Source organism: Pelomicrobium sp., assembly GCF_036803785.1.
GTDB lineage: Bacteria > Pseudomonadota > Gammaproteobacteria > Burkholderiales > UBA6910 > Pelomicrobium.
In genome coordinates, this window is the sequence record NZ_DAIRTR010000002.1 from 1 (window position 1) to 56912 (window position 56912).

Consider the following 56912-nt stretch of genomic DNA (forward strand, 5'->3'; position numbering starts at 1 on the left):
GTGCAGAAGACCCCCTTTTTATCCTGTACACCTCAGGCTCCACGGGCAAACCCAAAGGGGTACTCCACACGACGGCCGGCTATCTCTTGCAGGTTTCACTCAGTCATTTTCTGGTCTTCGATTACCACGATGATGACATCTACTGGTGTACGGCTGACATCGGCTGGGTGACCGGCCACAGCTACATCGTCTATGGCCCCCTCGCCAACGGGGCGACCACTGTCCTGTTTGAAGGCGTTCCCACCTATCCGGATGTCTCGCGCTTCTGGCAAGTGGTGGACCGGCACTCGGTAAGCATCTTCTATACCGCCCCTACCGCGATTCGGACCTTGATCCGCTACGGGGAGGAGCCGGTGAAGAAGACGAGCCGCAAATCACTTCGACTCCTGGGCTCGGTCGGAGAACCGATCAACCCTGAGGTCTGGCGTTGGTACCACCGCGTGGTTGGGGAGGGTCGATGCCCGATCGTGGATACCTGGTGGCAAACCGAAACGGGCGGCATCATGATCGCTCCTCTTCCGGGCGCGGTGGCCACGAAACCGGGATCTGCCACACTACCCTTCTTTGGCGTGCAGCCGGTGATCGTTGGTGAAGATGGTAAAGAACTCACAGGAGAGTGCGAAGGGCACCTTTGTCTGCGCGATGCCGGTCCCGGCATGATGCGCACCGTGTTTGGGGATCATGAGCGGTTCGTCAACACCTATTTCAGCACATATCCGGGTCTTTACTTCACGGGCGACGGCGCACGTCGTGATCAGGACGGGTACTACTGGATCACTGGACGCATTGACGATGTGATCAACGTTTCCGGACATCGGCTCGGCACCGCCGAGATCGAAAGCGTACTCGTCGCTCATCCGAAGGTCGCTGAGGTAGGCGTCGTGGGCTTTCCCCATCCGCTCAAGGGGCAAGGAGTGTACGCCTTCGTCACCCTCAAATCCGGAGAGGAGCCAAGCGATGCCCTCCGCGACGAGCTTGACCGATGGGTGCGCCAGAAAATCGGCCCCATTGTGAGCCTTGATCACGTACAGTGGGCCGGCGCTCTGCCCAAAACGCGCTCGGGCAAAATCATGCGACGCATCCTTCGCTTGATTGCTGTAGGGCGGCACGACGACCTTGGTGATGTTTCAACACTTGCCGACCCAGACGTCGTACGAGAGCTCATACGCAACAGAAAACAGATCGTTGCGGAGATGGCTTAGAAGTTAGCACGTCGATATGGCAGCTCTTTGATTTCCACAGGGTTTATGAGGAAGTTAATGAAGCGAAGCGCGCGCTGCGAAAAAAAGCCTCGGGCAATGGATCTGTTCTCGATTGTCTTACGCAGCAGCTAGCGTCTTCGCGCTCGGAAAAGGAGACCGCACATGGCAGCCGCGCATGGACACGCTGAAACTCATGTCCACAGGCTCGAAAATCATCCGAGTGGCCTTCTGCGCTGGGTGATGACCACCAACCACAAGGATATCGGCACTCTATACCTCGTCTTCAGCAGCATTATGTTTCTGGTAGGGGGCATATTTGCGATGACCATCCGCGCTGAGCTGCTGCAGCCTGGGCTACAGGTGGTACGGCCGGAGCTATTCAACCAACTTACAAGCCTTCATGGTCTCATCATGATTTTCGGCGCTATCATGCCGGCTTTTGTTGGATTGGCGAACTGGCAGATTCCCATGATGATCGGGGCGCCGGACATGGCTTTCCCACGGCTCAACAACTGGTCCTTCTGGCTGCTGCCGCCGGCGGCGTTGCTTCTGCTGGCAGGGTTGTTTCTTCCTGGAGGAGCTACGGCGGGAGGCTGGACTTTGTATCCACCGCTGGCCATCCAAATGCCCTTGAGCGAGGACCTTGCAATCTTTGCCATTCATCTGATGGGGCTCTCCTCCGTTGTTGGGGCCATCAATATCATTACCACGGTGGTAAATATGCGCGCTCCTGGCATGACCCTGATGAAGATGCCCCTGTTCGTGTGGACCTGGCTGATTACCGCTTATTTGTTGATTGCGGTTATGCCGGTGCTCGCCGGGGCGGTGACCATGCTGCTCACCGACCGGCACTTCGACACCCACTTCTTCAACCCGGCCGGCGGTGGCGATCCGGTGCTGTTCCAGCACATTTTCTGGTTCTTCGGGCACCCGGAGGTGTACATCATGGCATTACCTGCTTTTGGGATCGTGTCCACAGTGGTGCCAGCGTTTTCTCGGAAGCCATTGTTCGGTTACACCTCTATGGTGTACGCGACGGCTTCCATCGCGGTGCTCTCTTTCTTGGTGTGGGCGCACCACATGTTCGCCGTGGGCATGCCGGTGGAGGCGCAGCTCTACTACATGTACGCCACCATGCTGATCGCTGTGCCCACGGGGGTGAAGGTGTTCAACTGGATCGCCACCATGTGGCGCGGCTCGCTCACCTTCGAGACGCCCATGCTCTTTGCTCTGGGTTTTATATTTCTTTTTACGATTGGGGGTTTGAGCGGTCTTGTGTTATCGATCATACCCGTGGATATTCAGCTTCATGACACTTACTATGTTGTGGCACACTTTCATTATGTCCTGGTGGCTGGCTCGCTGTTCGCCATTTTCGCTGCCATCTACTTCTGGCTGCCCAAGTGGACCGGGCGCATGTACGACGAGCGGCTCGGCAAGTGGCACTTCTGGCTGTCCATCATTTTCTTCAACGTGGCCTTTTTCCCGCAGCACTTCCTGGGCCTTGCGGGCATGCCGCGGCGCATTCCCGACTACGCCCTGCAGTTTACCGACTTCAACATGATGTCCTCCATCGGCGCTTTTGGCTTCGGGCTGTCGCAGGTGCTGTTCCTGTACATCGTGTTGAAGGCGATCAGGAGCGGTGAGAAGGCTCCCGAGAAGCCGTGGGAAGGGGCAGACAGCCTGGAGTGGACGGCACTGCCCACACCGGCGCCTTACCACAGCTTCGAGACGCCGCCGGTGATCAAGTGACCGCGTTTGCTTTCTATCAAGGCGAATGTTCAGCCCACGTCGCCTACAACCATTCAGCTTAAATGCGGCGCTACTTCGCGTCTTTGCATATACCTGCGCAGGCTTTGACGTAAGAGTTGGCGACTCGGCTAAGATAGCGGATAAAAGGACATTGTAGAAATAAAGTTGAAGTGATGTGCTGTTTGGCCAATAGGAATCTGGTTCACGGCTCTTCCGGAATGGTTTTTAGTAAGCGATTCGGTGATGAAAATGCACAGATACGTCAACTCATACTCTTTATTAAGCCTCGTGTGAGTTTCCGTCGGCGCCATGATAAGCAGAAGCGTTGACCTGGTTGTTGCGGCACGGGGTAAGGCGAGGAGGCACAAGCAGGCTTTATGGGGATTTAGAGAAGCGGTATCAGGGCGCCCCCCCAGACTACAGCACGCTAGGCCCGTGACAGAGCTTTCACCTGCTGCGACCCAGACCCGGAGCCGTGTCTTCGCTCCGTCCTTCTTGATGGCACCGAAGAGATCGTGGCCGCTTGTATTGTCATGAACATTACTGCACTGCGCTGGTCTGGCTCAATGGATGGGCTGTACGGACACGACGCAAGGTCCAGCTCCGAGCAATGCCCATCTGCCCGTATGTTTGCCCGCCCCCTGGGCATGAGCTTGGCCAGCCTGGCGGCCCTGCAATGCATCAACTTTTTTACCCACAAAGAAGTCCTGCGGGTTTGGTGAGCGAGCCGTTTGCCGCTCTGTACAATCTGCAGAAGCGGTCCCGGACGACGCTGGCGTTTTCCTGGCGTTGCTCAGCGTACCGCCGGTTTGATCATGCATTCTCATCATAACCTTTTCGAACTGACCTTGGCCAAGGCAGTTGCCCGAGCGGTTCGGCCCCTTTTTGGACAGCAAGCGACCACTGCATAGGCATGAGGGCGACATGAGTGACTCATTTAAGGGCACCGCAGTACGCTTCAGATGCGTTGAGACTGGGAAACGGGCACGTGTTCAGAAGACGCTTGCCTTTCATCGATATAAACATGGGCAAATCAGGACAAATCCGACAGTCGTCAGAAATATCGAGAAGGGGGCACTCGTGCGCGTTTTGGACCGAGCAGAACACCAAGGTCTACTCGTAAGAGCTTGTAAGATAAAAAGAATAGATGACAAGAGAGCTCATTAGGGTCCTGCAGCCCGCTTGCGACGCCAGGGGTACAAAACCCTAAGCACTTGCGCGGCTTGTTGCTTTCGCAGACCGGGAGCTCCGCAGGCGCTGAATCTTGGCGATTTCGCGCTCGAGGTTCTCGGCGATGCGAGATCCTTCCTGTTTGACGAAATCGAGGAAAGCCTGCACTACCAGCGAGGGCTTACGACCTTTAGGGTGCGCAAGGTACCAGTGCCGCTGGATGGGGAAACCTTGAACGTCTAGCACGGCGATTGGTCCGGAGGTGCCCTCCAGGGCGAGCGAATGCAGAGACAGCACGGAGATGCCGAGCCCTGCCACGATTGCCTGCTTGATGGCCTCGTTACTGGCAAGCTCCATGCGTCCCGCAGGCGGCTTGAGACCCTCGGATTCGAATAGACGTAACAAAGCATCCCGCGTGCCGGAGCCCGGCTCGCGCATGATGAACGGCTCCTGCAGCAGTCGTTTGAGCGGAATGTTCGGTATACCGACGAGGGGGTGGTTGCGGCTTGCCATGACCACGAGGGGATTCGGTACCAGAGGATAAGTTACGATGTCGAACCCTTGCGGCGGCTGGCCAAGGATGTAGAGATCGTCTTCGTAGTTGGCGATACGCTCCAGCAGCCGCTCACGATTGGTGACTTTGAGGGCGAAATCGATGCCAGGGTAGAGCCGACCGAACTGGCCGAGCAAATGCGGTGCGAGATACTTGGCAGAGGTAATAACCCCTAGCCTCAGATGCCCACACCTCACGCCTTTCAGGTCTGCGATCTTCATTTCGAGGTTGGCGAGCGCATGGAACACCTCTTGGCAAGCGGCGTACACTTCGCGGCCAGTATCTGTCAGCTGAATGCGAATACCGATTTGCTCCAACAACGGTAGTCCAACGGTATCGGTAAGTTTCTTGAGTTGCATGGACACAGTCGGCTGCGCCAGGAAAAGCTCCTCGGCTGCGCGCGTGAAGCTGCCGAGGCGCGCCACTGCTTCAAACACCTGCAGCTGGCGCAGCGTCGCGTGCCGAGCGAGCATTCCTACGATGTTAGCGCGCGCCATGTGCTAGATAGTTCGTCGTAGGTATCGCTCGGGGTAACACTGGAGTGTCATGACCCCGGGAACATTCGAGGTTGCAGGCATCTTCACTGATCCTAATACCCAAATCCTAAGACGGCGTGGCGCCACGTAAAAATAAATAATCATTATTACACTTATCAAGCAATCTCTATGGGATGGCCGCGCTCGGTGCCTAGCTTGGGGGGTTAATCGGTATACCGGTTGCCAGCACGCAAGCCAGAGAATTGAGGTGAGATGGCCCGCGAGCTACCGACTCGCCTCTGCGGCGCGTACGCAGGGGAGAGGTCGCACTGAGTATCAGCGTGCTACCGCGGACGAAGCGGATGCTTTCGGTCGTGAGCGCAGCCTCCCCGAAGCCATCGTCTCGTCCGTTGACGTGAAACTCGGGGGCTTTCCCGAAAAATGCCGCGCCGCGCCGACCGTCCCTCGAGAGTGCCCAATTGCTTCGGGGATTGAATGAGCAAAAGACCACCCACCGGCGCCAATATCAGCGCCGCAGACTCACGGAGAAGGGATACCAGGAGAGACTGCGTAGATTGCAGCACAAGAGAAAAGAGGTGCGGCGTCATCACCAAAAAAGTTTGACTTTGGAGCCGTGCCCTGAATCCACGCCGGATTCACGCCAAACTTGCTTTATCTATTTGATGATACGGTAGGATTGAGTGCCTACTCTTGGGCACCCTAACGAGGCTTCCGCCGGCTCGTTACCCGGCATGCAGTAGGTAGCAGCTGCAGGTCCGGCACCACGGCGCATGCCATCCCCCTGACCAGCAGTAGCGGCTAGCCAGGGCGGCGTGCGTTTCTCCGGGCCACTTGGCCAGCCTTACGCCAGAGCGCCGCTCAAAGCACTGCCACGACGTCCCTGAAGGGTAAACTTTTTATTGACGACGAGCATTTCTCCGACACAGGGTGTCGAAGAGCGATCTTTGATCGTGTTCTTGGGGTCTTCCGTGAGGATCGGATCAGAGGCGTTTTTTGACCCGGCTTGTTTTCCCCACCATAAGCTGTACACAGCAAGGGAGGGTATTTCATGATGCTGGGCAATGTTGTCCACATCCTCCGAAAGACACTTTTTACAAAAATTGCAGGCACTCGACCCTGGGGCCGGGGGGCAACGGAGTAAAGTTCCAGCTAGCGTGCGGTAGAGGTACCGTAAGGCTTGCGCGGAAGGATAGCGATGTCTGAGACGATGGCCTTAAGTCGGTGGCCGCGACGCATCATGTCGTCGAGGTCCTCGAGTAACTTGAGGAGCCGCGCCTCTGAGAGGATGATGTAAATCAGAATGTTAGAATCAACGTCGAACATGCCCGTTTGGATACCGGAAGCCCCGGCGCCACTCGCCTCCACAATTGTATAGCCGCCTACGCCACGCCCGCGCGCTGCCTCGATAATCATCTTCTCGAGCTCTCGGGCAGCGATAATGGTCAGCAGTTTCTTATATTCCAGCGGCCTTTTATATTCGATGGGCTTCATGGTTCGGTCTCACAGTGCCGTAATAGCTTAACTCCCTGCCACCAGCGTGGCAATGTGGTGATAGAGCGGGATTCCGAAAACAACGTTGAACGGAAAAGTGACGCCAAGCGAAAGCGTGAGGTAAAGCGAAGGGTTGGCTTCGGGTACGGCCAAGCGCATGGCGGGGGGCACGGCAATGTAAGAAGCGCTTGCTGCAAGCACCGCCACGAGCGTGGTACCGCCCACGCCAAAGCCGAGCGCGAAGTGACCGACTCCGACGCCGATGAGCGCGCTGCCCAAGGGCATGAGGATGCCAAACGCTCCGAGCACTAGCCCGACGCGGCTGAACTCTTCGATGCGGCGTGCTGCCTCTAGACCCATCTCTAGGAGGAATAAGCACAGGACGCCCATGAATATGTCATTCATAAACGGCTTGATCGCCTCAAGCCCTTTGGGCGCGGCAATGGCGCCGATCACCATAGAGCCAATCAACAGCACAACGCTGCCATTAGTGAAAGCCTCGTGTAGGATATGACCGAGATGATTAGAGCCATTTTGTGTCCCCTTGGCGGCGTCGGCATCAGACGTGTAATAACTAGGGTCGTTATCTGCTGCTGCCCTGTCTACGGCGAGTGTATATGCCATCTGCATCTTCCTACGCGTCCAAGCAGCGAGAAGTAGCCCGATTACGATAGCGGGTGATTCCATCACAGCGAGCATAATGACCGGGTAGCTCTCGTACTCTATCTTCGCGCTCTGAAGATACGCTATCGCTGTCAGGAAAGTGCCAGCGCTCACTGATCCATAATGCGCAGCAATGGCGGCCGCATTCAGCGCATCAACCTTGCGCGATGCGACCAAAATCGCATAACCGACGATCGGCAGGCCAACGCCTAGCACGATAGCCCAAAAGACTGCGTTAATAGCCGTCAGCACATCGGCTTTGCCGAGTTCATAGCCGCCATGGATGCCGATCGCTACCAGCAGATAAATGGAGAGCATTTTCGCGAGATCGGGAGGAAAGCGAAGATCCGAGCGCATCAGGCGAGCGATGAAGCCGAGCGCAAAAAACATTACCGCGGGAATCAACAGGTTGGACAGGGCAGACATGATCGGAGCCTGCGGTCTGGATGAAACATTTTTTTAAGTTAAGTGTTTTTGCTCAAACGATGAAATAGATATTCGCAATGCAGTCGATTTACGTGGCTCTATGTCACTTAGCAAAAGAACAATCTTTGGGCAAAAGCATCATGCTGACCGGATGGTCTGACGAACGAAGCCTCCTTGGATAAAAGAGCGTCAGTTCCAAGCCCTAGGCTTCAGACGGGTTGGCAGGATGTTAAAAAATCCCCCGAATGATCCACGCGCCGCGCTGTCATAGCGGTCAACGCCGTTTGAGGGAGGAGAAGAATGCACGGTCAGGTTGATTCCCAAGGTGCCTTGTTCAATGACTTCTCGGTCGAGGAGCAGATTGCGGCTAATTACCCCTTGCGCTGGGTGAAGGTGCAAGCCGATGCGGTGCTGGATGAGATGAGCGCGCAGTTCGATGCGCTGTATGCGACGCTGGGGCCTTTCCTCCATTGCGCCGCAGCGGCTCTCAAGGCAACGCTCCTGATTGCCTTTTACTCGGTGCACTCGGACCGGCTGTTTTGCGAGATGCCGGACGATAACCTGCTTTTTTCGCTGGTAGCAGGAGAAGGCTAAGAAGCCGCTTTCTGATGAACACTTCACGGTGGACGGCACGCTCATTGAGTCCTGGGCATCTTTCAAGCGCCTGAAGCGCAAGGAAGGCATGCTCCCGAAGTCTGGGCCTGATGGGGACTGGCATGGTGGACTTCCGCGGCGAGAAGAGATCGAGCGCCACATACCCATCTAGCCCAGCCCACGAAGCCAAGCTCAGCTTCGGCCCGCACGCGCCCATGGGAGAACCGCAGCGAACTTCCTGGTGGAAATCGCAATCATCGATGCGAGTCTCCCGGAATAGGGCTACTTCCACAAAGGGCTCGTTGCGCTGCTCAGAAGCGGTAGTATTTCCCCGCACTTTGCAAGAATTCGAGGGCCGAGCCGCCCAGGGGCTGGACTGACGCACCACACGGCATCAGCGCTACGCCACCAGCCAAAGAAAGCGAAAGAGGATCGAGGAGGTCTCCGGCGGGATGAAGACCGTGAGTGGCTTGAGTAGAGAGCCGCTTCGTCGGCATCGCCAAAACCCAGCTTGCCGTCTATAACCTGCTGCGCATAGCCTGGGTGTAACCGAGCACCGGATAAGTTTGCCCGGAATGCGCGAATCGAGCACAAATCAGTCATGAACGAGCACAAGAAGCTCGCAGCGACGACCATTTCCGCAGCGCCGCGCTCGACGAGACACCGAAATGGCTGCTTCATAAGCCATTCTTCAGCGGACTGTTAGAGTCTATAAGTTACATTTGAAATATCTATTTCCTTTTGATGGATTCGGCCGCTACCTTTTGCGTAGAAGGACGTTCGCTCGGATTCGAGCAGCTGCGAGGCAGGGGATCTCGCGAGCGATCGCACTGGCTAGTGCGACGCGCCACATTGCAGATTCCAGCGTACGTCAGCGGCGCAGAGCGAGCAGCAGTCAATTCCTATCAGGAGATGATCATGGCAGAGAAAACCTATCAAGCAGGCGTCAAAGAGTACCGCAAAGCGTATTGGACACCAGACTATGTCCCGCTCGACACGGATCTGCTGGCCTGCTTCAAGGTTGTCGCCCAGCCTGGCGTGCCGCCGGAGGAAGCTGCCGCGGCGGTCGCGGCCGAATCCTCGACCGGTACCTGGACAACGGTGTGGACGGATCTCCTCACCGATCTCGACTACTATAAGGGCCGTGCTTATCGGATCGAACCGGTGCCGGGCGACCCGAGTGCGTTCTATGCTTTTGTCGCCTACCCCATCGACCTGTTTGAGGAAGGCTCGGTAGTAAACGTGCTGACCTCGCTGGTCGGCAACGTGTTCGGTTTCAAGGCGATCCGCAGCCTTCGCCTTGAGGATGTCCGTTTCCCGATCGCCTACGTGAAGACTTGCGGCGGCCCGCCGAACGGTATTCAGGTCGAACGCGACCGATTAAACAAATACGGAAGGCCGCTCCTCGGCTGCACAATCAAGCCGAAACTAGGGCTGTCGGCTAAAAACTACGGCCGTGCGGTGTACGAGTGTCTGCGCGGCGGATTGGACTTCACCAAGGACGACGAAAACATCAACAGCCAGCCGTTCATGCGCTGGAACCACCGATTCGAGTTCGTGATGGAAGCGGTGCAAAAAGCCGAGGCTGAGACAGGAGAGCGCAAAGGACACTATCTGAACGTAACCGCGCCGACGCCAGAAGAGATGTACAAGCGCGCCGAGTTCGCCAAGTCTTTGGGCGCGCCCATCATCATGCACGACTTTTTAACTGGCGGTTTCACCGCCAACACGGGTCTCGCCAACTGGTGCCGCCAAAACGGCATGCTGCTGCACATTCACCGCGCCATGCATGCAGTGATCGACCGCAACCCATACCACGGCATCCACTTCCGCGTGCTCGCCAAGTGCCTGAGGTTATCCGGTGGCGATCACCTGCACGCGGGCACTGTGGTCGGTAAGCTCGAGGGCGATCGCCAAGCTACACTTGGCTGGATTGATATCATGCGCGAGTCGTTCATCCCTGAAGATCGCAGCCGTGGCATTTTCTTCGACCAGGACTGGGGCTCTATGCCAGGTGTCCTGCCGGTGGCTTCAGGCGGTATCCATGTCTGGCACATGCCAGCGCTGGTTGCGATTTTCGGCGACGATGCTTGTTTCCAGTTCGGCGGTGGCACACTCGGTCATCCCTGGGGCAACGCCGCAGGTGCGCATGCCAACCGCGTGGCCCTCGAAGCTTGCGTGGAGGCACGTAACCAGGGACGCGCCGTCGAGCGTGAGGGCAAGGAGATTCTCACCGAAGCTGCACAGCACAGCCCCGAGCTGAAAATCGCCATGGAGACTTGGAAAGAAATCAAGTTCGAGTTCGATGTCGTGGATAAGCTCGACGTGCAGAAGCGAGCGGCCGCCTGAATGAGGGCTGGTGCCGCAGGCGGCTATTATCAAGCGATTTGGGAGATACCGATATGCCAGAGATTCAACCGTACAAGCCGACCGAGCGCCGGGGTGAGACCTTCTCGTACCTGCCGCCTATGACGCCTGAGAAGGTGCGTAAGCAGATCGCGTACCTGGTGAGCCAGGGCTGGAACCCGGCGATCGAGCATACTGAACCAGAAAAAGCGTTTTCGCACTATTGGTATCTGTGGAAGCTGCCGTTCTTCGGTGAAACCTCGGTTGAAAAAATCATGGCCGAACTCGAGGCTTGCCACCGCGCTAATCCAGGACATCTGGTCCGGCTGATCGGCTATGACAACTACGCCCAGAGTCAGGGGACCGCATTCATTGTCTATCGCGGCGGTCGCTGAAATAGGGTCTGGTCTAATTTAAGCCGAGAGCTAAAAGGGGAAGCCATGCAGCAAGCGATCACGATGGCAGTCGAGACGGCCCACGATCTTACCGGTCGTGCTGCCTCTCGCGCGCGGCGTGCAGCACTGTCGCAAGGCAAGAGCGCACTACCGCCGCCAACTGAGCGCACGCGCATCGGCGAGCGCACAGCGGCGGTTTTACCAGCGGCCACGGCGCTTCCTGCGCAGCCGCTGTCCGTGCCGCAGCCAGTATCGTACAGCGAGCCGTCGATCGCTGCGACAAACTTCAACATGGGTCTAACGGGACGCGCGCTGTCTATGGCGCGCCGTCGCAGTTTAAGCCAAGGCAAGCAGGCACTGAAGCAATGGCAGAGTGCTGCAGGGCAGGGTGCATCTTCGGCCCTTACCGGCATGACTCCAGTTCAAGAGAGCCTCCCCAATGCAGGATCCGTCTCCTGCAATGACGGTTCTTGTCGAGAAGCAGCCCGTGCGCTGCGTGCAGAACGCGCGAAGAATGGTCGCGGCGATTCACCGCCCGCGCGCCCGTGCGGGCGCGTGCGTCCAAAGCAGTTGCTTGTGTATCCACCGAAGGTCGCGGATTCGCTGACATATGAGCGCCAAAAAGTAACGGGTTTGCGTATCGGACGCGGAGCCAACGTCACAGGCGACGAGCCAGGCGCCACATTGCCCGTCACTGGAACACAGTACATCGGGCTCGAGGGCGGTTACATGCCGCGTCTCGGTGGCATAAAGGTGGGCGCGGCCCGCACCGCGGGAGGGCAAGTGGTTACTGGGACCCAGGTGCGTAGCCAGGTGCAGATCACCGGTGACGAATCGAACCCGGCGCTGCGGATCACCGGCGAGGCCGATCAAGAACTGGCCGATGACCTGACGCCGCGTCCGGAACAAGGGGTTCATACCGAGACCCAATTCCAGCGCATGCATAACCCGCATGGTCATTCGGTGTTCGGTACAAACCTTGGCCGTTCGCTCAAGACGGCTGGGTCGCGTACACGCGAGCAGCCGCGTCGTGCCGCCATGGAGGTCACCGAAGGAGGCAGAATCATTACTGGCACTGCTCTTGGTCGCAGCCAGCGCGTCACCGGCGACGAACCGGGTGCGTGCCGCCGGATCACCGGTGATCAGTATCTGACGCCGGCGGCGAAACAGCCGTTGTGCGCAACACCGGTTCAAGGTGCGCCTAAGGTCGGTATAAGTTACACGCTTTCCGGCACCCGCGTGAGCGGCACCCAGATCGGCCAGCGGCTGAACATACCCGGAGCCATTACCGGGATAGCCGAAGAAGGCACGTGTGTCGCCGTGTCCGGTGACGAATACATCGGCGCTGAACAATACAAAGGACTGTGCGGTGCCATACCTCCACAGGCGAGCGGTGAGAAAGTCAAAGTTGCCGAGACGTGGCACAGGCAGCGCATCACTGGTGTAGAGGTCGAGCATAACCCAAAAGTAACTGGTGATGAGCCAGGAGCGTGCGCGCCGATCACAGGTACGCCGTATGTCGGGCCAGAGCAATACGAAACGTACTGCGGCGATGACGCCGTGCAGAAGGCTACAAGTCGTGTAGCACCGCAATACGCACGAGGCACACGTGTCACTGGTGACACGCCGCTGCATGTGGAACGCGTCACTGGTACGCACCGTGGTGCTGAGCGCGTTATTACCGGAACGCCATATTACCGCGCAGATATCGAAGAGGATTTTAAGTTAAACGTACTTGAGCGTATCAACCGACGCTTCAGCGTGCGCTCGCCGCAGCGCGAAGCGCAACTCCGTGCCAGCACCGAGGTGGTGCAGGCCCCAAGTGCCGAGGTGCGTATCACTGGATCATTTGCCGTGGGCGAAGGCAAAATCACCGGAAACCAAGAGTTTCATTTTATCCCGCGTGCGAAAGGCGAACGCGCAGCGCGCACGCGTGTCACGGGCGAGGGCCGCGTGGAAGGGCCGCCGATCACCGGTAGCGCTTGGACGGAGAACCCCAAGGTTACGGGCACTGAGGATTACATCGCTGCGGAGCGCAACCCGAGTGAGCGGGCGGGCGGGATTCATGCCTTCGCCAGTGCAGGGCTCTTCAAGGGCAAAGGCCGCCACGATGAACCGCGACAGATCGTTACCGGCATGGTCGGCTGGTCGGCTAAATCGGCGGCCAAGGTTACGCTATCGGGCGGCGCGCAGGGCTGAACAACGGGATAAAAAATGGCCATACACGTGGGCACTATAGACGTCACTAGGAGAACACATCACGGTACCGTGCATTGTTTTGCGCGCGGCTATGGCGCCATGCCAGCGGCTGTGCTCGACCCGTACGAACGGCTATTCGGAAAGACCCCACAGGCGCCGCGCGGCGCAGCGGGTACCGGCAGTCATCCGCTATACGATGCACGCCATAACGCCAAGCTCCTTGAACGCGAAGCTGAAATCACGCATACATTTAGCGCGATCGAGCCAGTGCTGCGTGAGGTTGCAGCCATGCAATGGCAGGACGGCTTCGCCGAGCGCGCGCAAGCCATAGTGCGCGAGCGACTAGGTGTCACGCTACCCGTGCATCGGTTGCGCGCGAGCTGGATAGCGCCACTCAATATGCGGGCAATTTATGCAGACTGTGTGTTCGGCGCTTTCCTGCGACTAACCGAACGCGAGTTTGACCGTAACCTCGCTACACTGGAGGAAGGTGAGCCTGTCGAAGAACTGATACGTCGATGGGGCTTCCACGCGATCGATATCAGTCCATGCGCTGATGGGCGCTTAAGCGGTGTAGTCGACTATATTTTGCGCATACCGCCTGCGGTAGTCGCGTATCGCAAATCCTACGCCGGTGCGATGTTCGATGTGGAAGAAAGCATGCGCCATTGGGTAGAGGTCGAGTTGCGCAGACACCGTGAAGGAGTGCCGAACCGGGCAGATGAACCAACGCGTTACCTTAAGATCAGTGTGTACCATACCAGTAGCTCGAACTCGGAAGAAGGGTGTGCAGCGCATGGAAGCGACGAGCGCAAGGCAGCCGCAGCGCTGCTCGAACGCCTGAACGCGTTCGCTAGCGCTATTGAGAATGCGCATTGCTGCGGCGCTTCCGTAGCGACGTTGCTTATCGGCGTTGATACCGATACGGACGCCATTCGGTTGCATGTGCCGGACGCACGGGGCGCGTTAAGTCTGGAGCGCTGCGTCGACTGTCTTGCACTATTCGAAGCAACCAGTAGGCTCACGCGGGAAAATGCTAAGGAAGCGATTCGCCTCGCCGTGGCTGAAGCCGCCGGGGTTGAGCTTGACGACCCTGCGACCGAAGGCATGCGATGGTTTTGTGGTTATCTACTTAAAAACAACATGGCACAGATTGAGTACGTGCGGACTTATCACAACGGACGCTACGCTGAGCTAGGGCATACCGAACGATTCATCACTGTCGGCGACGCGTTCGACGACCTGCAGATGCGGAATCTGGCGTACCAAGCGCAGATGGAGACGATCGAGGAGGGTGCCGTTGACATTGACGTTGGGATCAAGATCTTCAAGAAGGTAAACATGGCGCGTGATCTACCGATTCCGGTGTTTGTACACTTCCGCTACGACGGGAAGGTTCCAGGATCTCGTGAGCGCGCGGTACAGCGCTGTCGGAGGATGGCGCAGGCAATCCAGACGCGCTATTCGGAGCTGGTCAATGAGGGCTGGTTGTACATCTATGCAACGATCAAAGACAGCACTCCAGGTAGCCGGCTCGAACCCATCGACAAGCTCGAGTCTGCATCGAGTAGGCGATGCGCCTGCAGTAGCAATATATCGGAGCGCGGAACATGAAGATTTGTCAGGTAGAAAAAACGCTGGTAGCGACTGCGCGCATCGGCCAGCTCGGAAACCGGCGATTACTAGTAGTGAAAGAACGTGGTGGCAGCAAACAGGTCGCAGTAGATCCAGTCGGTTGCAAACCAGGTGACTGGGTGATTGTGGTCGGTAGCTCTGCGGCACGGACCGCCGCTGGCAGCAACGACTACCCGAGTGACCTGACAATCGTCGGCATTATTGATTACTGGGAAGAAGACGGAAAAAAGGAAGAGGTAAAGAGGTAATTATGCAGATTCATCGCGTCGTGCGCGACCTTGTGACGACGAAGCGTACCTTTTGGTTAGCAGCGAAATCCTTGCGCGTGGTCGAGGACGATAAGGGCAATCTCGAAGTAGCTCTTGACCCGATCGGCTGCAAGCCAGGTGATTTTGTAATTACGATTGGAGTCTCAGCAGCACGTATCGCTGCTGGCAATCCGATGATCACCACCGATCTCACGATCGGCGGAATTATCGATCACTGGAGCGAGGAGGAGTGGCGTTCGTAATATTGAGCAAAAAATCGATGGACGGAAAAATTTATTCTTAGGCGTTAACGACTTTCTCAATATCAGGAGATAAGACATGGCAAGCGAGAAGATGGGTGTTGCGTTGGGCATGATTGAAACGCGTGGGCTGGTTCCGGCAATCGAAGCGGCAGACGCCATGACGAAGGCTTCCGAGGTTCGCCTCATCGGCCGGCAGTTCGTGGGTGGTGGTTATGTTACCGTGATGGTTCGTGGTGAGACTGGTGCCGTCAACGCAGCGGTGCGTGCTGGAGCAGATGCTTGCGAGCGCGTGGGTGACGGACTAGCGGCGGCGCACATCATTGCCCGCCCACATGCAGAGGTCGAGCAGATCTTGCCGGTTAGACCGAGCGACGTCGGTGGCGGCCGAGACAGCGATATCACTAAGACCCAAAGCTGATGCCATGATGCAATGGTTGCTCCACAATTTAGTGATCTAATAGTTGTTCAGAGATAATAGACTCACCAGTGCGCGTTGTGATCATTCGTCATTCATGAGGGCTCATCCTCTCGTCATCGGCTTTTTGCAGCGAGCCGTAAACCATGAGTTCAACGCTGTGCAGCAGTACACGCTGCAAGCGGTACGGGCCGAGACTTTGGGGTTGAACCGGCTCGCAGCCGAACTTCGCGCAGGGTGCTTGGAGGAGATCCAGCACGCCGAGGTGCTCATCGGCCGCTTGTATGCGCTAGGCGCCACCCCACGGGTAGGACAGCCACGCGCTCCGCAAGTCGGACGCACGCGTGCCGAGATGCTGCGTTTTGGACTCGCTACCGAAGGCGATGCTATTCGTCTGTATGAGGAGGCTTGCACGTTCTGCAAACGAATCGGCGATGAGGAGCACAGAGCCCTGTTCGCACGCATCCTGGCTGACGAGATGCGCCATTATAAGGAGCTAGAGCGCGCGATTAGCGCGCTTGAGTTCGAAAACGCGTGACAGTCTCCTGAAGATTGTGCATCCACGAGCGCGATGGTGCGTGCAAACTGTCACATACAAAGAGAAAGTGGAGGCAAGAGATGCCAGAAGATGCGGAAATTCCGTCTGGATGGGAGTATCGGGGACGCCCAGCGTACTTGTTCCGCCGTTTCCAATTCAGTGGTTACCGCGAGACGCGTGTGTTCCTAGATCGCCTAGCTGCACTTTCTGAGGAGATTGGCTACTACCCGGATATCAGCTTCGGTACGACCTACGCCAATGTTACGGTGCATGCTCGCGACGGGGAAGCGATCGGCTCCGAAGACATTACTTTTGCTCGACGTGTGAGCGAGCTGGCGCAATTGGGCAAGACGGATGGGTGAGAACGCCAATTCTTCTGCGGTGAACACGAATCGTGTCCGAGTATGAGCGCAAGGGTCTAGGCAGTGATTGACCGAGATACCAAAATCGACGAACCCACGCGGGCGATAAACCTCGCCGCGGGACTGACGGGTCCAGATACGTGTGCTGCCTGCTCAAAAGAATCTGCAAAGCACTGCCATTATCACGCACTGTTGCGCCAATCACCCAGACGGTTCATTTAACGAATGTTGCTGATCTCGCCTACGGAGTTGTGGGCGAGTACGCGTAGCAAGGAGACCGTCGCGAAAGCTTGTGCTTTAACCCGTGCCTCGGGAAATGCATCGTGCTGGATGAGTTTTGTCCCCCATAATGCGGTGTCTCCCTGGTTATGGTGGCATTACCCGATGGGCTTTTCTGCTCGTTCTGCAAGTAGGCTTTTTGCTGCATTTATCCAGCGGCCTACCTAGACACTGGGGAAATGCGACGTGCGTGAGATAGGGATCTGCGGCCGCTACTCCCCGTATAGGATCGGTGCCGCCATTGAGGAGGTGCTGAGCTTATGAAAAAACAGGGCATAGCCAGCAAACGAGCTGAGGGCGTGCGCCAAAGCAAGCGCTCCCAGTTAGCCGCTGAGCTGGACCGTGAGCACGGATTAGCCGTCGCGTTTCCAATCGCACGTTTTGCACGACAGTCAGATCAGTCCCCGCCCGCGAGCCTTGATCAACCCTGGGTAAACCTGCACCCGGAACGGATCTGGCCCGATTGATGTGATTATGAAGAATACTACGCTGCGACAATTGACAGTATTTGAGGTGGTCGCGCGCTGCAGGAGTTTTACACGGGCGGCACAGTCGCTCGGCGTTACTAAAGCCGCGGTTTCGATCCAGATAAAACAACTCGAGGAAAACCTCGGAGTAGCGCTGTTCGAACAGTTAGGCAAGCGCATCTATTTGACCGAGGCAGGCCGCGATCTTTTCCACTATTGTCGCCGCATCGGAGAGCAGTTGAGCGAGGCGGAGACCGTGCTCGAGAGACATCGAGGATCGCAAGGCGGGCAGCTTCACCTTTGCATCGGTCGGACAGCCAAGTACTTCGTGCCGCGACTGCTAGCCGTTTTCTGCAAGCGCTGGGGCGGCTTCCGTGTCAACCTGAGCGTAGCGAGCCGGGAGATGTTACTCAGCCGACTCGCTGACAATACTTGCGACATGGCGATCATGGGTCAACCACCGGCGGAATCAGACTGCGTGAGCGAGGTCTTTCTGGAAGACCCGCTTGTGGTCATCGCGCCTGGGAACCATCCGCTCGTAGTGGAGCATTCAATACCCTTATCAAGATTGTCGCAAGAGCCGTTTCTGATGCGTGAACAGAGCTCTCAGACGCATCAAGTGATCGAACGCTTCCTAGCACAGCAGGGGGTTTCGCTATCGGTTTCCATGGTGATAGACAGCAACGAAGCGATCAAGCAAGCAGTACGGGCTGGTTTGGGATTGGCGATTGTCCCGCTACATAGCGTCTCGCTCGAAGTAGAAGCAGGGTATCTTACTGTCTTGGACGTAGAGTCAATGCCATTGCCTCGCTCTTGGCACTTAGTTCATCGCTCCGGTAAGCGTTTCTCGCAGGTCGCTGAAGCATTCAAGGATTTTGTTTTGCGGGAGGCCAGGCATTGTTTAGCGCACTATCCAGCCCAGCAGGACAAGTCAGAGAAGGAAAACCAGCGCGTGGATGTCTTGCGTCACGGGCAGGCTGGATAGGATAGCTACCGATCGCTTCAAGTAGAAGTGAGCATCGTGTCCAAGCACCGACCGGTGGTAGACGTAGCGGTGGCTGTCATCCAGCGCGCGGATGGTCGTGTGCTACTCGCTGAACGGCCGCATGGCAAAGTTTCGGCCGGCTACTGGGAGTTTCCCGGGGGTAAATTTAATGCTGGAGAAAACCCCGAACAGGCGCTCGCTAGAGAATTGCAAGAAGAGCTCGACATAAAGCTCGACCGCGCACATCCGTGGTTAACCTACGAGCACGAATATCCCGACAAGCGTGTGCGTCTGCACTTCTTTCGCGTTACCGCTTGGCACGGAACCCCCCGTGGCCGCGAGGGGCAGCGGATATCGTGGGAAGATCCAGAAATCCCGGAGGTGGCTCCCCTATTACCGGCCAACGCGTTGATGTTGAGGGCGCTTCGTCTGCCGCGCCTCTACGCGATCACGAATGCGCAAAAGTACGGCGTAGTCGGATTTTTGGAGCGTCTTGAGCGTGCGCTCGAACGAGGCGTGCGCCTGATACTGGTGCGCGAGCGCAAGTTTGCGCCTGGACAGCTCACGCAGTTCGCGCGCCGCGTTATCGCGATGGCGCACCGTTACGACGCCAAGGTCTTGGTCTACGGTGACGAGACGTTGGCTCGCCAGGTCGTGTCTGACGGCGTGCATCTGACCGCGAGCCAATTACCTGGCCTTATCGAGCGCCCGCGCGATCTGCTATGCGCTGCTTCTTGCCACAATGCCACAGAGCTTGCATGGGCATCGGCGCTCAGTGTCGATTTCGTGGTGTTGTCGCCGGTGCTTCCCACGAAAAGCCATCCGGGCGAACCGGGTATAGGCTGGGATAAGTTTGCCGAGCTGGTGCGCGGCTATCCGCTGCCGGTTTATGCCCTGGGCGGCATGCGTCTCGAGCTGCTTGACACTGCCATGCGCCACGGCGCACATGGAATCGCTATGCAGAGCGAAATCTGGTAATCCTGAGCTGCATGGAAGGGATGACCACACATGCGTGTGCAAAAAGCGAGGCAGCAGTTGCGCTTGCTAGCACTTTATTTTGAGACTCTTCTAGTAGCACGGCGCAAAATGTTTCACCCCGCAACTACGCGACACTCTGTGGCTTGGCACGCGTATAGCCATTGTAGAAAGAGGAAAGTGGATTGAGAGCTGATTTGTAAAAATTATCAACGACAAGAAGGTGCTCATTGGGATATCGAGCAAATGGCATGCTCCATTGAGTTAGAAACGAGGAAACCCACATGTCTCCAGACGAAAGCGTTTCTGTGCATAAACCGCAGTTTCCTTCAGCTCCCGGCCAGGCTAACAAGGCTCCGACGGTCGAAGACGCTTTGGCTGCGGCGGTGGAACTGAAGCCTCTAGTTGGTACCGTACGACGTCTTGCGCGGCAACGTCGTACTGCCCTTGCCCGGTTGGGAAAAATGGCATTGCCGCCTGAAGAGCAGTAGATTCATGGCATATGTTACCGATTATCTTGACTTTTAAATCGCCGCCGCGGAAGCGGCACAGCGCTCTCGAGCCGTGAAAGACCACGGGCATAGGCATGGCCGGACTCATTGCGCGGCTTAGAAAACGCAAGAGTACAGTGTAGCAGACTCTGGAGAGCGTTTCGATCGTGGCCGAAGAGAGCATACGCCTCATTCAGGTGCCCGAGCTCGCGCACCTCGGCACATGCTATCGATTTAAAAAATTTTGCAAAACTAGCTGTCGTATCCCGGATGATTACATAACACCGCGCAGGTGCGGTTACCTTCTGGCACGCAGCATCCTGCGGGATGCTGCTGCGGCCTGATCGCGCCGCTGGCAAGGCTTCATCCTGAGGAGCGCCGCCATGATGGTCCGACTGCACAAGCGCGCCCGCACCACACCCGCGATCCGGGCCGAGATTGCCGCCAGCGACGAGCCCATCCAGGTGCTGGCCCGGCGCTGTCACGTCTCGCCCTCCACGATTTTCAGGTGGAAGCATCGCGACAGTTTCGAGGATCGCTCACACACACACCGCACCGGCTGGCACGACGCTGACGCCGGCGCAGGAGATCATCGCGGTGGAGCTGCGCAAGACCCTGCTGCTGTCGCTGGATGACCTGTTGGCGGTGATGCGCGGGTTCGTCAACCTGGATGTGCCGCGCTCGGGGCTAGACCGCTGCCTGCGCCGCCATGGTGTCAGCAACTTCAAGGTGCTGCAGCCGCAGCAGGAGAGGTCTTCGCATGCACCCTTTGCCGCGTACGAGCCGGGCTTTGTTCACATCGACGTGAAGTATCTGACGCAGATGCCCGATGAGGATCGGCGCCGCTACCTGTTTGTGGCCATCGATCGCGCCACGCGCTGGGTGTTCATCCAAGTCAAGACCTTCAAGAGTGCGCGGGCCGCGCACTCCTTCCTGGCTGCCCTCATCAAGACTTGCCCGCTGCGCATCCGCACGATCCTGACCGATAACGGCAAGGAGTTCACCAACCGCATCAATACCACGGGCGAGCGCACACCCACGGGCCAGCACGTCTTCGATGCGCTGTGCGCCGCGCTTGGCATCGAGCATCGGCTGACCCGACCCCGCAGGCCACAGACCAACGGGATGGTCGAACGCTTCAATGGTCGGATCGAAGAGGTGCTGCGAAGCCACCACTTCGTCAGCGGCGAAGACCTGGAGCGCATACTGCCGCGCTACGCTTGGCTCTACAACCACCATCTGCCCCAGACTGTCCCTCAACACCCGAACGCCCGTGCAGTCCATGAAAGACTGGTATCGGCAGTGCCCCGAGCTGTTCCACAAGCGGCCCTACAATCATCCGGGACACGACAACTCGCAAGCGGCTATCTGCCTTCCGTTTTGCTATCCGGGATAGCATGCGCCCAGAGCCGCTTAGGGCCGCTACGCGCTATGGGCGCAGGACATGGTATCCCCGCGCGGTATCCGGAAAGCCGCCCTTCTTCTTCACTTGTCCGCGCTCACTGGCGCACAGCAGCGTCAGCAGCGTGAAAATCTCGCACCTTGCGGTGCCCAACGCCGTGGTCGACAGGACCATTGCGCACCAGCCACACGGTGCGCAGCCCTGCTGTTCGAGCGGCGTCGAGTTCGCGCCGGTTATCGGAGAGAAATGCGATCGCCTGCGGCGGCAGCCCAAGCGCCGCGGCGATGCTACGGTAGGAAGCTGGATTAGTCTTCGCGCCGGTAGTGGTGTCGAAAAAACCGTCGAAAAGCGGCGTGAGATCGCCGTCTGGGCTATGTCCAAAGATCAGACGTTGGGCGAAGGTCGAGCCCGAGGAATAGACGTACAGCCGAATCCCGCTCGCCTTCCATGCCCTTAGTTGTGGCGCGACGTCTGGGTAAAAATGCGTCGTAAGCGCGCCGCTTGCGAAGCCGCGTTCCCAGACAAGTCCTTGTAGTGTCTTGAGCGGCGTGATTTTGCGGTCTTCTTCCATCCAAGCGAGCAGCTGCGCGATCGCCTCTTCGACCGAGAGCCTACGGCCCGCGAAGCGTTCGACCTCCCCGAGCGCTTGCTGCACCTCGGGATCCGCTGACCGCTCGCGCACGAACGCGGGTAGATGGGCGCGCGCATAGGGATAGAGCCCTTCGGTTACGAAGGAGAGGGCTGAAGTTGTGCCTTCGATGTCTGTGACGATGGCCTGAATCCGAATCATCGACTTGTCGGCCGAGGATGCGCGGTTTTCCCAGCAGCCAGGTTGCTAGGTTAACGGCAAAAACAACTAATCAATTATACTTCTTTTGCAGAGTGTTAACCTAATGGGAAACACTGAGATTTGACACCTTGGCGATAGTGGAACCATCCTTCGTGCGCATTGATAAACGATAGGGACGGTAGATGGAAGTGTGCTGCTCTTTGAGTCTGTCGTCTCCGCTTCGGGCCGGGATCAGGTGGCGGTTGGGATAGCGCCAGAGAGCGTGGATCTTAGCTGTAGGCGATCCGGCAGCGTGAAACGAATGCTAGATCTAGCGCGCAGCAATGGGGTGCTTGCCGGGAAGTCGAGTGCTGCTAAGACTGCCAGGTGCTGAGTGCTAGTAATCGACAACCAGATAATTGCCTCAGCATGGCAAAGAGTCTTTATGAGCGACCGTCAGAAACACCGATGAGCATTCTCCTGTACTCAGCCAAGCGGACGGGCAAGTTCTGGGATCCCATTGTCCTTTCATGGGCGATGCTGTTGGCTCGCAGGCGAAGGCAGGAGGCACGTCGCACCTGATCTTTGATGCGTTCTTTGGGTCAATAAGGCGGATGCGCTTTCCGGGAAACCAGCATGCTGGGCTATTTCCCTGGGGCCATGACTGACCGTGATATGGCTGCCTCCAGCGCACGCCTGCAGCGTTTCATCCATGAGCCCAATGAAGTGCCAGGCATAGCCTAGTGCTGTCCAGTACACCAGGCTTTTGCTATCTCGATCCAAGAAAGCGTTTAATCATTCGTAATGGACGCTCATGCATTTGGACCGGCTTGGTCTGGATCGACACGAAACCGATTTTCCATGAAAACGCGAGAGCACGTACTCGAAAGAATCCGGATTGGCATCTCGATCTTCCTTTGGGAACGCGGCTTCGCACCGAAGTAGGCACGAGCCAGATGGACACTGGTCCGATACGCCTGCTCGCCATCTCGAGTCCGTGCCTGTCTTATGGAAATCGTCATAGGCTTCGACGTGCCATGCGAACTCATCCGTTTGGTGTGAGGAGCGCATGACAGGCGAACTCATCGGCTGAGTGGCTACTTCACGTGTTTCCAGCGACCCAGCCCCTGCTACCATTCGAGCAGGAGGGAGAGGGCAGTTTGCGAAGATGGTGCTGCACGAGAACGAAATCGAGTGCGTCTACGTCTATCTGGGCAGTGCCTTCGGCGCAGAGGCATTGCGCTCGCACGGCTGGTGGCATTCCACACCCTCCGCACGTTTCAAGTGTTGACCCACAGCCAGGCCGCCTTCCGGCGCCTAGGACGGCTGGTCACCGAAGCCGGCTGCCGCCAGATCGAGACGCTTGCCGAGGGGTGCACGACCGAGCTCATGGGAACGCTCAGGCGGAGCTGACCTGCCGTGCTCACGTCAATGTCCTTACATTATCCGCCAGGCCTCGGGAGCGAGCGGGGCAGGAGGTCGCAGACAAGCGGGAAAGTGGTGCACTTAATATAGCCCATTGTCTTTTCACTTTTTTCGAATTAGCATCTTTTGCTCTCCCCCTTCCCGAAAGAGCACGGCGTCCGACCGATGGGCCGATGGCGACAGGGCGCAGGATGGTTTCTAACTGTTCTGACGCTCGTCTCTCATGTAACGGCACCGTTCGCCCATGGGGCGATGGCGCATTCTCCCTTCGCCTCTGGCGGGTTTGCCCGTATCGGGCAGGACTATTGCGTCGCGGACCCAGCGCGCAGCCCTGTTACGCCTATCCCTGCCACAAAGTCGCAGCAGTGCTTGATTTGCTTGGCTTTCCAGCTTGAAAACAAACTACTACCGCCTCCACTGTCTACAATCCCGGCTCAGGTTGTCCTGGCCGACAGAGTGCTCTTTTTGTCCATCGAAGCCACTCCTGGAGCCGTTGAACGCTTCCGCTTGCCACCCTCCCACGCACCTCCTACTACTTCGGCCTGATTTCCTGCCGTCGCTACACTGGCGCGCCTCACAGTCTCGAGCCTGGCTCGTAGCGCATTGACGTCTCCTGACGTTCGCGCCACCTAGTAAAAAGAGTGGGGAGCGTCTTGTTTTGAGCGCGGTGGGTCTCGCTTCTGCAATCAAGCAAGATTCGATGGGTCTTCGTGACAGACATCGCAAAGTTTGCACGGGCAAGCCTGTTTGCTACTCCTATGACGGGCAAAGAGGGATACCATGGAAAAGAAAAGTTTAAAGCGGTTAGTACAACCCGCATCTGCCGTTATTGCGCACCAATCGTTGTTTCGGACAGTTTTATTCGGTTCAGATTCATTGATGCCGAGATCGCCGAGTGCAGTTAGAGCGCTCGAGGCGCGAATAATCGAGCCGGCTGGAGGCAACCATCGAGCTGGCCCTGTAATGCGCCGTGGCAATGTCGATCAATCTCTCTGCGGCGGTCAAGCGCATGCCGCAGAAACGTTATATCCAGCGAGAGAACCCGCTTTAAAAGCCGTAAGACGTTTTGTTCTTGTTTTCGCGGCTGGCGTAGGCGCAGTGGTGTGCGCAGCCCTCATGCCATCATGGGCGTATGCTTCTTGCGGCTCGGCCGTGTGCGCCGTCAACACCCACTGGAATCTACAGGGGTTCGCGCCAGAGCCCGGACTGCGCTTAGATTTACGCTACGAATATATCGACCAAGATCAACCAATAGCGGGAAGCGACAAAGTCGCGGTCGGGCAGGTTCATCGCCACCATGACGAGATACGTACGATAAACAGGAATTATCTTGGAACGCTGGATTATACCCTTAACCACAACTGGGGCGTAGCGGTGACCATTCCTTTCCTGGACCGCTCGCACTCGCACATCCACAACCATCACGGAGCACAGCTTCTCGAGCAGTGGAACTTCGGGCGCCTGGGAGACGCCCGCGTTCTCGGGCGTTAACAAATGAGCGCAGAAGAGGAGGATAAGCCCGCCTTTTCCTTCTATGGGGTCAATTTCGGATTGAAGTTGCCTACGGGCGAGCGGGAGGTGCGAAATGCCGAGGGAGATCGGGCAGAGCGCACGCTGCAACCCGGCACCGGTACAACGGACGCGCTCCTGGGCGCTTTCTACAGTCGTTTGTTACCGAACTCGGATGCATCCTGGTTCGTTCAAGTCTTGTGGCAGAAGCCGCTGGGCGACAAGGAAGACTATAAACCGGGGCCACGCCTGTCGCTCGACGCCGGTTATCGTTACGAAGCGACCGACAGGATCGGATTGATGATCCAGCTCAACGCCCTCTACCAGAAACGCGATCGGGGCCAGCAGGCGGAGCCGGAGGACACCGGTGGCAAGTTCCTGTTCGTGAGCCCCGGCGTTGGCTTCGCGATCGCCAAGGGTACACAAATCTACGGCTTCATTCAGCTTCCCCTTTACCAGTACGTGAACGGAGTGCAGCTAACAGCAGACTGGTCGGTAGTCGCTGGGATCAGCAGTCGGTTTTGAACGTTTTGCCGCCGGCGCGGAAGCATTCCCCTGTGTCCCGATGCGGGGTGGATCTGTGGCGCGATGTCGTGGGGCAGCGCCCCAAGCGCCGGCGCGTCCTAGGCCCGGGCTGCGGCGCCTCAAGGGGCTCGGGCAGGATGAGGCCTTAGATCGTGGGGGCGGGCAAATAGTCATCCCCCACGATCAGGCGCCGCTTGAAGAGGAGTGTCAGGTCTTCCATGCGGTCATGGCCTAGGGCGCAGGAGCGGCTGATCATTTCCCCCGCTGGCTGCAATTCCCGGAGCCGGTTCCCGAGCGAACTCGCAGCCCATGAGCGCCCCTGGGCTTCCCCCCGGCGCTTACCATCGAATTCCTCCTCGAGACTTGAATGGCAGACGAGTCGCGCCCTGGATCGTTAGCGGCCACGTGCGCTCCGGCTGTCCTTCATAGGACCCATCGAGAGCGCTTTCTCGACCTGCAAGCCGTAGGCGCTGCTTCGATTCGATAGCTGCCCCTCCCAAAATCCAACGACAATGACCCGGCTCGCAATGAGCAAACAAATCGTTACAGCCGACATGGGTGCCATTCCCGTTTTTTTGTTTAAGGATTCTCCTCAATCCCTAAGTAGTTACGTTAGAATAAAAAATATGGATCGACGGGGTGTGCTGAAAAGCCGAGAGGTACCGGCCCGATCCTACAAAGCTTTCGGCTGCCCGGATGGCGAAACTGGTAGACGCAAGGGACTTAAAATCCCTCGGGCCTTGCCCGTGCCGGTTCGAGCCCGGCTCCGGGCACTCCCACTTTTTTGCAGTCCGCTGTACGAGGCCTCAATAGCCAACAAAACAAAGACTTGAGGCGTCATCACATCCTGCCGTGAAGCATAAAACTCCTGCCCAGCCCTCTTGGGGCGTTTGTTCTCTACGCCCAATTCACGCTAAGGATCACGCTCGGGGAGGCGCCATAGGGTAACTTTGCGCACAAGAGGGGGAATGCATGGGCGCGCGAAGGTGCGGCGAAGCAGGGCGGGGGGCTCGGGCACGTTCGGCACCAAGCCCGAGGTGATCCCTTGACGGCGTGGGTCTAGGCGGAGCTTGCCGTGCTCGAATGGTGCGAGCTACACCTGGACGAGCGCTATGTCGTGGCGGCGGGCGAAGCTCTCAGGGCTGGCAAGACGCGGGCCGACGGGGCGGTTGCCCAAGCCTAGGGGCGATCCGAAGCCCGCCCGCTGCGCTAGGCAGGGTCTGAATAAGTAACCGAACTTTATGATGCACCACGGTCACCGCGGCGTGTTCCTTTTCTGCCCGATGCCCGAATCTGGCGGTTTACCGTGTTTTTGGTTGTCTTGCTGGATGCGTTTCGTTTGATCGTCTTGTGGACAGGAGGTTACGTCCCGTGGAGCAGAAGCCGATGTCTGGCATGATTAGAGAGTGGCGAGAGCAAGCCGCGCGAAAGCCCGTGCGGTGTCGTCTCGACAGAGAGCAGGGCTCGTTCAGAGTTTCCCTAGGGACGCGCAGAGGTTGCCAGCCATGACGCATCGTTGCTTGGACTGTTGAGCTTCGCGCTCAGGGGATGGGCTTCCAAGCCATCGAGCGGGCGAAAGGGGACTCGACGTCGGCTACAGTCCTGGAAGGACTAGCAAGAGATTGAGGCAGGCAAACGTCCAGTCTATGCTGCCCGCCCGCAGCGCAGGGGTACCTGCTGGTAATGAACCGACATTCCACCTTGCGGTTTTTGCGCGCCAACGTAAGAAGAAGTCCCGACGTGGCGCTTCCTGGGAGGCGCTGCGCTATGCTTGCCCGGCTGGAGATTGGAGATCGACGCTTGTCGCGTCCAAAGTCGTTCTCTTAAAGTGCAAGAGCCGGCACGATCATCCAATAGGCGTTGAGCATGTAGAGGCCTGCGGCGATCAAGAGTACGCCTCCGGCAATTTCGAAGGCCTTCTGATGAATACTCAACGTTTTTAGGCTTTCCAGCCATCCTACCGCGCACGCGCCGAGAATGATGGGCACCGCGCGGCCAAGGGCGAACGCGAGCAACAGGACCGCGCCGAACCAGGCTGAGCCGATGCCGGCGGCGATCCCGAGCAGAATGACCAGCGCCGGTGTGCAGAACGGGCAGATCGCCACCGAAAACGGCGCGCCGAGGGCGAACGCGCCCCAGGCGGTGGCCGCTCGCTTCGCCCGCAGGCTGATGGTTGGCAGCGGTAGTCTCAGCCAGCCGGGCCAAAGCAGCCCCAGCAGGATCAAGAGCGGTCCGAGCACGAGGCCCCATTCCCGCCCCATGAGGCGCTGCAGGCCGCCGCCACCGAGACCGGCGGCTAGCCCGAGCGCGAGGTGGGTAGCGAGCATGCCGAGGATGAACATGCCGCCGTACGCGACCGCCTGACCCGGCGCCCGCGCCTTGGTGACATAGGCCAGAGACACAGGAATGGCGGCCAGGGCCACCGGGTTGAAGCTGAACAGGAAGCCGATCACGAACCCCGCCGCGAGAGAGGCGAGATTCGCCTGTTCCAGGGTCTGCCGCAGGCTTTCGACATCCATCAATGCGCTCCCGCGAGCCGCCGCATGAGTTCCTGGCGCAGGCGCTCGGCCCCGGGCAGGGTGGGGAACACCAGCTCGCCGTCGATGGCGATGGCAGGCAGGCTCAGTACACCCAGGTCCACCGCGTAATCCAGCTCGTCCAGGATATTTACTTCGCGCCAGCGCACCGCGCTCAAGCTCTCGGCGACCGCCCTCAGCGCCTCGCGCGCCTGGGCGCATTTGCCGCAACCCGGTGTCGAGAAGATCTCCACGAGGATCATGGCGTCTTCGCTTTCCCGGCTTCGGGCCGGCGCGGCGTGCTGGCATCGAGGGCGGCGAGGATGGGACAGGCGTCCAAGGGCAACTGCCCGCCGTCGCAGCGCGCGATCAACTCGCTCAGGGCCTGCGACATTGCCTGCAGCGTCCTGATCTTGTTTTCGATGAGCAGCTTCTTGTGCACCGCGACGCTCCTCACGTCGGTGCAGCAGGCATCTTCGGCGGCACGCAGCGTGAGCAGCTCGCGCACTTCGGCGAGCGAGAAGCCGCAATCCTGGGCGCGCTTGATGAAGTGGAGTCGCCGCACCGTATCGCCGCCATAGAGGCGATAGCCCGCCGCGCTCTTGCGAACTGGCGCGAGCAGGCCCTCTTTCTCGTAGAAGCGCACCGTGTCAGCGCTGACCGTCGCCAGCCGGGCCACTTTGCCGACGGTGAGGAGATCCGCCGACGCGTCGAGTTCGGAGGGGAGTTCCGGTTTCATGGCTTCGCTGCCTTCACGTCGATCGAGCGGGCCGTCTTTCCAGGCTTGTCCGCGGCGAGGATCACGCTGACCGCCTTGCCCCTCAGGGTCGGAAGGTAGACGTATTTACCGCCCTGCCGGATCGGTGTGCCGAGCGGGACGTCGATTTCGATCTGACTCGCCGTTGTCTCTAGCTTCAAGCTGCCGGCGCAGCTGCCCGGCTTGAAGTCGCAGTGGGTCAGCTTGGTACCCACCGCCTTGCCTTCGAGCGCCTCCTGCGCGAATCCCGGCCCGAGGGCAATCACCAGGAGCAGCGCCAATATAACGCTCCCGACTACATCAAATTTAGACATGGCTCGTCCCTCCTGAGATCGTTCGCGAGGCGGCCGTCCGCCAGATGCAGAAGGCGATCAGCGCGGGCGGCCAGCGCCGCCTGAACCAGCAGGGCGAGCAGGCTGATGACCAGGGCGAGCAACGCGATCACGACCACGGCCCGCGCCCGGTGGCGAAACGGATTGCGCATGCCCCGCAACACCGCGCCCATCGCTACCTCGCGGCGGCCGTGGCGGGGCGCGCGGAAACACCGCGACCGACGCTCACCACCGCGTCGAAGAACAGACGCGGCCGGCCCCATAGGGAATTGAAGAAGATGCTGGTGACGGAAACGGCCATTGCAGCCATCGCCCACACCGGGTAGAGCAGCCCGGTGGCCGCCAGCGGGATACCGACGCCGTTGAAGAGGAAGGCGAGCGCCACGTTCTGCAACAGCTTGCGGTAGCTCCAGCGGCTCACTTCCCGCGCCGTGACGACCGCGTCGAGGCGGTTATTGAGGATCACCACGTCGGCCGAGTCGATGGCGATGTCGGTGCCGCCGCCCATGGCCAGTCCCACGTCGGCCTGCATGAGCGCGGGGGCGTCGTTGATGCCGTCGCCCACCATGGCGACTTTGCCCCGCCGTTGCAATTGGCGCAAGAGTTCGGCTTTCTCCCCGGGAAGCAGGCCCGCATGCACTTGCTCGATGCCCACCTCTTTGGCCACACGCCGAGCGGCCCGCTCGTTGTCGCCGGTCACAAGCACGCTCGTCACACCCGCGCGGGCGAGTGCCGCGACGGCGGCGCGCGCTTCCGTCCGCACCCGGTCGCCCAGGGCGAGCAGGCCCAGCAGTTTGCCGCTTTTCGCCACCCCCACCACCGTGCGGCCAGCGGCTTCCAGCTTCGCGACGCGTGCCTCGACCGGGCCGAGCGGGAGGCCGCGCTCGGCCAGGAAGCGGGGATTGCCCACCAGGAGCTCTTCGCCGTCCAGCCGGGCGATGACGCCGTGGCCCGCCACTGCCTCGAAGTGCGTGACCTGCGGCAACGCGAGCCCGCGGGCGAAAGCGGCGTCCACGATCGCCCCGGCCAGCGGATGCTCCGAGGCGGCTTCCGCGGCCGCCGCTAGGGCCAGGAGAGCCGCTTCGTCGCTTGCCACCGCTTCGATCTCTTGCAGCACCGGGCGGCCTTCGGTCAGCGTGCCGGTCTTGTCGAACACCACCGTGCGCGTAAGGCGCAAGGTTTGGAAGGCTTCGCCGGTGCGCATCAGGATGCCCTGCTCGGCCGCCTCCCCCGCGCCTCTTACGATCGAGAGCGGCGCCGAGATGCCCACCGCGCACGGGTAGCCCATCACCAGCACCGACAGCGCCGCGAACACCGCGCGCTCCAGCCCGCCGCCGAACCCGAGGAGGGGCGCGGCCACGCCCCAGACCAGGCCGGCCAGGATCGCCGCCGCGACCACCGCAGGCGCATAGACGCGGAGCACCCGGTCCACCAGGTGCATGACACCCGGCTTGAGCGCCCGCGCGTCCTCCACCTCGCGCGCCACCCGGGCGAGGAAGCTCTCCTCGCCGACCCGGGTCACCCGCACCAGCAGCGTGCCCAGCCCGTTGATCGAGCCGCCGATCACCGCATCGCCCATGCTGCGCTCCACCGGGATCGGTTCCCCGGTCACCAGCGACAGGTCCACCGCCGAGTGACCCTCCATCACCGTGCCGTCCACCGGGATGCGCTCGCCGGGGCGGATACGCACGAAATCGCCCACTCGCACCGCCTTGATCGGCAGCTCGGTCTCGGCCCCGTCGCGCACCACGCGGGCGGTGTCCGGCTGCAGATCGAGCAGGCGCTTGACCGCCTGGGAGCTGCGGGTCTTCACGATCAGCGACAGCCACTCGGAGAACAGGTGGTAGGTGGAGACCATCACCGCCACGGCGAAAAAGGGTGCAGTGGGATAGCCCGGCCGGTCGATCACCAGCCCGATCGCGCCGCCGGCCAGCCCGGCGAAGGCGCCGAAGGCGAGCAGCACGTGCTGGTTGAGGATGCCCCGGCGCAGGGATTGGCCGGCCATGACCATGATGTGGCGAGCGCAGCCGAACACGGTGGCGAGCGCCAGCGCGGCGACGATCACCGGGATGCCGCCGCCCAATACGCCCGACTGGCGGGCAGCGGCAAGGGCGAAGACCACCCCGGCGAGGGCGGCCGCCGTGCCGAGCGCGACGCGGCTGCCCCGCGACGACAGGGTGAGGGCGACGAAGGCGATCAGGCTCGCCGTCGCCGTGCCCGCGATGGCCACGGACCAGGGGTTTCCCCAGTCTGCGATGAGGGCGATGGCGGCGAGGCTCAGCATCACGGCGAGGACGAAGCGCCGCCCCTCCCGCACCAAGTCGGCTTCCTCCTCCTCGAAGGCACGGAGCTTGCGCGGGTCGTGAATGGTGTAGCCGATGTCGCGCAGGGTCTGCAAGACGGCTTGGGGCGCGATCTGCTGCGGATCGTATTCCACCAGCGCCTGCTCATGGGTGAGGCTGACGGCGATCTTCTCCACGCCGGGCAACCGACCCAGCGCCCGCTCGATGGTGCCGGTGCAGAGCGAGCAGTGCAGCCCGCCGATGCGCGCCCGGATGCGCGCGCGGCCAGGCCGGGCGGCCGGCTCCTCGCTCCAGAGCTTCAATGCTTCGGGGGTCGTGGCATGGCTCACGGGGGATCTCCTCGAGGTTGTTCGGCGGCGACTCGATAGCCCGCGCGCTCGATCAGTTCGACCAGCCGCTCGGGCGAGACCTCCCGCGGATCCAGAAGAAGGCGCGCCCGACCCTCGGGCCAGGACACCTCGACACGGCGCACGCCGGGCAGACGGGCGAGTAGCGCCTGCAGCCTCTGCGCGCAGCCGCCGCAGTGCATGCCGTCGATCTTCCACGTCATTGTTCGCATGGCGCCCTCGGGATCTGCCAGAAGTAATTTAATGCTAGACCTTGAAGTAAGCTCTCAGGTCAAGACCTGCTTGCATGGCGTGGAGGAGGAGTTCATGGGATTCTACGCTCCCGCACCTCTCGAGCAGAACGCCTGCCGCCGCGGGGCGGAGACGTGCCCGGTGGATGTGACGGCAAGCACGAGGTGTGGTAGAGGAGGCGGTCACCCCCGACCACCAGGCGCCGCTGGGAGAGGAGCGCTGGCTCTTTGCGGTGGCTAGGACCTGAGCGCGGGAGCGGCTCGTCCTCTCCCACACAACCTGCCGTCTCCCGAGACGGTTTCTGGACGAATCCGCCGCTTCGGAAAATTCCTCTGGACCCCTTGCGCACGCCGGGCATCCCGATGCCTTCGACTCAAGGGGTTCTTCTGCCCTTCTGGGCGGACGAAGAGATTCGGACGATTCGCGGCAATGCCCCACCAGCCTCGGCGTGGACCGGTGCGCGGCGGATCGGTTAGACTTGCGCCGGCCGGCAGGATGGAGCCGGCGGAAGGAAAGAGCATCCTCAGGCGAGCTTTCCCCGAGTCCGCCCGGATCACGCAGATTTACTCACGAACAAGATAAGTTTATGATATTATTAAATTTATAGTGCTGGTTCCAGCACCACCAGGTGGTGGCGATGAGTGAGCGGGTCGAGGACTGGCGCGACATTTAGCAGCAAATCGGTCGAAAGCGTGCACAGGACAATCTAGAATCATGATCGTCTATGATTTGGTCTGCGTGCTGGGACACCGCTTCGAAGGATGGTTTCCCGGGGCGGAGGCCTTTGCCGTTCAAAAAGAAAAAGGCCTGGTTAGCTGTCCTGTCTGCGGTGACAGCAATGTAGAGCGCTTGCCATCGCGTCCCCACATCAACACAAAATCCGGTGATAAGGCAGCCCCCGCCTCGGGGTTTGCGGAAAAGCCTCAGCACCCGGCGGAGGTACTCAGGGCGGTGCTGAACCGGATTCTTAACCAGTACGAAGACGTGGGGAAGCAATTTCCGGAAGAAGCGCGGCGTATTTATTACGGAGAAGCTCCCCCGCGCAACATCCGCGGTACCGCCCGACGGGAAGAAGCCGAGGCACTGGCAGAGGAGGGTATACCCGTCGTACAGCTCCCGATTCCCAACCCTGGGGATTTGCACTGAGCAAGCTCTGACCTATAGCGCTAGCACGTGGTGGCGACTGCCGCCGGCTTGCTTCGCCTTATACATGGCGGAATCCGCCATACTGAACAGCTCGTCGAGATTGTTTCCGTGATCAGGGTAGAAGCTGATCCCGATGCTCGGTGTCACTCGTAGCTCGTTCCCCCGATAGGGAATCGGCTCGGAGAGCGCTAGTATGATCTTGGTGGCCACGGCTTCGGCGTCTTCCACTTTCGACACCCCGGACAGCGCCACGACAAATTCGTCTCCCCCATAGCGGGCAACAGTGTCTTCCTGCCGCACTAAACCCTTCAATCGGTCGGCGAGGCACTTGAGGACGTAATCCCCAGCCTCGTGGCCATACTGATCGTTCACTTGCTTGAAACCGTCCAGGTCGATGAACAATACCGCCACCTTGAGGTTGCGCCGGCGTGCCTGCACCTGCTTGACTGCCACTCGCTCGTAAAGCAGCACGCGGTTCGGCAATCCGGTGAGCTGGTCATGGTAGGCCTTATGGGTGATTTCTGCCTCCCGCAAGCGCCGATCGGTCACGTCTTGCACTAGAGATGCGACTCCCACCATCCGTCCTTCATAGTCCATGAGAGGCGTGTTGTACCACTCGCACAAAATCTGTCGCCCGTCCTTGGCAATGTTTTCCTGTTCTACCCGATCGCCGCCAGTCCGATAAACAAGACTCTTCCACAAAGCGCTCATCTGCTGCTGGGCCTCTGGGGTACCGATCACGAGCTCCTGTAAAGGGCGACCAAGCGCTTCCTGCTCGGAATAGCCGAAAATCCTGGTGGCCGAAGGGTTCCAGGTAACTACACGGAAGTGCTCGTCCCATTCGATGACTGCCAAGGGAGAGTTCAAGACGTGCAGCATGAGGCGCTGTTTGTCTTGCCGTTCCGCTTCTTCAGCGCGCCGGCGCTCAATGATTTCCCGTTGCAATTGCCGATTCGTTTGCTCGGCCTGCCGGTGAGCTTCCGTGAGCTGGTGGACGAGCTCGTCGCACTGGTACTTGAGCCAGAGGCTCTCCACCAGCGTCCGGTGGGATTGGTATCCAAACGCGAGGAGCGCGGCCAGGTAGACCAAGACGAGGAGTCCCAAAGATGCGAATACTTCTCCACCAAGCAGCAGGAGGGTGGTCGCCAAGGGTGCTACTGCGCCTGCCAGATAGGCGGCGTAAGCGGGATAGACCGGGCAAGCCGGAACCAAAGCGCCTGCGGACATGCCCGCGATCGTGCAGATCACGAGCACTTGATGAAGCGGATTGGAAACCGGGAACAGGGCACTGCCCAAGGCCCCCCAGCATAGCCCGATGATTCCCATGACTACCACGATCCGACGCTCCCACCGGCCGATTCCTGCGGGACTGGGCCGAGTCCGGTCGAAGGCGACCATGAGGGAGGTGCGGAGGGCAAAAGCCAATGCCAAGGCGGCGAACCAAGCGAGCAAGGCGCTCTGCGGCAGATCGCCCCAGAGCACATAGACCACCAGCGCTGCGTTGAGCAAACTTACCAGTGTCGCCAACGGCGTCGTGCGGAGTAACAACCCGACGCGATCGACGGTAACCCGATCGCGGATCAGATTCGTTGGCAGCTTTCGGTTATTAAGCATCGAAGTCATTTTGTGGTTGATGGTTGGAATCGGGCGACACTACCCGCAGGGCCAGCCTTTCTCCAAAGGGGCAGTTTCCGTGCCAGTTACCGTAAAGCATCATTGGCTATAAAATAATGCGTATAATGTATATTATGTAAAATATCATCTGGAGGTGTTACCTCCGACCCTCCTTTGGGGGCCAGGATGATAGGGGTGGTTCGATGGTTAAAAGAGCTGCCCGGCTACGATACGCGGGACGATTTCACAGACTTCCGACTTTGTATCAGACGTTTTCGTTTTCAGGACCAACGAGCGGGCCGGTGTTGCCGTAAAGACGGCCTAACGTTGGGAATCCGAACAAATCGACAGCCCCGAAATTCCCTGCTCTTCCCCCTCCTCGCGTTTTCGCCACTGAAGCGCCTTTGAGGACGACAGGCTGGCTCACATGCTTTTGCGCGTGGGGGGCATCCATACGGGGGAATCAGGCTAGGCCAAGATGGCCTCGCCCGCGAGAACAGCCGACGGCCCGTGGGGTTGACTAGGGTTTTATCGCCTGAGACCGCAGCAGGTCGGCGATCTTTGTGTGACCTCTTTCCAGTGCGATGTCCAAAGCCGTGCGACCGGTATCGTTGCGTAGCTTAGGATCGGCGCCATGGGCGAGCAGCATTTCAACCACTTTCGGATGATTCTCGCGGGCCGCCATCATCAGCGCGGTCATCCCGTTTTCGGAGGCCGAATTGACTTCTGCTCCCAGCGCGAGGAGAAGCTTCACCAAGTCCGCATGGCCTCCAGTTGCGGCATAAATCAGCGGATTCCAGCCCTTGCGGTCGATGCGAGCCCCATGGGCGTAAAGCTGTTTGACCACGGCGGTATGCCCATGGAGCGCTGCCAGCATGATGGGAGTGTCACCAAAACGATTGGGCGCATCGACCTTTGCGCCGCGAGCAAGGAGCAGGCTCACCAGTCGTTCGTGCCCCGCCCGGGCGGCGATGCCAAGAAGCGAGGTTCCCAACTCATCTACCGTGTCCACGGAAGCTCCTCGTTCCAGGAGGGAATCCACCTTGGCCAGGTCACCTGCTCGTGCGGCCGTCAGTAGTTCCTCGTAGACGCTCGCCGCAGCGGTGAAACTTGCGCCGAGCAGCCATGCGGCCAGCAGAAGTCTCCAGGTGGCTTTCATGCACGCTCCAGCGCCTGTCCGGTCGAGAAGGGAGTGATGCGGAAGAGGCGAAAGAAGTTCTCCATGGTCGCCTTCTCGATAGTGTGAACCGGCACATTTCTTAAGCGGGCGATTTCTTCCGCCACATGGACCACGTAGGCCGGCTCGTTGGTTTTGCCCCGGTAGGGAACCGGCGTCAAGTAAGGAGAATCTGTCTCGATCAGCAGCCGCTCCAGAGGAACGCGCCGGGCTACATCCTTGAGTGCGGCTGCGTTTTTGAACGTGACGATCCCCGAAAAGGAGATGTGGAAATCTAGCCCGAGCGCCGCCTGCGCGACTTGCCAGCTTTCGGTGAAGCAGTGCATGACGCCGCCCACTTCGTTGGCACCTTCCTCCTCCATGATCCGCAGCGTGTCCGCTGCCGCACTGCGAGTATGGATCACGAGAGGCTTGGCGCACTGGCGCGCGGCACGAATGTGGATACGAAAGCGCTCCCGTTGCCATTCTAAATCACCTTGCAGGCGGTAATAATCCAGACCTGTTTCACCAATCCCTACGACTTTGGGATGGCTTGCCAGTTTCACCAGCTCGGAAACGGACGGCGTACGAGCATCCTGCTCGTCCGGATGCACGCCTACGGTCGCGTACAGATTGGAAAATCGCTCGACGAGATTTAGTACCTGGGGGAACCGCTCCAGGGTAACACTGATGCAAAGGGCATAGCCTACCCCGCGCTCCCGCATGCGCGTGAGCACCTCGTCAATGCGGGTGAAAAGCTCAGGAAAATCCAGGTGGCAGTGGGAGTCGACGTACATACTAATTTATCGGATTCAAATCATCCCGCTCGAACAAACTGCGATAGGCGAGCAAAAGATCCTCAATGAAGGAGCGGGCATTGAGAGGATGCCGTGCTAAGCGGTGAGCGGTACTCAGGCTCAACACCAACTCCGCGGCCTTGAGTCGGTCCGCTGCCGGAGCCAGGCGCTGGATCCCGGCTACGGCGTCCTGATTGTAGCGGACCACACCCGCAGCCTCCCACATCACCAGGTCGTAGAGCCACTTCTGTAGCCATTCCACCAATTGGAGCGGGTCGATTCGGTCCAGGCGTTCCGCCTCTAGCGCCGCCTGCATGGCAGTGGGCTGGGACAAAACCCTGATCAGCTCGGCCCGCTGGGCTCGGTAGGCTTCGTCCTTGGCACGGGCGGCCCGTAATGGTGCTCCCCCTGCCTCGGCCAACCAGACTGCTGGCTCGCTTATCCCCTGGTCCTGCAACCAACTGGCGGCCGCGGCCCAATCCGGGACGGGCAGGTGGACTTGCATGCAGCGGCTGAGCACTGTCGCGGGCAACTGCTTTGGACGATGGGATACTAGGAAAAACAAAGCGTTGGGTGGAGGTTCTTCCAGAGTTTTCAACAAAGCGTTGGCAGCGCTCGCGTTTAGCGCTTCCGCCGGATGGATGAGCACGAGCTTGTAGCCCCGGCGGTGGGCGGAAACCTCCAGGAATCCGTCCAGGCTGCGAACTTGGTCGATGGTGATGTGCCTCTTGGGTCGACGGGAGCCGCCACGGACGAGGCGCGGCTCCTCGCCTTCCTCGGCCGGCGGCTCTGCTTCGGGCTCGAGGGCACGGAAATCCGGATGGCTGCCCTGGTCGAACCAATGGCAACCCGCGCAGGTACCGCAAGCCTTTCGCCCGCAGCGATGCTCACACAAAAGGTAACGCGCCAGGGCCCGGACGAAGTGGAGTTTACCGATTCCCTCCCGTCCCTTGAAAAGGAGCCCATGGGGCCAGCGGTCCTCAAGCCGGTCCAGAAGCTCCTTCCAGAAGTTCTCTTGCCAGGGATAGATCAATCTTTGAAAAGGCTTGCGAGAATGACTTCGAGTTCTTTCTGTATGCCAACGACGGGGCGCGTGGCATCGATCACCCGAATACGATCCGGGTAACGTCGTGCCCGGGCTTGGTATTTCGCTCGAACCCGGGCGAAGAAAGCCGCTTCCTCTCCCTCGAAACGGTCTTTCTTCCGCACCTCACCCCGCCTCTGCTGGGCGAGGGCTTCCGGTACATCGAAAAGCAAGGTGAGATCCGGTTGAAGGTCTGGGTGAACCCAGGTTTCCAGTGCCGCCAGCTTCTCGTCCGCGACTCCCCTGCCACCGCCCTGATAAGCGAAGGTGGCGTCGGTGAACCGATCGGAGACCACCCAACGGCCTTGCGCCAACGCTGGGCGGATGACCTGGACAAGATGCTCCCAGCGGGCGGCAAAGATGAGCAAGGCTTCGGTTTCCGCTGCCATAGGCTGGTGCAGGATCACTTCCCGCAAAGCCTCGCCTAAGGGCGTGCCCCCCGGTTCCCGGGTGATCACCACTGGTACCCCCCGTTGCTGAAGGAAATCGCGGATCCACTCCATGTGGGTGCTCTTCCCTGCCCCGTCGATCCCCTCCAGGGTGATGAATTTCCCGCGCCTATCCATCCATGCCCCCATTGCTCGCTGCGAAAAGCGGCGAAGGTTGGTGCTTCATCGTTGCCTCTGATACCGGTTGACGGCCCGGTTGTGGTCGGCCAGGGTCTCAGAAAACTCTGAGGTGCCGTCGCCCCGGGAGACGAAATAGAGAGCCCGAGTCTGGGCCGGCCGCACGGCAGCCTCGAGCGAAGCGAGGCCTGGGAGGGCGATCGGCGTTGGCGGAAGTCCCGCTCGAGTGTAGGTGTTGTAATCGTGGTCGCTGGAAAGATCCTTTCTCTTCAGGTTTCCGTCGAAGGCCTCGCCCATGCCGTAGATCACGGTCGGATCGCTCTGGAGCCGCATGCCGAGCCGCAGGCGGTTGTGAAAGACCCCAGAGACCATGGGCCGGTCGGCTTGCACTCCTGTTTCCTTTTCGATAATGGAAGCGAGAATGAGGGCTTCGTAAGGGCTGGAGACGGCCAGGTTGGGTGCCCGGGAGGCCCAAACCTGTTCCAGGTGTCGCTGCATGGTGTGATAGGCGCGCTTGAGTATTTGGATGTCACTCGAACCCTTGGAGAAGTAGTACGTATCCGGGAAAAAAAGTCCTTCGGCAGAGGTTTCCGTTGCCCCCACCGCTGCGAGTATTTCCGCCTCGGAACGGCCCGCGGTATCGTGGCGCAGCCCAGGGTGCTCATCCAGGGCTTTCCTGAGCTGCTTGAAGCTCCAGCCCTCAAGGAGGGTGATCTCCGCCAGAGCGACATCGCCGCGGGTGAGCCGTTGCAGCACGTTCCATGCCGACACGGGCCCGCTGAACTCGTAGCTTCCGGCCTTGATGCTGCCTTCTCGCCCGAGCAGGCGCGCCAGCGTGATGAAGCTCAAGGCATCCGGCACGAGCCCCTCCGCAGCGAGCTCCCCGGCAATAGTGCGCAAACTCGTCCCTGGACGCACTTCGAACTCTTGGGGGGAGCGGGACAGTTCGACCGGCAGAAACCAGCGTGTCCCTATCCAAGCCATCGCGACGCACAGGGCGAGGAGAATGCTGCCGATCAGCCACGAGCCAAGCCGCAGGTTATGCCTACCCATCGGCGAATACCTCGGCCTGGATGCGCCGGGTGAGGGCGCCCGGCTCCCATGTCCTGCGCTCCAGCGCCGCGATGGGCCACAGCCGGATGACGCTGTTGACGAGAAAGGCCTCCTCCGCGGCAAGCAGCTCGTCCAGGGTGAGATCCCGGACCTCGAGGGCAATGCCGGCGCTGCGGGCGAAGGCCATGACTCGATCCCGTTGCACTCCTTCAACCCCACAGCGGCTCAGCACCGGGGTTACCAGGCGCCCATGCAGCACGCAAAACAGGTTACTCATGGTGCCTTCTACCACGCGCCCCGCCCCGTCTAGGAGCAGGCCCTCCTGCACGGTAGCGTCCTGCCACTCACCCCGGGCAAGGACGTTCTCCAGCCGGTTTAGATGCTTGATCCCTGCCAGGCGGGGCTGGTAAGCCAGGCGCAATGCGCACACCCGCACACGCACCCCTGCTTCCCCGTAGGAGGTGGGATACCCCGGCAAAGGGCCGACACTGACGATCCGGGTGGGAGCGCCCGCCAGGTGAGGTCCATACCCTCGGGCCCCTGACCCCCGGGTGACCACGATCTTTCCCACCCCGTCGGAGAGTCGGGCGGCAAGACGGTGCAATTCTTCCCGCAACACCTCTTCCCCGGGGCATTCGATACCCAGCGCCGCGCAGTCCCGGGCAAGCCGACGGTACTGCCAAGACCACTCGAGGGGAGCGCCGTTGCGCAGCCGCAGGGTGCGGAACACGCCATCGCCGTAGGCCAACCCCCGATCCGCAGGGTCGATGCCCGCGGCCTCGACACCGTTTACCAGGTAAAAGCCCTGCATCGCTGTGTTTCCCGCTCAGGGATTCGGGATGCCCCTGTGCCGATCCACGCCCGACCCGGGCTTGGGACCGCGGTTAGACTCGGGAAAAGACCAGGGTGCCGTTGGTGCCGCCGAAGCCGAAAGAGTTGGAAAGGGCCACTCGAATGCGCATCTCCCGGGCCACGTTCGGCACGTAGTCCAGATCGCATTCCGGGTCCACTTGGTGCAGGTTGATGGTCGGCGGAGCGATCTGATGATAAACCGCCAAGGCTGAAAATACCGCCTCGACGCCGCCTGCGGCACCAAGCAAGTGTCCGGTCATGGACTTGGTGGAGCTCACCGCGACGCGCTTTGCCTCTTCGCCCAAGGCGCGCTTGATCGCCACGGTCTCCGCGATGTCGCCAAGGGGCGTTGAAGTCCCGTGGGCGTTGATGTAGTCCACGTCCTGGGGGGCCACTTGGGCGTTGCGCATGGCGTTTAGCATGCATCGTGCCGCCCCTTCTCCATCTTCGCACGGTGCGGTCATGTGGTGGGCGTCGGCGCTCATTCCAAAGCCTGAAAGTTCCGCGTAGATGCGCGCTCCGCGGGCTTTCGCGTGCTCCATCTCTTCCAACACCAAGACGCCTGCACCTTCGCCCAGGACGAAACCGTCGCGTTCCTTGTCCCATGGGCGGCTGGCACCGGCCGGGTCGTCGTTACGCGTGCTCAAGGCGCGAGCGGCGGCAAATCCGCCGATTCCCAAAGGGCAGACAGTAGACTCGGAGCCGCCTGCGATCATCACGTCCACGTCCCCGTATTCGATCAGACGAGCCGAATCCCCGATACAGTGGGTGGCAGTGGTGCAGGCCGTTACCATGGCCAGGTTCGGGCCCTTGAACCCGTACATGATGGACAGGTTGCCTGCCACCATGTTGATGATGGCTGCTGGGATGAAGAACGGGGAGATTTTCCGCGGCCCCGAAGCGAGCATCTCGGCGTGGGTAGACTCGATCAGGGGCAATCCCCCGATGCCGGAGCCGATATTGACGCCGATGCGTTCTGCATTCTCCTCTGTGACCTGCAACCCGGCATCCTCGATCGCCTGGATGGCGGCGGCCATGCCGTAATGGATGAACAGATCCATACGCCGCGCCTCTTTGGGCGAGAGATATCGGGTCACATCGAAGCCCTTTACCTCTCCGGCGATCTGGCTGGCGAAGGCGGAAGCGTCGAAGCGCGTGATCCGGGTGATACCGGAGCGACCGGCGACGATGTTCTGCCAAGCTTCCTCCACGGTGTTTCCCACCGGCGACACGATCCCGAGGCCAGTGATTGCGACCCTACGGTTACGCACAGCGGCTCCTGGACGATGATGAGTCCGAGAGAAAACGGGAAATCAGCTCAGGCGGGATTTGATGTATTCGATGGCCTGTTGGACCGTGGTGATCTTCTCCGCCTCCTCATCGGGAATTTCGCACTCGAACTCCTCCTCGAGCGCCATGACCAGCTCCACGGTGTCTAGGGAATCGGCGCCGAGATCATCGACGAAGGAAGATTCCATCTTGATATCCGCTTCGTTGACACCGAGCTGCTCGGCGACGATCTTTTTGACGCGCTGCTCTACGTTTTCCATATGGGCTCTTCCCTTCCCTTGTGCGGACATTCGATGCTACGCAGGATGAGCAAATGGGCCCAACCCGCGCACGTATAAAACTTTTGAAGTTTACCAAATTTGCCCGTGGGGCGGAACGAATTCGCCCCCGCACCGCCTAGGCGTCGCTTTTTTCAATCCATGTACATCCCGCCGTTGACATGCAGGGTACAACCGGTGATATATGCCCCTCCCGGCCCGGCCAGGAAGGCCACGGCAGCGGCCACGTCCTCGGGCTGTCCCAACCGGCCTAGGGGTACGTGCTCAAGAAGGCTCGCCCGCTGGGTGTCCGAGAGGCTGCGGGTCATGTCGGTTTCGATGAAGCCCGGCGCCACGCAGTTGACCGTAATGTTGCGGCTCGCCACTTCCCGGGCGAGGGACTTGCTGAAGCCCACCATACCGGCCTTAGCGGCCGCGTAGTTGGTCTGGCCGGCGTTACCCGTGGCGCCGACCACGGACGAGATGTTGATGATGCGCCCGAAGCGGGCCTTCATCATGGGACGCAGCACCAGCCGGCAGAGGCGGAACACCGAGCTCAAGTTCGTCTCCAGGATCTCATTCCACTCCTCATCTTTCATGCGTAAGAGCAGATTGTCCCGAGTGATGCCAGCATTGTTGACCAAGATAGTGGGAGCGCCGAAACGCCGGTGCGTTTCATCCACTACTGCCTCCGCCTCCGCCGTGCTGCGGACGTCGAGCTTGAGCCCTGTGCCCCTCATGCCAGCTTCTGCCAGCAGTTGGCCGATGGCCTCCGCCCCGCTGTTGCTGGTCGCAGTACCGACGACCGTGGCGCCGAGACGTCCAAGCTCTAGGGCGATGGCTTGGCCAATCCCGCGACTTGCCCCCGTCACCAACGCAACTTGTCCTTGCAGCGGATGCTCCGCCATTGCTTCTCCCCCTTCTCCGCCTATGGAGCGAGCGCCTTGAGTGCTTCCCGCAGCGCAGCTTCGTCGGTCAACGCCAGCGTCTGCTGGGAGGGCTCGATACGCTTGTTGAGTCCAGCCAGCACCTTACCTGGGCCGCATTCCGCCACGTGGCTGACTCCTTCCTGCGCTAGCCGGCGGACGATCGCGACCCAGCGCACCGGGCTATAGACCTGGCGCACCAAGGCTTCCCGGATGGCATCCGCATCGTGCCGCTCGTTCGCATCCACGTTGTGCAAAACCGGGATCTGGGGTGACTGGATCGATATCTGGGCCAGGGCTTGGGCCAGACGCACGGCCGCTGGTCTCATCAGGCTGCAGTGGGAAGGGGCGCTCATGGGTAACATCATCGCCCGCTTGGCGCCACGGGCTTTGGCGAGGGCCATGGCCCGCTCCACCGCACCATGGTGTCCGGCGACGACCACTTGGGCGGGGGAGTTGTAGTTGGCCGGCTCCACCACCTCTCCTTGAGCCGCATCCCGACACACCGCCTGCACCGCTTCATCCTCGAGACCCAGGATCGCGGCAATGCCGCCAGTGCCTTCCGGCACCGCTTCCTGCATGGCCTGGGCCCGGAGTCTCACGATCCGCAACGCATCGGCAAACCCGAGGGCCCCTGAGGCGACTAGCGCGCTGTACTCTCCCAAGCTGTGGCCTGCCATAACCGTGGGTTCTGGCCCATGGAGGTCTTCCCAGGCGCGATAGACCGCGACTGCCGCCGTGAGCATCACGGGCTGGGTGTTGATGGTCTGGTTGAGCGCCGGCTCCGGCCCCTGCTCGACCAGGTCCCACAAGTCCTGTCCTAGCACTTCGGAGGCTTCGGCGAAGGTTTGCCTTACCACCGGAAGGGCGGCGAAACCGTTCATCATGCCCACCGACTGGGAACCCTGCCCGGGAAACACAAAAGCGAATTTCATCCGGCGCTTCGACCTCTCACCAGCGAATCAGGACCGCACCCCACGTAAAACCGCCGCCGATGCCCTCGAGCACCACATGCTGGCCCCGGCGCACTCGGCCGTCGCGCACAGCGATGTCCAGGGCGAGGGGTATCGACGCCGCAGAAGTATTACCGTGCTTGTCCACCGTTACCACCACCCGCTCCATGGGAAGGCCTAGCCTTTTCGCGGTCGCCTGAATGATGCGAATGTTGGCCTGATGGGGGATCAGCCAGTCCAGCTCCTCGGGTTTCATGGCGACTTCCGCCAAGGTCTCCTCCACGATATCCCCCAAGGCCTTGACCGCGAACTTGAACACCGCGCCGCCTTCCATGACCACGTAGGGCCGTCCCGAGACTCGACCGCCGCAGATTTGCCCCGGTACCATGAGGCTTCCGCTGTGACGGCCATCCGCATGGAGGCGATGGGCCAGGATGCCGGGCGTGTCGTCGGCAGCAAGCACTACTGCGCCTGCCCCGTCGCCGAAGAGCACGCAGGTGGAGCGGTCAGTCCAATCGAGGATACGCGAGTAGATTTCGCTTCCAACGACCAGCGCGTGGCGGCATTTGCCCGCTCGCATGTACAGGTCCGCCAGGGCCAAGGCGTACACGAAGCCGCCGCATACGGCTTGCACATCGAAGGCCGGACATGCGTTTTCTACTCCAAGCTTCGCTTGGAGTACGCAAGCGGTGCTCGGAAAAACCTGGTCCGGCGTGGTGGTGGCAACGACGATGAGGCCCAGATCGTTCGGCCGGATACCGGCGGCCTCCAATGCTGCGCGGCTCGCTTCCATGGCCAGGTCGCTTGCCTTCTGGTCTTCATCGGCGATGCGACGTTCTTCGATGCCAGTCCGGGTCACGATCCATTCGTGGCTGGTGTCCACCAGCTTTTCGAGATCCCGGTTGGTGAGGATCTTGCGCGGAAGGTAGCTGCCGGTGCCGACGATGCGGGAGTACATCAGGCCACGCCTTCTCCCGCGGCCTGCGGGAACAGTTCGCTCAACTTCTCGGCCGTGTGTTTGGCGGTTCCTCCCCGCACTTCGTCTACGGCGCGGCGGATGGCGTACTGGAAAGCCAGAGCGTCCGCCGATCCGTGGCTCTTTACCACGATGCCTCTCAGACCAAGAAAACTCGCGCCATTGTACTGGCGGTGATCTACCCGTCGCTTGAAGGCATTGATTACCGGCAAAGCAACGAGCCCGATCAAGCGTCGGAACGGGTTGCGGGTGAACTCCTCGCGCAAGAAGGTAGCGAGCATCTGGGCGAGCCCTTCGGAAGTCTTGAGCGCCACATTGCCAACGAATCCGTCGCACACCACGATGTCCGTCGTTCCCTTGTAGATGTCGTCGCCCTCCACGTTGCCATAGAAGTTAAGACCGCTTAAGCGCAGGAGCTCGGCGGTCTTTTTCACGACTTCGTTGCCCTTGATTGCCTCGTGCCCGATGTTGAGCAGCCCCACCGACGGCCGGGGCTTGCCTTCCACCGTGGACACCAGCACCGAGCCCATGATGGCGAACTGCAGTAAGTGTTCCGCAGTGCAATCCACGTTCGCCCCCAGGTCCAGCACGCAAGTGTGGCCCTTAAGCGTGGGTAGCACCGAGGCGATCGCCGGGCGCTCGATGCCCGGCAGCGTCTTTAGCACGAAACGGGCGATCGCCATCAAGGCTCCAGTGTTTCCGGCGCTCACGCAAGCATCGGCTTCGCCGGTTTTCACCAGGTTGATGGCTAAGCGCATAGACGAGTTCTTTTTGTTCCTGAGCGCGAGGGCCGGGGGCTCGTCCATCGCCACCACTTCGGAGGCATGTTGGATGCGGCAGCGCTTCTCGGGGGTCCCGCCCAGCTTCACCAGCTCGGTGGCGATTGCCTCCTGTAGGCCTACCAGCACCACGTTCAACTCCGGGTCCCGGCGCAAGCACTCGACAGCGGCCGGCACCGTCACATGAGGGCCGTGATCGCCCCCCATGCAATCGATGGCCACGGTTACTTTCATTCGCTCATGTCCCCCCCCGCCTTGGGACCCGGCGTCACTGCGGAAACGCCGGGCTTCTCACTCGGGCGATCCGCTTCTTACAAACACGGCGCGGCCGATAGACGCGCTGACGGCTATTCGCCTTTGGACTTGACCACTTTGCGACCTCGATAATGGCCGCTAGGGCTGATGTGATGCCGCAGGTGCACCTCTCCCGTCGTCGGCTCGATGGCGAGCGGGGGGGTGCTGAGGGCATCGTGGGCGCGGCGCATTCCCCGGCGCGAGGGCGACTTCTTGTTCTGCTGCACGGCCATGATTGCGAACTCCTATCGTTCGATGCTCTTTCTGTCTTTGAGAAGGGCGAGCACGGCAAACGGCCCGCCGTCGGGGGGTTCGAGATCCTGGGACACCAACCGAGGACTGCACGCGGTATCGGGGTGGACAGGGGCGAAAGGCATGGCCAACAGCAACTCGTCTTCCACCAACGCCTCCACATCCAGATTGGGATCGGCGACCCATGCCGTCCACTCCTCCGGCTCCTCCTCCACTGGACCCAGGTCACGCTCGGAGGCCACCAGCCGAAATCCGCTCTGGAGATCAACCGGCAGCTCCATCGCTTCCAGGCAGCGCTGGCACTGCACCACCAGCGTTCCGGATACGAAGAGGTGCAAAATAGGGTGGCCGTCCTGGTCGACCATTCCCTCGAGGCGATAGAAAATTTCGCCTTCCTGGGAAGCCAGGCAGTCCACGAGCCGGAGCAGGCTCGAAATGCGAATTGTACCCCGCAGGTTGCCTCCCTCTCGCGCAAAACGGAGGGAATCAACCGTCGTTTGAATAGACATAAACAAATAATGATATTATTTCGTTGAATTCGCGTCAAACTTGAAAACGGAATCCGCCGGGCGGTACGTTCACGGCCCCTGCTCTCCAATACTTCCGTTCAAGCTGTCTTGATCCCCCCATCGCTGCCCATCGTACTCGCTTCCACGTCCCGCTACCGGCGCGAGCTCCTTGCCCGGCTGGGGATCCCCTTCGACGTCTTCGCCCCCCACGTGGACGAATCCGCGCTACCTGGGGAAGAGCCCGCAGCGCTGGCGCTGCGCCTGTCTCGGCTCAAGGCGCAGGCCGCACAGCGAGCCTATCCTCGAGCCTTGATCATCGGCTCCGATCAGGTAGCAGCCCTGGACGGGGCGACGCTGGGGAAACCGGGCGATTATGCCAACGCCTTCCGGCAACTCGAGCGCATGAGCGCCCGCCAGGTGGAATTCCACACCGCGGTGAGCCTGCTCAACAGCGCCACGGGAGCACTGCAGAGCGAAGCCACCATAGTCCGAGTACGCTTCCGCCCGCTGAGTGAGGAGGATATCCACGGCTACCTGTCGAAGGAGCCGGCTTTCGACTGCGCCGGGGCTGCGCGGGTGGAGTCCCTGGGCATCGCCCTGTGCGAGCGCATCGATAGCGAGGATCCCACTGCACTGATCGGCTTGCCGCTGATTACGCTGGTGTCTATGTTGCAGCGGGAGGGGGTTTATGTGCTCCGCTGAGCGGCGTGGCCGGGGCGTACTCTATTTGGTGCCTTCTCCCCTCGGCAATACCGACCTTGACCGGATCTTGCCCGCCGGCGTGCGGCAGATCGCCGCAGGCCTCGAACATTGGATCGCCGAAGGTCCCAAGACGCTACGGCGCTTTCTCAAGCTGAACGGCACGCGGCTGCCCTTGCAGCAGCTCAAGATCGAAGTCTTGCAGGAGAACACACCCCCCGCCGCGCTGGAGCGCCTGCTCTCGCCGCTGGAGGCGGGGCACGACGTGGGCATCGCCTCGGAAACCGGATGCCCAGCGGTGGCGGACCCGGGCGCAGCCCTGGTGCGCTTGGCCCACCGCAGGGGCATCCGGGTGGTGCCTTTGGTGGGGCCCTCTTCCCTGCTTCTGGCACTGATGGCTTCAGGCCTCAACGGCCAGCAATTCGCCTTCCACGGCTATTTACCGGTGAAGTCCACCGAATGTCGCGCCCGGATCAAAGCCCTCGAACGCGACTCCCGGGCGCGCCGCTGCACCCAGATCGTGATGGAAACGCCCTACCGCAACGCCCGGTTGTTCACGGCACTACTAGAAGTCTGCCACGACGAGACGGAATTGTGCATCGCCGAGAATTTGACCGCCGCTGCTGAGCGGATCGAGACCCGAACCATCGCCGAGTGGAGGAAGAACCCCCTACCGCCGGGCGAAAATCCCTGTCTCTTCCTTTTCCTGGCGTCCTAGCCGGCTTTTTTTCTCAGCGCGGAAGGCTAACCCCCCAGGTCCGCAAAGCGGCGCCTGTCGCAGCACCAAAACGCCGAGCCAGCCGCTCGCCCAGACCTTCCTGGGGAGTGAAATCCACGATGTGTTCCGCTTTGATCACCTCCCGAGCCACCTCGGCGGCGCTGGCGAAGTCATCGGCCAATCCCAGCTCGATGCTGCGGGCGCCAGTCCATACCAGGCCGCTGAAAAGCTCGGGTGTCTCTTTGAGTCGCCCTGCCCTGCCCTCGCGCACCACCTCGATGAACTGGCGATGGATCTCCTCCAGCATCCTCATCGCGTGGGCCCGCTGTTCGGGGTCCATGGGAGAGAAGGGATCGAGAAAACCCTTGTTTTCTCCGGCAGCAAGCAGCCGGCGCTCAATGCCAAGCTTTTTCAGCGCCTCGCTGAAACCGAAGCCGTCGATCAGCACTCCGATGGACCCGATGATGCTCGCCTGGTTGACGAAGATCTTGTCGGCTGCCACGGCCGCGTAATAGCCGCCCGAAGCGCACACATCCTCCACCACCGCGTATAGCGGGATGTGGGGGTGGGCTTTTCTCAGGCGTTTAATCTCGTTGTAGATATAGGCCGCCTGGACCGGGCTTCCGCCGGGGCTGTTGATGCGCAGGATGACCCCGGCCGTATTCTTGTCCTTAAATGCCCGCTGCAGTCCGGACACCACGACATCGGCACTCGCCCGTTCGTCGGCAGCGATGATGCCGCGCAGTTCCACCAGGGCACTGTGCTTGCCCGGGATCGTCATGTCGGTCTTGCCGATCCAGCCGAGCACCAGGAACAACAGGAGAAACAGATAAAGAAAGATAAGCAGCTTGAAGAAAATCCCCCAACGCCGGGCCCGGCGCTGCTCTTCGATTGCCGCCAAGGCGACTTTCTCCAGGACCTGGCGCTCCCACCCGGGGCTCGCGTCACTGTGTTCCAGCATCGTTGCCTACTCTTGTATTTGCAGATAGAGCACTTTTCCTTCCTGCTCTTCGACAGCGACCGGCGTCAATGCTGCGCTATAGCAGGGCCCGGCGATGCATCGACCCGTCTCTGGCGCGAAGAGCGCGCCATGCATCGAGCAGACCAAGTATACCCCGGAGTCATCGAAAAAACGGCCCTCTTGCCAATCCAGCTCGACGCCCAGATGAGCGCAGCGGTTGAGGTAGGCGTAAACACGGCCGCGGTGGCGGATCGCAAAAGCGGGGAGCCGCACTCCGCCCCGTTCAACCCAGAAGCGCGCTCCCAGCCTCCCGTCTTGCAGGTCGGCGGAAGCGCAGATCAGGCGTTTGTCGCCAGCCATTGGTTCAGCTCGGCCACGCTCTCCACACACCCGAGGGGCTCTAGGGCCATGAGGGCTTGCTTGGGATGGGCGCCATAGGCAACCGCCAGGGCCGGTACGCCCGCGTTGCGAGCCATTTGCAGATCATGCACAGTGTCCCCGATCATCAGGGCCCGTTGCGGCGCCAGAGCGAATTCCTCAAGGAGCTCCTGAAGCATGGCGGGATGGGGTTTGGAGAAGCATTCGTCGGCACAGCGGGAAGCGTGGAAATAGGGCGCGAGCCCGGTGGCGCCAAGGGCCCGCGCAAGGCCCCGCCGGCTCTTTCCGGTCGCCAGGGCTAGCCAATAACCCCGAGCGTGTAGACCCTCCACCGTCTCCCGGGCGCCCGGGAACAGGGGAATGTCATGGTCGCGGGCAAGGAAGTGGAGGCGGTAACGCTCCACGAGCTCCCCATGACGCGAGGCAGGCAACTCGGGCACCAAGGCGGTCAGCGCCTCCTTCAGTCCCAAGCCGATGATATAGCGGGCAGCCTCTTCGCTTGGCTCGGGCAGGCCCAGGTCGCGGCAGGCAGCTTGTACCGAAGCGACGATGGCCGCGGCTGAGTCCACCAGGGTCCCGTCCCAGTCGAATACCAGCAGATCGAATCGGCGGGTATCAGTCATGGGGAAGTCCCGAACTTTCCTGCGCCAGCAAGGTAAGGAAATTCCTGAGCTCCTCAGGTAGCGGCGCATCGATGATCAGGTACGCTTTAGAAGCGGGATGGTGGAACCCTACCCGAGCCGCGTGCAGGAACATGCGTTTGAGGCCCAAGCAGGCAAGCTTCCGGTTCCAGGCGAAATCCCCATATTTGTCGTCGCCGGCGATGGGATGCCCCAAGTGGGCCAGATGGACCCGGATCTGGTGAGTGCGGCCGGTCATGAGTTGGGCCCGCAAGAGGCTTGCCTCCTCCCATGCCCGCTCCAGGATGAACCGGGTTTCGGACGCCCGCCCGCCCGGCTTCACGCTGACCCGCCGCTCCCCGGTGGCGGTCACGTATTTGTTCAAAGGCAACAGAACGCGCCGCTCCGGCCAGCGCCAATACCCTTTGGCCAGCGCCAAATAGACTTTTTCCACTTCTCCCGAGCGCAGCTGTTCATGGAGCGCGGCCAAGGCATCGCGCTTTTTCGCTAAGAGCAGTACCCCCGAAGTCTCCTTGTCCAGCCGGTGAGCCAGCTCTAGGAATCTCAGACCCGGCCGCTGCAACCGCAGGGCCTCGATGGCTCCTAGGCTTACCCCGCTGCCTCCGTGGACCGCAAGGCCGGCCGGTTTATCGATGGCGACGAGCCATTCATCCTCATACAAGGTCCGCTGCCAGAGGTCCGGTCCCCCTTGGGGCAGACGAGGCGACGGGCGCTGTCCCTGCCGCAGTGGCGGGATGCGCACCCGGTCACCGGCCTGGAGGCGGTAGCCAGGTTCCACGCGTCGGCTGTTCACCCGCACTTCACCGGTACGCAACATTCGGTAAATTAGGCTCTTCGGTACCCCCTTCAGGCGCTTAGCCAGGTAGTTATCGATGCGCTGCTCGTGGGCTGCCTCTCCCACCTCGTCCCGAAACGCCGGTCTTTTGCTTAAACTATTCATTCTGCTTATACTTATAGATTGCACGCCGCGTCTGTCACGGGCGTCGATGCAGCGGGGCGGCCGCCCGATCCTGGCCAGCCCGGCTTGAGAATGCGTCCGATCACCGGCTGCGAAGGATACTGGTTAATGTCGCTCACCACGAAGACAAGTAGCGGCACGCTAAAGCACGATTGCGCGCTTGATCCACTCGGAAGCATTCGGCGAATTCCGCAGGCCTCCTGATGTCCCGCCCCGCAGTCCGGCGTTGCGACAGCGCCTACGGCCCATCCGGATCCCGAGCCATAAGCACGAGAGCTGGCACACCCAGGACGTGAGCCGTCGACTCCTCCCTCCACCGTTCGAGACGAGCAAGGTGATCCTTCGCCCGCATATCACCCGGGCGCGCCCAGTCTTGTGCTTCCCGTGTGGCGAGCGCGGGAGACCACGCAATGAAACGCATGTTATTCAACGCGACCCAGCCAGAAGAACTCCGGGTCGCCATCGTCGATGGGCAAAAACTTGTTGACCTCGATATCGAAACGGCGGGCAAGGAGCAACGCAAGGGTAACATCTACAAGGGTATTATCACCCGCATCGAGCCTAGTCTTGAAGCCGCCTTCGTCGACTACGGCGGTGAGCGGCATGGCTTCCTGCCCTTCAAGGAAATCGCCCGCTCTGCCCTCCCTACCGAGGGGGAAGCCCGAGGCCGGATCCAGGACCTGCTGAAAGAAGGCCAGGAGCTGATTGTCCAGGTAGACAAAGACGAACGGGGCAGCAAAGGCGCCGCGCTCACGACCTACATCAGCCTGGCCGGCCGCTACTTGGTCCTGATGCCCAACAATCCGCGCGCCGGGGGAATCTCCCGCCGCATCGAAGGCGAGGACCGCAATGAGTTGCGAGACATCCTGGCGCAGCTGGAGATCCCGGAGGGCATGAGCGTCATCGCTCGGACGGCGGGCATTGGGCGCACGCTGGACGAGCTCAAGTGGGATCTCAACTATCTCCTGCAATTATGGAAAGCCATTGAGAATGCTGCCCAAAGCCAAGGCGGCCCCTTTCTCATCTACCAGGAGAGCAGCCTGGTGATCCGGGCCATTCGGGACTATTACCACCAGGATATCGGGGAAATCCTGATCGATACCGAGGAGATCTACGAGCAGGCCCGGCAGTTCATGGGACATGTGATGCCAAGTCACGTGAACCGGATCAAACTTTACCGGGACGATATCCCCCTTTTCTCCCGCTTTCAGATCGAGCACCAGATCGAAACGGCCTACGCCCGGCAGGTGGCCCTGCCTTCCGGAGGCTGCCTGGTGTTCGACCACACAGAAGCGCTAGTGGCCATCGATGTTAACTCCGCCCGTGCCACCAAGGGGCAGGATATCGAACAGACGGCCCTCATGACCAATCTGGAGGCGGCCGACGAGGTGGCCCGGCAGCTGCGGCTACGGGACGTGGGTGGTCTGGTGGTGATCGATTTCATCGACATGGAGGACCCCCGCAACCAGCGGGAAGTGGAAAACCGCCTACGGGAAGCCCTCAAGTACGATCGCGCCCGGGTCCAAATGGGAAAGATTTCCCGCTTCGGCTTGCTGGAGCTGTCGCGCCAGCGGCTCCATCCCTCCATCGGGGACACGAGCTACGTGCCCTGCCCCCGTTGCAACGGCATCGGCCATATCCGCAGCGTAGAATCCTCGGCTTTGCACATCCTGCGCATCATCCAGGAAGAGGCCATGAAGGAGAATACGGCCGTAATACATGCTCAAGTACCGGTCGATGTGGCCACCTTCCTGCTCAACGAGAAGCGGGTCGATATCCACTCGATCGAAGCGCGGCTCAAAGTGGAAGTGATCTTGGTGCCCAATCCCCATCTGGAGACGCCCAAATATTCCATTAAACGGCTGCGCCACGACGAGCTCAATCGCGGAGCTCCCTTGCCACCCAGCTTCGAGCTGGTGGAAAAGCCCGCCGAGGAGGCGGAAATCCCCGCTTGGCAGGAGCCCAAGCCCGCCCGTCCGGAGGCGATGGTCAAGGGGTTCACCCCCTCTCAACCACCGCCCCCCGCCGCCAAGGAGGAAGAACCCGCGGCGCAAGCGACTGCCGTTACCGAGGCGAAAGGGCAGGGGGTCTCCCTGCTGGCCAAGGTGTTCAGGTGGTTCAAGGCGATTGGCGAGCACAAGGAAGCGGTGGCGCCCTCACCCACCGCGATGGTTCCTCCGGAGCCGGCGAGAAGTGCAGCGGAAGGCGCAACAGGAAGGCGCCGGCGTCGGCGCGGAGGGGAGGCACGCCGCGCGAGCCGCGAGGAGGCCTCCCTGGCCAAGACCACGCCCCTTCAGCCTGAAACGCGGGAGCGGGTAGCCGAGGCGCCGCGGACCAGACGGGAAGCGCATCCCGCTGTCGAGGCTCCTGCCGCTTCCCTGGAAAGCGCCGGGCCTGCCCGGGAGGGCCGCGGACCTGAAAGGGCCGAAGAGGGGGGCGGTCGGCGCCGGCGTCGGCGGCATCGGGGTGAGCGCCGGGAGGGTCATTCTGCCCGGGAGGCTGTAACCCCACTCCCGGTGCCCGCTGATGGAGCCAGGTCTGGCGTCGGAGTGGAGGCGGGCACCCATGAGCCCCAGGCAGCCGGGAGGGAGTTGGCCGGGTCACCGGCACCCGCCCGGCCTGATCCACCGAAAGAGGCGGCTGTTACTGTCGAGACAGTGACCGACTCTGCCCCGCCCAAGGGGGGCAGCCAGCCCTTCGCCCCCGTCCTAGGAGTGGAGGAAGCGGTTTCCCCACAGGCCACTTCGGCGCCACAGACGGCCCAAGCGGCAGCCGGCACCGTGGTCCTGAAAGAACTGGGGATTACCGTGGACGCCGATCCCCTGGCGGGAAGCGGGCTGGTCCAGATTGAGACCGACCCGGAAAAAGCCGCAGCTCCCCTCTTGCCGGAGCCAGCGTTGAGCGAAGCACCACGCCGGCCTCGCCGAATCCGTCCCTCGGCCCCCGCTCTGGATGAAGGGCCCTTGGTCCAGGTGGAAACCCGCCGCGACGCCTGATCACTTTCCGAGGCCTGCTTGCCCCGTGTCACGCAGGGCGGCGAGCAGGCCCTCGGTGGCCTCCTCGATCAAGTCCAGGACCCGCTCGAAGCCTTCGGGTCCTCCATAATACGGGTCCGGCACGTCACTGCCGCGCTCGCGCCGACTGTACTCGAGCAGCAGGCCCAGCTTGTGGCGATGCTCTTCCGGGCAGATCCGCTGCAGATGGGCCAGGTTATGTCGATCCATGGCCAGAATCAGGTCAAAGGTGACAAAGTCCTCTGCCCGGACTTTGCGCGCCACCAACCCTTCCAGGCAATAACCCCGCCCGGCGCCGGCCCTTCTGGCACGCGGATCCGCGGGCTCGCCCGCGTGATAGTCTCCATGGGTTCCCGCCGCCTCCACGTGAATCCTCTCACCCGCGCCCGATTCCGCTAGGCGCCGGCGCATCACCGCCACCGCCATGGGCGAGCGGCAGATGTTGCCCATGCAGACGAAGAGAATTTTTAGCTTGCCGTTTGCGTTCATCGCATGGCTTGTTAAGTGTCGGAAAGAAACGAGTTCCTCTCAGGCAAAATCAGCATCCAGCACGATACGATAGCGGGCTTTGCCGGCCCGTAAATGCTCCATTGCATCGTTTACGCGGCTCATCGGGAAACGCTCGACCTGGGGCGTGATGCCGTGGCGCGCGGCGAATGACAGCATGGCGTCCATGGCGCTGCGCGGTCCTGTCGGAGAAGCCGATATGCTTTTTTGTCCCGCGAGCAGCTCCATGATGCTGAGGGGAATCGGCTCCAGCACCGCCCCAACCACGTGCAGCCTTCCCTTGGGCGCCAGCGTGGCGAGGAGTGCATCCCAGGCGAGCGGGACGTTGACCGTATCCAGGATCAGATCGAGGGAACCCGTGAGTGCTTTCATGGCGGCAGGGTCCCGGCTGGAGATCACCCGATGGGCTCCGAGCGCCTTGGCCTCTTCCCTTTTGACTTCGCTTGAGGTAAACGCCGTGATCTCGCACCCCCAGGCCCGTAGGAACTTGAGGGCCAAATGACCGAGACCACCGATGCCCACCACCCCCACCCGGTGGATGGGTTTGACATCGAACTGAAGCAGCGGAGCGAACACGGTGATTCCGCCGCATAGAAGGGGGCCAGCGGCGCTCACCTCCAAGCCCTGCGGCAAGGGCACTGCCCAAGCCCAGTGGACCCGCAATCGCTCGGCGAACCCGCCATGGCGCCCCACTATGGTGGGCTTGACGTCAGGACACAGGTGCTGGTCTCCCGCCAAGCAATGGAGGCAGTGCATGCAGCTCTGCGCGTTCCAACCCACGCCGACCCAGTCCCCTAACTTCAACCCCTTGGCATGTTCGCCTAAGTCAACCACGCGTCCCACCACTTCGTGGCCTGGGACAAAGGGAAAGACGGTCATGTCCCACTCGTTGTCTAGCATGGAAAGATCGGAGTGGCAGATGCCACAATGCTCCACTGCGATTTCCACCTCTTCCGGACCGAGGACGCCAGCTTCGTACTCATACGCCTCGAGCGCGCCTGCGGGTTTGCGCGCCGCCCAAGCACGAACCTTGCTCATTGATCTTCTCCTCTCTCGAATCGAATGACTCCTATAATGCTCAAATCACAGATGACGTCTGTACAAGAGTAATGCCCATTCCGAGTAAAGTGGAGACCCTGCGCTGGCGTGACGCCCGGTTGGAGCTTCTCGACCAGCGCCAGCTACCCGAGCGCATCGAATACGTGACCTGTGCGAACGCCGGGCAGGTTGCCCAGGCGATCCGCGCCATGGTGGTACGGGGCGCTCCGGCCATCGGCTGCGCTGCCGCCTACGGCATTGCCCTGGAAGGGCTGCGTTTCGCGGGGCAGGAGCGCCCAGCCTTCGATGCCGGCCTGGAGCGGGCGTTTCAGCTCCTCGCTCAAAGCCGGCCCACGGCGGTCAATCTGTATTGGGCGCTGGAGCGCATGCGCCGGATCTGGCGACAGTCCGGAAAGCGGCCTCCCGAGGCGATTGCCGCGGCTCTCCTCGCGGAGGCTCAGCAGATCTTCGCCGAAGACCTTCAAATCAATCTGGCGATCGGTGCCCACGGCGCGACCTTGGTGGCCCATGGGGCCCGGATTCTCACCCATTGCAACGCGGGGGCCCTCGCCACCGCAGGCCACGGCACAGCGCTGGGCGTCATCCGCTCTGCTCGCGCCCAGGGCAAGGAAGTATCGGTGGTGGCCACCGAAACGCGACCCTTCCTCCAGGGAGCCCGCCTGACCGCCTGGGAGATGACTCAGGAAGGCATCCCGGTGACCCTGATAACCGACAATGCCGCCGGATACCTGATGGGCCGGGGCGAAGTGGATATGGTGGTAGTGGGCGCCGATCGGGTGGCGGCCAATGGAGACGTGGCCAACAAGATCGGCACCTACACCCTCGCCGTGCTGGCAGCGCGGCACCGCATCCCCTTTTATGTGGCTTGTCCTTTGTCCACCATCGATCGATCCGTGGCACAGGGAGAGGCCATCCCCATCGAGGAGCGCCCAGCAGAGGAAGTCCTGGGTTACGGCGAGTGCCGCTGGGCGCCCCAGGGCGTGGTGGCGCGAAATCCTGCCTTTGACGTGACCCCTGCCGATTTGATCACGGGCCTGATCACCGAGAAAGGCGTCATCGCGCCGCCTGACCGGCGCAAAATCGAAGCCCTGTTCGGGTGCATCTTGCTTGAACGGCCTGGCTAGAGGGACATGCCCCCACTCACCTCGATGACCGCGCCGTTGATATAACTTGCCTCGTCCGAGGCAAGGAACGCGAACGTAGCGGCGATCTCCTCTGGCTTGCCCAGCCGCCCCAGGGGGACTTTCTGTTCCATGGCAGCGAGCACTCGCTCGGGCACGGTGCTGAGGATGGGCGTCTGGATAAAGCCCGGACAGACGGCGTTCGCCCGGATGCCGCTTCGGCCCAACTCCCGAGCCCAGGTCTTCGTCATACCGATGACCGCGGACTTGCTTGCAGCGTAGTTGGTCTG

General features: G+C 60.7%; 54 protein-coding genes, 1 tRNA gene and 2 pseudogenes (1 of these 57 running past the window's edge). 24 read left to right on the forward strand and 33 right to left on the reverse strand.

Features of this window, described 5'->3' with window-relative positions; all coding sequences use genetic code 11:
• Positions 1–1202: acetate--CoA ligase (locus tag V7Q81_RS00350; protein WP_333839211.1), on the forward strand; the 1202-nt coding region annotated here is incomplete at its 5' end.
• A gap of 162 nt (positions 1203–1364) precedes the next feature.
• Positions 1365–2954, forward strand: coding sequence for a cytochrome c oxidase subunit I (gene ctaD, locus V7Q81_RS00355; protein ID WP_333839213.1), 1590 nt, complete (start codon positions 1365–1367; stop codon positions 2952–2954).
• Between the two features lie 1206 nt (positions 2955–4160).
• Here ctaD and V7Q81_RS00360 read toward each other — a convergent pair.
• From V7Q81_RS00360 to V7Q81_RS00370, 3 genes are all read right to left on the reverse strand, one after another.
• Complete coding sequence (locus tag V7Q81_RS00360) at positions 4161–5174, reverse strand: LysR family transcriptional regulator (protein ID WP_333839215.1); 1014 nt, start codon at positions 5172–5174, stop codon at positions 4161–4163.
• A gap of 1149 nt (positions 5175–6323) precedes the next feature.
• Positions 6324–6665: a P-II family nitrogen regulator gene (locus tag V7Q81_RS00365; RefSeq protein ID WP_333839218.1), complete on the reverse strand. Its 342-nt coding sequence runs from the start codon at positions 6663–6665 to the stop codon at positions 6324–6326.
• Between the two features lie 27 nt (positions 6666–6692).
• A complete protein-coding gene (locus V7Q81_RS00370) occupies positions 6693–7754 on the reverse strand; it encodes a sodium-dependent bicarbonate transport family permease (RefSeq protein WP_333839220.1) in 1062 nt (353 codons plus the stop codon).
• A gap of 300 nt (positions 7755–8054) precedes the next feature.
• Between V7Q81_RS00370 and V7Q81_RS16050 the strand changes: the two are divergent.
• The 13 genes and pseudogenes from V7Q81_RS16050 to V7Q81_RS00435 all read left to right on the forward strand — a co-directional run bounded on the left by V7Q81_RS16050 (position 8055) and on the right by V7Q81_RS00435 (position 21342).
• Positions 8055–8897: pseudogene (locus V7Q81_RS16050) on the forward strand (IS5/IS1182 family transposase).
• 369 nt (positions 8898–9266) lie between these two features.
• Positions 9267–10697 carry a form I ribulose bisphosphate carboxylase large subunit gene (locus V7Q81_RS00380; protein WP_333839224.1) on the forward strand — a complete coding sequence of 477 codons (1431 nt, stop codon included), beginning with the start codon at positions 9267–9269 and terminating at the stop codon, positions 10695–10697.
• 53 nt (positions 10698–10750) lie between these two features.
• Positions 10751–11089 carry a ribulose bisphosphate carboxylase small subunit gene (locus tag V7Q81_RS00385; protein WP_333839225.1) on the forward strand — a complete coding sequence of 113 codons (339 nt, stop codon included), beginning with the start codon at positions 10751–10753 and terminating at the stop codon, positions 11087–11089.
• Between the two features lie 45 nt (positions 11090–11134).
• Positions 11135–13288 (forward strand): CsoS2 family carboxysome shell protein, encoded by a 2154-nt coding sequence (locus V7Q81_RS00390; protein ID WP_333839226.1) that lies wholly within the window; start codon positions 11135–11137, stop codon positions 13286–13288.
• A 99-nt stretch (positions 13289–13387) separates the two neighbouring features.
• On the forward strand, positions 13388–14902 hold the full coding sequence (locus V7Q81_RS00395; protein WP_333839228.1) for a carboxysome shell carbonic anhydrase: 1515 nt from the start codon (positions 13388–13390) through the stop codon (positions 14900–14902).
• Positions 14899–15171, forward strand: a complete 273-nt coding sequence (locus tag V7Q81_RS00400) for a carboxysome peptide A (RefSeq protein ID WP_333839230.1) — start codon at positions 14899–14901, stop codon at positions 15169–15171. The genes V7Q81_RS00395 and V7Q81_RS00400 overlap by 4 nt, the downstream gene beginning before the upstream one ends.
• Positions 15172–15173: 2 nt before the next feature.
• A complete protein-coding gene (locus V7Q81_RS00405) occupies positions 15174–15434 on the forward strand; it encodes a carboxysome peptide B (RefSeq protein WP_333839231.1) in 261 nt (86 codons plus the stop codon).
• A 76-nt stretch (positions 15435–15510) separates the two neighbouring features.
• A complete protein-coding gene (locus V7Q81_RS00410) occupies positions 15511–15852 on the forward strand; it encodes a BMC domain-containing protein (RefSeq protein WP_333839232.1) in 342 nt (113 codons plus the stop codon).
• A 94-nt stretch (positions 15853–15946) separates the two neighbouring features.
• Complete coding sequence (locus V7Q81_RS00415) at positions 15947–16387, forward strand: ferritin-like domain-containing protein (RefSeq protein WP_333839233.1); 441 nt, start codon at positions 15947–15949, stop codon at positions 16385–16387.
• Between the two features lie 80 nt (positions 16388–16467).
• Positions 16468–16749, forward strand: a complete 282-nt coding sequence (locus V7Q81_RS00420) for a 4a-hydroxytetrahydrobiopterin dehydratase (RefSeq protein WP_333839235.1) — start codon at positions 16468–16470, stop codon at positions 16747–16749.
• A 753-nt stretch (positions 16750–17502) separates the two neighbouring features.
• Entirely contained in the window at positions 17503–18480 is a 978-nt protein-coding gene (locus V7Q81_RS00425; protein WP_333839237.1) for a LysR family transcriptional regulator, read from the forward strand.
• A 27-nt stretch (positions 18481–18507) separates the two neighbouring features.
• Positions 18508–19458 carry a Nudix family hydrolase gene (locus V7Q81_RS00430; protein WP_333839239.1) on the forward strand — a complete coding sequence of 317 codons (951 nt, stop codon included), beginning with the start codon at positions 18508–18510 and terminating at the stop codon, positions 19456–19458.
• Between the two features lie 871 nt (positions 19459–20329).
• Positions 20330–21342, forward strand: a pseudogene (locus V7Q81_RS00435) (IS481 family transposase).
• 103 nt (positions 21343–21445) lie between these two features.
• Here the strand turns inward: V7Q81_RS00435 and mtnC are convergent.
• Positions 21446–22138, reverse strand: a complete 693-nt coding sequence (mtnC, locus tag V7Q81_RS00440) for an acireductone synthase (RefSeq protein WP_333839241.1) — start codon at positions 22136–22138, stop codon at positions 21446–21448.
• Between the two features lie 1233 nt (positions 22139–23371).
• Between mtnC and V7Q81_RS00445 the strand changes: the two genes are divergently transcribed.
• The 4 genes from V7Q81_RS00445 (at position 23372) to V7Q81_RS00460 (ending at position 26349) form a co-directional block, all read left to right on the forward strand.
• On the forward strand, positions 23372–23530 hold the full coding sequence (locus V7Q81_RS00445) for a DUF1722 domain-containing protein (RefSeq protein WP_333839243.1): 159 nt from the start codon (positions 23372–23374) through the stop codon (positions 23528–23530).
• A gap of 792 nt (positions 23531–24322) precedes the next feature.
• Positions 24323–25033, forward strand: a complete 711-nt coding sequence (locus tag V7Q81_RS00450) for a hypothetical protein (protein ID WP_333839245.1) — start codon at positions 24323–24325, stop codon at positions 25031–25033.
• Between the two features lie 3 nt (positions 25034–25036).
• Positions 25037–25576: a transporter gene (locus tag V7Q81_RS00455; protein WP_333839247.1), complete on the forward strand. Its 540-nt coding sequence runs from the start codon at positions 25037–25039 to the stop codon at positions 25574–25576.
• 690 nt (positions 25577–26266) lie between these two features.
• A tRNA-Leu gene (locus V7Q81_RS00460) sits at positions 26267–26349 on the forward strand.
• Positions 26350–27399: 1050 nt separating this feature from the next.
• On the opposite strand, the gene V7Q81_RS00465 is transcribed toward V7Q81_RS00460, so the two are convergent.
• The 7 genes from V7Q81_RS00465 to V7Q81_RS00495 are packed head-to-tail and all read right to left on the reverse strand — an operon-like array spanning position 27400 to position 32043.
• Entirely contained in the window at positions 27400–28095 is a 696-nt protein-coding gene (locus V7Q81_RS00465; protein WP_333839249.1) for a cytochrome c biogenesis CcdA family protein, read from the reverse strand.
• On the reverse strand, positions 28095–28355 hold the full coding sequence (locus V7Q81_RS00470) for a glutaredoxin family protein (protein ID WP_333839251.1): 261 nt from the start codon (positions 28353–28355) through the stop codon (positions 28095–28097). The genes V7Q81_RS00465 and V7Q81_RS00470 overlap by 1 nt, the downstream gene beginning before the upstream one ends.
• Entirely contained in the window at positions 28352–28831 is a 480-nt protein-coding gene (locus tag V7Q81_RS00475; protein ID WP_333839253.1) for a heavy metal-responsive transcriptional regulator, read from the reverse strand. The genes V7Q81_RS00470 and V7Q81_RS00475 overlap by 4 nt, the downstream gene beginning before the upstream one ends.
• Positions 28828–29163: a hypothetical protein gene (locus V7Q81_RS00480; RefSeq protein ID WP_333839255.1), complete on the reverse strand. Its 336-nt coding sequence runs from the start codon at positions 29161–29163 to the stop codon at positions 28828–28830. Before V7Q81_RS00480 ends, V7Q81_RS00475 begins: the two co-directional genes overlap by 4 nt.
• Positions 29145–29354 carry a hypothetical protein gene (locus V7Q81_RS00485; RefSeq protein ID WP_333839257.1) on the reverse strand — a complete coding sequence of 70 codons (210 nt, stop codon included), beginning with the start codon at positions 29352–29354 and terminating at the stop codon, positions 29145–29147. Before V7Q81_RS00485 ends, V7Q81_RS00480 begins: the two co-directional genes overlap by 19 nt.
• Positions 29355–29356: 2 nt before the next feature.
• Positions 29357–31813 carry a heavy metal translocating P-type ATPase gene (locus V7Q81_RS00490; protein WP_333839259.1) on the reverse strand — a complete coding sequence of 819 codons (2457 nt, stop codon included), beginning with the start codon at positions 31811–31813 and terminating at the stop codon, positions 29357–29359.
• Positions 31810–32043: a heavy-metal-associated domain-containing protein gene (locus tag V7Q81_RS00495; RefSeq protein WP_333839262.1), complete on the reverse strand. Its 234-nt coding sequence runs from the start codon at positions 32041–32043 to the stop codon at positions 31810–31812. The genes V7Q81_RS00490 and V7Q81_RS00495 overlap by 4 nt, the downstream gene beginning before the upstream one ends.
• A 733-nt stretch (positions 32044–32776) precedes the next feature.
• Between V7Q81_RS00495 and V7Q81_RS00500 the strand changes: the two genes are divergently transcribed.
• A complete protein-coding gene (locus tag V7Q81_RS00500) occupies positions 32777–33208 on the forward strand; it encodes a DUF1178 family protein (protein WP_333839264.1) in 432 nt (143 codons plus the stop codon).
• A 12-nt stretch (positions 33209–33220) separates the two neighbouring features.
• Here the strand turns inward: V7Q81_RS00500 and V7Q81_RS00505 are convergent, their stop codons facing one another.
• From V7Q81_RS00505 to V7Q81_RS00575, 15 genes are all read right to left on the reverse strand, one after another.
• Positions 33221–34822, reverse strand: a complete 1602-nt coding sequence (locus tag V7Q81_RS00505; protein WP_333839266.1) for a sensor domain-containing diguanylate cyclase — start codon at positions 34820–34822, stop codon at positions 33221–33223.
• Between the two features lie 520 nt (positions 34823–35342).
• Positions 35343–35981 carry an ankyrin repeat domain-containing protein gene (locus V7Q81_RS00510; protein ID WP_333839268.1) on the reverse strand — a complete coding sequence of 213 codons (639 nt, stop codon included), beginning with the start codon at positions 35979–35981 and terminating at the stop codon, positions 35343–35345.
• Entirely contained in the window at positions 35978–36775 is a 798-nt protein-coding gene (locus tag V7Q81_RS00515; RefSeq protein ID WP_333839271.1) for a TatD family hydrolase, read from the reverse strand. The genes V7Q81_RS00510 and V7Q81_RS00515 overlap by 4 nt, the downstream gene beginning before the upstream one ends.
• Position 36776: 1 nt before the next feature.
• Positions 36777–37808, reverse strand: a complete 1032-nt coding sequence (holB, locus tag V7Q81_RS00520; protein WP_333839274.1) for a DNA polymerase III subunit delta' — start codon at positions 37806–37808, stop codon at positions 36777–36779.
• On the reverse strand, positions 37805–38425 hold the full coding sequence (gene tmk / locus V7Q81_RS00525) for a dTMP kinase (RefSeq protein ID WP_333839277.1): 621 nt from the start codon (positions 38423–38425) through the stop codon (positions 37805–37807). Before tmk ends, holB begins: the two co-directional genes overlap by 4 nt.
• A gap of 45 nt (positions 38426–38470) precedes the next feature.
• Positions 38471–39478 carry an endolytic transglycosylase MltG gene (gene mltG, locus V7Q81_RS00530; RefSeq protein ID WP_333839279.1) on the reverse strand — a complete coding sequence of 336 codons (1008 nt, stop codon included), beginning with the start codon at positions 39476–39478 and terminating at the stop codon, positions 38471–38473.
• Positions 39471–40289 carry an aminodeoxychorismate lyase gene (gene pabC / locus V7Q81_RS00535; RefSeq protein ID WP_333839282.1) on the reverse strand — a complete coding sequence of 273 codons (819 nt, stop codon included), beginning with the start codon at positions 40287–40289 and terminating at the stop codon, positions 39471–39473. The genes mltG and pabC overlap by 8 nt, the downstream gene beginning before the upstream one ends.
• A 73-nt stretch (positions 40290–40362) precedes the next feature.
• On the reverse strand, positions 40363–41601 hold the full coding sequence (fabF, locus tag V7Q81_RS00540; protein WP_333839284.1) for a beta-ketoacyl-ACP synthase II: 1239 nt from the start codon (positions 41599–41601) through the stop codon (positions 40363–40365).
• Between the two features lie 42 nt (positions 41602–41643).
• Complete coding sequence (acpP, locus tag V7Q81_RS00545) at positions 41644–41880, reverse strand: acyl carrier protein (protein WP_333839287.1); 237 nt, start codon at positions 41878–41880, stop codon at positions 41644–41646.
• Between the two features lie 152 nt (positions 41881–42032).
• Complete coding sequence (gene fabG / locus V7Q81_RS00550) at positions 42033–42785, reverse strand: 3-oxoacyl-ACP reductase FabG (protein WP_333839289.1); 753 nt, start codon at positions 42783–42785, stop codon at positions 42033–42035.
• Between the two features lie 20 nt (positions 42786–42805).
• Positions 42806–43738 (reverse strand): ACP S-malonyltransferase, encoded by a 933-nt coding sequence (gene fabD, locus V7Q81_RS00555; RefSeq protein WP_333839291.1) that lies wholly within the window; start codon positions 43736–43738, stop codon positions 42806–42808.
• A gap of 16 nt (positions 43739–43754) precedes the next feature.
• On the reverse strand, positions 43755–44714 hold the full coding sequence (locus V7Q81_RS00560) for a beta-ketoacyl-ACP synthase III (protein WP_333839294.1): 960 nt from the start codon (positions 44712–44714) through the stop codon (positions 43755–43757).
• Positions 44714–45745, reverse strand: coding sequence for a phosphate acyltransferase PlsX (gene plsX, locus V7Q81_RS00565; protein WP_333839297.1), 1032 nt, complete (start codon positions 45743–45745; stop codon positions 44714–44716). Before plsX ends, V7Q81_RS00560 begins: the two co-directional genes overlap by 1 nt.
• 113 nt (positions 45746–45858) lie before the next feature.
• Positions 45859–46038, reverse strand: a complete 180-nt coding sequence (gene rpmF / locus V7Q81_RS00570) for a 50S ribosomal protein L32 (protein ID WP_333839299.1) — start codon at positions 46036–46038, stop codon at positions 45859–45861.
• Between the two features lie 12 nt (positions 46039–46050).
• The gene (locus V7Q81_RS00575) at positions 46051–46473 is read right to left on the reverse strand and encodes a YceD family protein (protein WP_333839301.1); all 423 of its coding nucleotides are present in this window, start codon (positions 46471–46473) and stop codon (positions 46051–46053) included.
• A gap of 201 nt (positions 46474–46674) precedes the next feature.
• Between V7Q81_RS00575 and V7Q81_RS00580 the strand changes: the two genes are divergently transcribed.
• Both V7Q81_RS00580 and V7Q81_RS00585 read left to right on the forward strand, forming a co-directional pair.
• Positions 46675–47268 carry a Maf family protein gene (locus V7Q81_RS00580; RefSeq protein ID WP_442954721.1) on the forward strand — a complete coding sequence of 198 codons (594 nt, stop codon included), beginning with the start codon at positions 46675–46677 and terminating at the stop codon, positions 47266–47268.
• On the forward strand, positions 47255–47983 hold the full coding sequence (locus V7Q81_RS00585; RefSeq protein ID WP_333839304.1) for an SAM-dependent methyltransferase: 729 nt from the start codon (positions 47255–47257) through the stop codon (positions 47981–47983). The genes V7Q81_RS00580 and V7Q81_RS00585 overlap by 14 nt, the downstream gene beginning before the upstream one ends.
• A 13-nt stretch (positions 47984–47996) precedes the next feature.
• On the opposite strand, the gene V7Q81_RS00590 is transcribed toward V7Q81_RS00585, so the two are convergent.
• From V7Q81_RS00590 to V7Q81_RS00605, 4 genes are read right to left on the reverse strand one after another with little or no spacing between them, the layout of a single operon-like run.
• A complete protein-coding gene (locus tag V7Q81_RS00590; RefSeq protein WP_333839307.1) occupies positions 47997–48944 on the reverse strand; it encodes a S49 family peptidase in 948 nt (315 codons plus the stop codon).
• 6 nt (positions 48945–48950) lie between these two features.
• A complete protein-coding gene (locus V7Q81_RS00595) occupies positions 48951–49304 on the reverse strand; it encodes a Rieske (2Fe-2S) protein (RefSeq protein ID WP_333839309.1) in 354 nt (117 codons plus the stop codon).
• A complete protein-coding gene (locus V7Q81_RS00600) occupies positions 49283–49945 on the reverse strand; it encodes an HAD-IA family hydrolase (RefSeq protein WP_333839311.1) in 663 nt (220 codons plus the stop codon). Before V7Q81_RS00600 ends, V7Q81_RS00595 begins: the two co-directional genes overlap by 22 nt.
• Entirely contained in the window at positions 49938–50903 is a 966-nt protein-coding gene (locus V7Q81_RS00605; protein ID WP_333839312.1) for an RluA family pseudouridine synthase, read from the reverse strand. The genes V7Q81_RS00600 and V7Q81_RS00605 overlap by 8 nt, the downstream gene beginning before the upstream one ends.
• 428 nt (positions 50904–51331) lie before the next feature.
• Here V7Q81_RS00605 and V7Q81_RS00610 point away from each other — a divergent pair, with 428 nt between their 5' ends.
• Positions 51332–53917 carry an Rne/Rng family ribonuclease gene (locus V7Q81_RS00610; RefSeq protein ID WP_333839315.1) on the forward strand — a complete coding sequence of 862 codons (2586 nt, stop codon included), beginning with the start codon at positions 51332–51334 and terminating at the stop codon, positions 53915–53917.
• On the opposite strand, the gene V7Q81_RS00615 is transcribed toward V7Q81_RS00610, so the two are convergent.
• Both V7Q81_RS00615 and ahr read right to left on the reverse strand, forming a co-directional pair.
• Complete coding sequence (locus V7Q81_RS00615) at positions 53918–54424, reverse strand: low molecular weight protein-tyrosine-phosphatase (protein ID WP_333839317.1); 507 nt, start codon at positions 54422–54424, stop codon at positions 53918–53920.
• Positions 54425–54463: 39 nt separating this feature from the next.
• Complete coding sequence (gene ahr, locus V7Q81_RS00620) at positions 54464–55480, reverse strand: NADPH-dependent aldehyde reductase Ahr (protein WP_333839318.1); 1017 nt, start codon at positions 55478–55480, stop codon at positions 54464–54466.
• A 71-nt stretch (positions 55481–55551) separates the two neighbouring features.
• Here ahr and mtnA point away from each other — a divergent pair, with 71 nt between their 5' ends.
• A complete protein-coding gene (gene mtnA, locus V7Q81_RS00625; RefSeq protein WP_333839319.1) occupies positions 55552–56625 on the forward strand; it encodes an S-methyl-5-thioribose-1-phosphate isomerase in 1074 nt (357 codons plus the stop codon).
• Here mtnA and fabG (V7Q81_RS00630) read toward each other — a convergent pair.
• Positions 56622–56912, reverse strand: partial view of a 3-oxoacyl-ACP reductase FabG gene (fabG, locus tag V7Q81_RS00630; protein WP_333839321.1) — the 3' end only. It continues 450 nt past the right edge of the window; only the last 291 of its 741 coding nucleotides appear in the window; the start codon falls outside the window, past its right edge — the gene reads right to left on this strand; its stop codon occupies positions 56622–56624. The two genes, mtnA and fabG (V7Q81_RS00630), sit on opposite strands and share 4 nt — an antisense overlap.

Coding starts and splice junctions, on each gene's coding strand:
- V7Q81_RS00400 (WP_333839230.1), top strand. CDS start 14,899: ATGAAGATTTGTCAGGTAGAAAAAACGCTGGTAGCGACTGCGCGCATC.
- V7Q81_RS00510 (WP_333839268.1), bottom strand. CDS start 35,981: ATGAAAGCCACCTGGAGACTTCTGCTGGCCGCATGGCTGCTCGGCGCA.
- V7Q81_RS00415 (WP_333839233.1), top strand. CDS start 15,947: ATGAGGGCTCATCCTCTCGTCATCGGCTTTTTGCAGCGAGCCGTAAAC.
- V7Q81_RS00495 (WP_333839262.1), bottom strand. CDS start 32,043: ATGCGAACAATGACGTGGAAGATCGACGGCATGCACTGCGGCGGCTGC.
- V7Q81_RS00420 (WP_333839235.1), top strand. CDS start 16,468: ATGCCAGAAGATGCGGAAATTCCGTCTGGATGGGAGTATCGGGGACGC.
- V7Q81_RS00380 (WP_333839224.1), top strand. CDS start 9,267: ATGGCAGAGAAAACCTATCAAGCAGGCGTCAAAGAGTACCGCAAAGCG.
- V7Q81_RS00595 (WP_333839309.1), bottom strand. CDS start 49,304: ATGGCTGGCGACAAACGCCTGATCTGCGCTTCCGCCGACCTGCAAGAC.
- V7Q81_RS00385 (WP_333839225.1), top strand. CDS start 10,751: ATGCCAGAGATTCAACCGTACAAGCCGACCGAGCGCCGGGGTGAGACC.
- V7Q81_RS00425 (WP_333839237.1), top strand. CDS start 17,503: ATGAAGAATACTACGCTGCGACAATTGACAGTATTTGAGGTGGTCGCG.
- V7Q81_RS00465 (WP_333839249.1), bottom strand. CDS start 28,095: ATGGATGTCGAAAGCCTGCGGCAGACCCTGGAACAGGCGAATCTCGCC.
- V7Q81_RS00505 (WP_333839266.1), bottom strand. CDS start 34,822: ATGCTTAATAACCGAAAGCTGCCAACGAATCTGATCCGCGATCGGGTT.
- V7Q81_RS00485 (WP_333839257.1), bottom strand. CDS start 29,354: ATGGGCGCGGTGTTGCGGGGCATGCGCAATCCGTTTCGCCACCGGGCG.
- V7Q81_RS00450 (WP_333839245.1), top strand. CDS start 24,323: ATGGAAAAGAAAAGTTTAAAGCGGTTAGTACAACCCGCATCTGCCGTT.
- V7Q81_RS00360 (WP_333839215.1), bottom strand. CDS start 5,174: ATGGCGCGCGCTAACATCGTAGGAATGCTCGCTCGGCACGCGACGCTG.
- pabC (WP_333839282.1), bottom strand. CDS start 40,289: ATGCAGGGCTTTTACCTGGTAAACGGTGTCGAGGCCGCGGGCATCGAC.
- V7Q81_RS00370 (WP_333839220.1), bottom strand. CDS start 7,754: ATGTCTGCCCTGTCCAACCTGTTGATTCCCGCGGTAATGTTTTTTGCG.
- acpP (WP_333839287.1), bottom strand. CDS start 41,880: ATGGAAAACGTAGAGCAGCGCGTCAAAAAGATCGTCGCCGAGCAGCTC.
- V7Q81_RS00410 (WP_333839232.1), top strand. CDS start 15,511: ATGGCAAGCGAGAAGATGGGTGTTGCGTTGGGCATGATTGAAACGCGT.
- ahr (WP_333839318.1), bottom strand. CDS start 55,480: ATGAGCAAGGTTCGTGCTTGGGCGGCGCGCAAACCCGCAGGCGCGCTC.
- mtnC (WP_333839241.1), bottom strand. CDS start 22,138: ATGATTCGGATTCAGGCCATCGTCACAGACATCGAAGGCACAACTTCA.
- V7Q81_RS00395 (WP_333839228.1), top strand. CDS start 13,388: ATGCCAGCGGCTGTGCTCGACCCGTACGAACGGCTATTCGGAAAGACC.
- V7Q81_RS00500 (WP_333839264.1), top strand. CDS start 32,777: ATGATCGTCTATGATTTGGTCTGCGTGCTGGGACACCGCTTCGAAGGA.
- fabD (WP_333839291.1), bottom strand. CDS start 43,738: ATGAAATTCGCTTTTGTGTTTCCCGGGCAGGGTTCCCAGTCGGTGGGC.
- fabG (WP_333839289.1), bottom strand. CDS start 42,785: ATGGCGGAGCATCCGCTGCAAGGACAAGTTGCGTTGGTGACGGGGGCA.
- V7Q81_RS00605 (WP_333839312.1), bottom strand. CDS start 50,903: ATGAATAGTTTAAGCAAAAGACCGGCGTTTCGGGACGAGGTGGGAGAG.
- V7Q81_RS00560 (WP_333839294.1), bottom strand. CDS start 44,714: ATGTACTCCCGCATCGTCGGCACCGGCAGCTACCTTCCGCGCAAGATC.
- V7Q81_RS00610 (WP_333839315.1), top strand. CDS start 51,332: ATGAAACGCATGTTATTCAACGCGACCCAGCCAGAAGAACTCCGGGTC.
- V7Q81_RS00365 (WP_333839218.1), bottom strand. CDS start 6,665: ATGAAGCCCATCGAATATAAAAGGCCGCTGGAATATAAGAAACTGCTG.
- V7Q81_RS00585 (WP_333839304.1), top strand. CDS start 47,255: ATGTGCTCCGCTGAGCGGCGTGGCCGGGGCGTACTCTATTTGGTGCCT.
- mtnA (WP_333839319.1), top strand. CDS start 55,552: ATGCCCATTCCGAGTAAAGTGGAGACCCTGCGCTGGCGTGACGCCCGG.
- V7Q81_RS00615 (WP_333839317.1), bottom strand. CDS start 54,424: ATGAACGCAAACGGCAAGCTAAAAATTCTCTTCGTCTGCATGGGCAAC.
- V7Q81_RS00600 (WP_333839311.1), bottom strand. CDS start 49,945: ATGACTGATACCCGCCGATTCGATCTGCTGGTATTCGACTGGGACGGG.
- V7Q81_RS00480 (WP_333839255.1), bottom strand. CDS start 29,163: ATGTCTAAATTTGATGTAGTCGGGAGCGTTATATTGGCGCTGCTCCTG.
- V7Q81_RS00405 (WP_333839231.1), top strand. CDS start 15,174: ATGCAGATTCATCGCGTCGTGCGCGACCTTGTGACGACGAAGCGTACC.
- V7Q81_RS00590 (WP_333839307.1), bottom strand. CDS start 48,944: ATGCTGGAACACAGTGACGCGAGCCCCGGGTGGGAGCGCCAGGTCCTG.
- V7Q81_RS00455 (WP_333839247.1), top strand. CDS start 25,037: ATGAGCGCAGAAGAGGAGGATAAGCCCGCCTTTTCCTTCTATGGGGTC.
- V7Q81_RS00390 (WP_333839226.1), top strand. CDS start 11,135: ATGCAGCAAGCGATCACGATGGCAGTCGAGACGGCCCACGATCTTACC.
- V7Q81_RS00470 (WP_333839251.1), bottom strand. CDS start 28,355: ATGATCCTCGTGGAGATCTTCTCGACACCGGGTTGCGGCAAATGCGCC.
- V7Q81_RS00515 (WP_333839271.1), bottom strand. CDS start 36,775: ATGTACGTCGACTCCCACTGCCACCTGGATTTTCCTGAGCTTTTCACC.
- mltG (WP_333839279.1), bottom strand. CDS start 39,478: ATGGGTAGGCATAACCTGCGGCTTGGCTCGTGGCTGATCGGCAGCATT.
- tmk (WP_333839277.1), bottom strand. CDS start 38,425: ATGGATAGGCGCGGGAAATTCATCACCCTGGAGGGGATCGACGGGGCA.
- rpmF (WP_333839299.1), bottom strand. CDS start 46,038: ATGGCCGTGCAGCAGAACAAGAAGTCGCCCTCGCGCCGGGGAATGCGC.
- V7Q81_RS00475 (WP_333839253.1), bottom strand. CDS start 28,831: ATGAAACCGGAACTCCCCTCCGAACTCGACGCGTCGGCGGATCTCCTC.
- plsX (WP_333839297.1), bottom strand. CDS start 45,745: ATGAAAGTAACCGTGGCCATCGATTGCATGGGGGGCGATCACGGCCCT.
- ctaD (WP_333839213.1), top strand. CDS start 1,365: ATGGCAGCCGCGCATGGACACGCTGAAACTCATGTCCACAGGCTCGAA.